Below are 54,835 nucleotides of genomic sequence, written 5' to 3'. Positions count from 1 at the left end.
CGAGTTTGCGCGGGCAAGGCTGAAGGCCGTGCCCCACAGTGGGTGGGTCGCTTCAGCGCCCACCGTGCGATAGAGTGAGCGGATCGGTTTGGCGAGAAGGGTTCTTTGGATCTGTGGGGAGCGTTTCCGAGTTTGCGCGGGCAAGGCTGAAGGCCGTGCCCCACAGTGGGTGGGTCGCTTCAGCGCCCACCGTGCGATGGAGTGAGCGGATCGGTTTGGCGAGCAGTGTTCTTTGGATCTATGGGAAGCGTTTTCGAGTTTGCGCGGGCAAGGCTGAAGGCCGTGCCCCACAGTGGGTGGGTCGCTTCAGCGCCCACCGTGCGATGGCGTGAACGGATCGGTTTGGCGAGAAGGGTTCTTGGGGGCTTCGGAAGCGTTTTCGAGGTTTTGCGGCAGCTTAAGCGGTCCTGGGTGGGGTCCTTTTCTGCCAGTGGTCTTTTTCACTGAGATCACCATCCGCACGTTCTGGGCTGAGCCATTCGTTGAAAACAGCGAGAGCCGGGGCGGCGGGGCCCCGGCTCTCGGAAAACTCAACCGATCGGTGTTCTCCAATCGGGTCGGTTCTTATCCTTCGAGGACCATTCTTATCCGGCGCGCTCGGCGGCGTCGGCTTCAATGGCTTCGCGGAGGGCTTTCAGGTCGGCCTCGAGGGATTCTTTTACCTTGGGTAGTTCTTCCTCGCTGGCGACTTCTTGGCGGCCGAAAACATAGAATTTAATCTTGGGCTCGGTTCCGCTGCCGCGCACGGCGTAGCTGTGGCCATTGGCCAGACTGACGAAATAGAAATCCTGGCTCGGAATCACGTCCCCATCGGCATCGTGGATGGTCTGAGTGCCGAAGTCGGTGAACTTCTCGACGGCCACGCCATTCATTTCCTTCGGGGGATTCTCGCGGTAGGATTTGAGAATGTTGGCAATCTTGGCAGCTCCACTCGCGCCTTCGTAGTAGACGTTGCCGAGGCGCTCGAGGTGGTAGCCGTGCTTGAGATAGATTTCGTCGAGGAACTCGAGGACGGTTTTGCCTTCTTCCTTCAGGGAGGCCATCAGCTCGCAGAACATGAGAACCGCCGCATTCGCATCCTTGTCGCGGATAAGGTCGTTGGCGAGATAGCCGTAGCTTTCTTCGCCGCCGAAGACGTAGAAGGTGCTGTGTTCGAGGAGGAGGCGCGCCCGTGTCTGGTAGTCGGTATCGTCGTAGGAAAGGACAATGCCCTGAGTCTCCCGGAGCTTCTGGTCGAGGGTTTCCTGATATTGGCGGAGCTTGGCCCCGATCCATTTGAATCCGGTCAAGGTGTTGATGACCTTGAGCCCATGCCCGTGGCCGATGCGTTCCTGCAGGGGAGTGGTGACGAACGTCTTGATCAACGTTGCGCTCTGGGTGCCTTCCTCGGGGAGGAGCCCGTTCTTCTTCATCTGGCGGATGCGGAACTCGGCGAGGATGGAGCCGATCATGTTGCCGGTCAGCAGAACCATTTCCCCATCCTCACGCCGGACGGCGACGGCCATGCGGTCCGCATCCGGATCGGTGGCGACGACGAGGTCAGAGCCTTCCTCTTTGGCTTGGGCGATTGCCATCGAAAGAGCTTCGGCATTTTCCGGGTTCGGAGACTTCACCGTCGGGAAGCGGGAATCAGCGATCGCCTGTTCCGGCACTTCCGAGACTTCGAGACCGAGGCGCTTGAGAAGGGGAATCGAGGAAACTCGGCCCGTGCCGTGAATCGCGGTGAAGACGACCTTCGGCTGGTTGCGGCTGAGAAGATCCCGGTCGAGAACGCTGCCTTCGAGGACGTCGAGGTAGGCGGAGTCGGCGGATTCACCGAGGGTGACGACCCGGGAGAGATCCTTTTCGAGGAACTCGGCGGTTTCATCGAGAGAGACCTTATCGACCTCTCCGACGATTCCCTCGGCGTGTGGGGAGACGGTTTGGGCGCCATCTTCAAAGTAAACTTTGTACCCGTTATCGTGCGAGGGATTGTGGCTCGCGGTAATGACGATGCCGGTGTGAGCCCCGAGAAAACGAACCGAAAAGCTCAACTGCGGAGTCGAGCGGGGACCGTCGAAAATGTAGGCTTGTCCCCCCATCTGATTCCAGACGGATGAGGCCAATTCGCAAAAGTGGCGGGAGAAGAATCGGACGTCGTGCGCGATGACCAGCTTCGGCACTTCGTAATCACGGCCATCCGCCGCAAGGAAGCCTTTCGTATAGCGGAAGAGGCCCATCGTTGCCCGGGTGACGTTGATGTCGTTGAGCACATTCGCGCCGATCGCGGCGTGATCGGGGTTGTCGGGCCCGCCGGCTCCGAGTTCCTGAGAGGTGGCGACGCTACCAATCGTGCGTCCCCGCATGCCCCCGGTCCCGAAAGCCATGTTTTGGAAGAAACGATCATTGAGCTCCTCCCACTGCTCCTGCTCCACGAGCTCGTTGAGCGAGTCGATCGCCCATTGGGGTAGACTCGGGCTCTGCAGCCAGGTGTTCAAATTTTCGGCGGACGCAGCGAGAAGTTTCCCGGCGTCGACGGCTTCCTTGATAGCAGTGTTGTTCGGCATGGTTTGCAGTCGTGAAGGTTCGAGTTCGGATTTCAAAGATTCCCGGGCTCGGGTGCAACGAGGGAATTACGGGAATCGAATCCCTTTTGAAACGTTTTTGTCGTCTTCGGCAGGGAAGGGAGGCTTTCACGGGCTGGTCTCCAGCAATGAATTTCTCGAAAAGGGCGTTGACAGAACCGGAATGTAGCCAAGGATACATTGAAGGGTGTAGCTATAGCTACATTCTGGATTTTAAAGCGAATGGACAACGACTGAGCAAACCCTCGAAGATTATGAAGAATTACTGGAAAAAAATCGCCGCGTCATTGGGTGGACTCTTGTTGGCGGGAAGTGCCTTGTTCGCAGCCCCCGACTCCTATCCCTACAAAGCGGTGACGACGGTGGGAATGATCACTGATGTGGTGAAGAACATCGCTGGAGATAAAGCGCAGGTCGAAGGAATCATCGGAGAAGGGATTGACCCTCACCTCTACAAACCGACGCGCAAAGACGTGGTTGCGATGAGTCGGGCGGACATCGTCTTCTACAGCGGTTTGATGCTGGAGGGGAAAATGGCGGACGTTTTGATCCGCGTCGCCCGCAAAGGGAAACCCGTTTATGCGGTAACGGAAGAAATCCTCGAGAGCGAAGACTATGTGATGACGGACGAGGCCGATCACTATGACCCCCATGTCTGGATGGATGTCGACGGATGGATCATGGCTACTCATGTGATCGCCGAATCTCTGGAGGAGTATGATCCAGAGAATGCGGATTTCTACGCCGCGAACGCGGAAGCCTACATTGAAAAACTGGAGGAGCTGGACGCCTACGCGACGGAAGTGATCGGCTCCATTCCGGAAAATCAACGATACTTGGTCACTGCCCACGATGCCTTCAATTACATGGGGCGTGCTTACGGGATTGAGGTGAAAGGTATTCAGGGGATTAGCACTGAATCCGAAGCGGGCGTTCGAGATATTGAGAATTTGGTCGATTTCCTGGTCGATAATCAAATTCCCGCTGTCTTTGTCGAAACTTCGGTTTCGGATAAGAATGTCCGGGCTCTGGTCGAGGGGGCAAAAGCGCGGGGGCACGATCTCCAAATCGGGGGTTCTTTGTTTTCCGACGCCATGGGGCCGGAAGGATCTTATGAAGGAACCTATATCGGAATGATCGATCACAATGCGACCACTATCAGCAGAGCTCTTGGAGGAGAGGCTCCTCAGGGAGGGATGAATGGTAAACTCTCAAACTCCCGTTGAGCCGAAACTCTGGCACTAGAAGTGCGGTTGTCTCTTTTTATCGCACTCTTCTATTTTGAGCGAAGCTGAAGCCGTTTTCCTCCAATTCAAATCTGTTCAGTAACCGAGTTTACGAATTTTCTCATGTCGAAATTTTTTCAAAAAATGGCTCCGCCGCAGGATTCCTATTCCCGCGGTGAAGATCATTCTCCGGAGGCGCCGCTTTCCATTCATGATTTGACGGTAGCCTATCACCGTAAGCCAGTTTTGTGGGACATTGATCTCGACATCCCAGAAGGAAAGTTGGTCGGAATCGTGGGGCCCAATGGCGCGGGGAAGAGCACGCTGATTAAGGCCTGTTTGGATTTGATTCCGGTGGCGTCGGGGGAGGTGAAGGTCTACGGGAAGCCTTATGGCAAGCAGCGGTCTCTTGTCGGCTATGTTCCGCAGCGTGAAAGCGTGGACTGGGATTTTCCGGTCAGTGCGGTCGATGTGGTGGCGATGGGACTCTATCGGCGGATCGGTTGGTTTCGGCCCGTCAGAAAGAAGCACAAAGACATCGCCCGTGAGGCGTTGGATCGAGTCGGGATCGGTCATTTGGCGGACCGTCAGATCAGTCAGTTGTCGGGTGGGCAGCAGCAGCGAGTCTTCCTCGCTCGGGCTTTGGCCCAGGACGCCACAGTTTATTTTATGGATGAGCCCTTTGCGGCAGTCGATGCGGCGACCGAACGAGCAATCGTTACGCTATTAAAAGATCTGAAGCATCGGGGGAAGACGACTCTGGTCGTCCATCACGATTTGGCGACCGTCGCGCAGTATTTTGACTGGGTGATTCTTCTGAATATGCGAGTCGTGGCGGCCGGTCCGACCGAAGAGGTGTTTACCCAGGAAAATCTGCGGAAGGCCTACGGTGGGAAGTTGAGTCTTCTGGCGGAAGCGGGACACGCACTCTCTCAGGCAGATCGGTCATGAAGTCGTCTCGGATGAAAGCGGGAATGGGCCGGGTCCTCGGTCTTCTTCTCGCGGTAGTGGTTCCGATGCAATCGGGGATGGCTCAATCCGGGCCGAGGAGCTTTTCGAGTTTGCAGGATCGAGGATTCGATTGGCCTTCTTTCGAATCGATTTGGGAGGTGGTGACTCTTCAGCAATACAATACGCGCCTCGTGGTCGCGAGCACCTTCATCCTCGGGCTGGCTTCGGGACTGGTGGGGTGCTTCCTACTTTTGCGGAAGCGCTCCTTGATGGGGGATGCCCTTTCGCACGCCTGTTTGCCTGGGATCGGAATCGCCTTTATTCTCGGGGTGACCCTGTTTGGAGAGGGGAAGAGTCTCGCTGTTTTGCTCGCGGGAGCTTCGGTGACTGGATTGCTGGGGGTTGGCCTCGTCTTGCTGATCCGCAAAACCTCGAGGATTAAGGATGACGCTGCGATGGGGATCGTCCTGAGTGTTTTCTTTGGGGCAGGAGTGGCGGTTCTCGGGATGGTCCAGAATATGCCCAGTGCGAGTGCGGCGGGTCTGGAATATTTCATTTACGGGAAGACGGCGTCGATGATCTTTCGGGATTTCCTGCTGCTTTCCGGAGTCGCAGTAGCCGCCTTGATCTGCTCGATTTTGTTGCTCAAAGAATTTACCCTCCTGTGTTTTGATGAAGGGTTTGCTCGGAGCCAAGGCTGGCCCGTGTCGTTGCTCGATGTCCTGATGTTGATTCTGGTGGCGGCGGTGACTGTTGTCGGGCTTCAGTCGGTCGGGTTGATTCTCATCATCGCTTTTCTGATTACTCCGGCTGCAGCCGCCAGATTTTGGACCAACGACTTGCGGACGATGCTGATCCTTTCGGGGGTGATCGGTGGTGTGAGCGGTTGGCTTGGGGCGGGGGTGAGCGCTTTGCTCCCACGCTTGCCAGCGGGAGCCGTGATTGTCCTCATGGCTGCAGCGATCTTCTTTTTTAGCATGATCTTCGGGGCCTCCCGGGGGATCTTGCGGCGCAGTATGTCGATGCGGCGATTGAAGAGAAAGGTCGGCCGTCAGCATCTGTTGCGCGCCGTCTTTGAGATCCAGGAGAAAACTTGGAAAGAGGAGTCACTTCGACCGGCGAATGTCGATATCTCTTATGATCAACTTCTTCATCATCGCACTTGGAGTCCACGGCAGTTGAAGAAATTGGTGAAACGAGCCCAAGGCGAGGACCACATTGAGTGGGTTGATTGGCGGACGCTTCGTTTGTCCGAATCAGGATTTGGGGAGGCCTACCGAACGACGCGGAATCACCGGCTTTGGGAGATCTTCCTCTTTACTCACGCGGATATCGCCGCGAGTCACGTCGACCGCGATGCGGATTCGGTCGAGCACCTTCTGAGCACCGAGATGGTCCGGGAGCTGGAGTCGAAATTGAAAATGGCCTCTATGCCGGAGAGCCCGCACGAGATCGGTATATCTCGAAAGGAGGCAGTATGATTTGGTATTCAATAGACACGTGGATTGTCATTATCGGTGCTCTGACAGCGATCGCCTGTGCTTTGCCGGGTTCGTTCTTGGTCCTGCGCCAGATGAGCATGATGGGGGATGCGATTAGCCACGCAGTGTTGCCGGGATTGGCGATCGCCTTTTTGGTTACAGGTGCCCGGGCCAGTCTTTCGATGTTTGTCGGGGCCGCGGTTGTCGGGGTCTTGACGGCGGTCTTTACCCAATGGATCAGTTCCTGGGGTAAGGTGGATCGGGGCGCTTCCATGGGGATTGTCTTTACGACTCTCTTTGCCATCGGCCTCCTCCTCATTGTCCAGGCGGCCGATCATGTGGATTTGGATCCTGGTTGTGTTCTCTACGGTTCGATCGAAGTCGCCGCCTGGGATACCGCATGGACGTTCTCGATCGGAGATCTGCTGGTCGAGGTGCCGCGTTCGGCGATCGTTCTCGGAATCGTCAGCCTCCTGAATCTCTTCATCGTGATCGCCTTTTTCAAGGAACTGCGAATCAGCTCCTTCGATCCGGATCTCGCCACCACTCAGGGGATCAACGCGCAATGGATGCACTACCTCTTGATGACCCAGGTGGCAGTGACCACGGTCGCAGCATTTGAAGCGGTGGGGAGCATCATCGTTATCGCCATGCTGGTCACTCCGGCGGCGACGGCCCATCTGCTGACGGATCGGCTGGGGTTGATGCTCATCCTAGCCAGCATTATCGGAGCGCTCAGCGCCTTAATCGGGCACCTTTTGGCCTTGGTGGTGCCTCCGCTCATCGGATTCGAGAGTACGACGACGACAGGAATGATGGCGGTGGCAACCGGGCTCTTCTTCCTCCTCGCCTGGCTCTTTGCCCCGCGTTACGGGTGGATCACTCGCGTCCTCTTCAAGCGCTCAGTGGTTTCGGCCGAAGCCGAAGGAAGCTGAGTTAGAATTTACATTTCCTGAGGATTAGGCTCTCGCCAGCAATGCGGGGAGGGTGGTCTCTAGGTGCGAATGGCAGGTATGATCCATTTGTGCGGAAAAACTTCCCACCCGCTGGCGCTGGTCTGCCCTCCTACTCGCACGTCCTTTCATCCATTTTTCGACTCCGAGGTTTGAGCATCAGGCCTTTCCATAGGAGCTCGGAATTCATTCCGCCCCGCATGCCTCTCGGTCTAGTGTATAAGGATACCGAGGGTAGTGATTCCTTCAGGTGTAACGACAAGTGCGGAAAGTTTTGGATCGAAGTGATTTCATTTTTCTCGGTCTTGAGGGGAGCGCGGTGCTTCAGCCCGCGTCTTCGGAATCTTCTTATGCTTAGACACGCGGGCTGAAGCACCGCGCACCACTTAACTTTTTCAGGGCTTTCTTACAAAATGGCAGCAATCGCCAGCCGAAGTCCCCGCACTTCTGGTTGCACGGAGGGGAGGGCGGGCCAGAGGAAAAGGCTGGCCTTCCTGGGAATTGATTTTCATCCTCCTCGTCATGCGTACGGAAAAAGACTCCATGGGTGAAATGCAGGTCCCCGACGAAGCTCTCTACGGAGCCTCGACACAGCGGGCTGTTTTGAATTTTCCAGTCAGTGGGTATCGGATGCCCGATGGTTTTATCAAAGGTCTGGGCCTTGTGAAGGCCGCCTGTGCTTCCGCAAATGAGGAACTCGGTCGCCTGAGTCAGGAAAAGGCGGAGTTGATCCGCAAGGCTGCCGATGAGGTCATGGACGGCGGTCATATGGAGCAATTTCCGGTCGATGTTTTCCAGACCGGGTCCGGCACTTCTTCGAACATGAACATCAACGAGGTGATCTCGAACCTGGCTTGCCAGTATGCGGGGAAGCCGATTGGTGCCAAGGAGCCAGTTCACCCGAATGACGATGTGAATATGGGGCAATCTTCGAACGATATTGTTCCGACGGTTCTTCACGTGAGCGTTGCTCTCGCCCTGCAGGAGACTCTGATCCCCTCGCTGGAGCATCTGGCCGAAGAACTTGAGAAGAAAAGCGAAGCTTTTAAGGAAGTCGTCAAGATTGGCCGCACCCACCTCATGGATGCGACTCCGTTGACTCTGGGGCAGGAGTTTTCCGGGTATGCTGCTCAAGCTCGCAAGGGCGTCGAGCGGGCGAAAAAAGCGGTTGGGATTCTCGGGGAACTCGCGATTGGCGGAACCGCGGTCGGAACCGGCATCAACTGTCATCCGGATTTCCCCGGTAAGGTCGCCCGAATTCTGTCCGAGAAAACCGGAATCACCTTCCGGGAAGCCGACAACCACTTTGAAGCCCAAGGGGGCCGGGATGACGCCGTCGAGGTTGCGGGCCTCCTGACGACCATCGCCGCGAGCTTGACCAAGATCGGGAACGATATCCGTCTCCTCGGATCGGGCCCTCGGTCGGGTCTCGGTGAGATCGCTCTTCCTGCCACTCAGCCCGGATCGTCGATCATGCCGGGCAAGGTCAATCCGGTGATGAGCGAGATGCTGGTCCAATCTTCCATGTACGCGATGGGCCTCGGTAACACGGTCGCCATGTGTGGTCGCGATGGTCATTTCGAGCTCAACGTCACCATCCCGCTCATTGCCTACAGTCTCCACGAGTCGATCAAGGTTCTGGGGAATGCGGCCAAGACTTTTGCCGATCGGTGTGTCGCTGACATTGAGGCCAACACCGAGACCTGTGACCAGCTCGTAAAACGTTCGCTGATGCTCGTCACCGCCCTGAATCCGCACATCGGTTACGACAAGGCCTCGAAGGTGGCCAAGAAAGCTTTTGCCGAAAATAAAACCCTGCGTGAAGTCGTTCTTGAAGAAGGACTTCTTGATGAACAAACTCTCGACGCCGCGCTCGACCCCATGAGCATGGTTCATCCGTCCGCTTAGGGCGATGGAGTCGAGGGTGACGAACGAGTGAGTTCCCAGCCGAAAAAACATTCCAAGTTCAAAAGCCGTCTCGACGCGCTGGAAGGGTTTCTGGTCGATGTGGTTTACGACCGCAGAACTGGCCGTTCGGCCACCGTGGTCGGTTCGATCCTGAACGGGTTTTCGTATCTCTTCGAGTCGATCGTCCGCTTCCGTTGGTATCTTTATAGCAATCGGATTTTCCGCAATCGTCCGCTCGGGTGTTTGGTGGTCGTAGTCGGGAATTTGACGGTCGGGGGAACCGGTAAAACACCGGTGGTGGAAAAGTTTGCCCGCAGTCTCCACGAGCAGGGGCGAAAGGTCGCCATCCTCAGCCGAGGATATAAGAGCAAGAAGGAGCCTTTTTATAAGAAGTGGTGGCGGGCGGTTACGCACGTCTCCGAGCCCCCTCCGCGGATCGTCAGCGACGGGGAAAAGGTATTGATGGGCCCCGAGGAAGCAGGGGATGAGCCCTACATGCTCGCTCGAAATCTTCCCGGCGTCCACGTGCTGGTCGATAAAAACCGGGTCAAAGCGGGCGCGTATGCCATTCGTCGTTTTGGGTGTGACACCTTGATCCTCGACGATGGTCTGCAGTATCTCCCTCTCAAGGGAAGTATGAATCTGGTCCTCGTCGATAAGACCAATCCTTTTGGTAACCGGCGGCTGCTGCCCCGAGGAATTCTCCGCGAGCCCGTGAGCCATTTAAAGCGGGCATCGTATGTATTTTTGACCAAGTCGGACGGTTCGCCCTCCGAGGAGCTCGAAGGGTTTATTCATAAACACCATCCTGAGGTGGAAATCATTGAGTGCTCGCACCGGCCCACCCACCTGCAGAGTCTCGATCTGAACGAAAAGTTCCCGGTCGAGAAGTTAAAGGGTGCACGGGTCGGAGCCTTCAGTGGGATCGCCGTGCCCGAGGGGTTTGAAGCTTTTCTCCGTGATAACGGGGCCACGATTCGCTACAACCGCCGCTTCCTCGATCATCATTGGTTTACGGATCGTGAGCTGCTGTCGATCGGAGAGCAGGCGAAGGAAATCGGAGTCGATTTTCTGGTGACTACCGAAAAGGACGCAGTGCGGATCGGCTCGCAGATCGATTTCGGCCTTCCGATCTATTTTCTTCGCCTCGAAATTGGCATCCTCCGCGGTGCCAATGACTTCGAAGAGGCCGTGGCGAGGGTCTGTTTCCCCGGTCGGCCTCTCTCCGAAAAGGCGCAAGTCAAAGCGCTGCGAGTCGCTTCGGCTTCGTAGGTGGGACTGGGTCCATCGAGCCTGTCGGAAATCGCAAATTCTGGATTCTCGATCTCCGGGAGATCAATTTACGGCGAACTACTCCCGCAAAACCGGCCGGGGGGCTATCGTTCGTTGAGGTGTTCCTTCATCGCGGAGAGTGTTTCCGGACTCAGGTGGTGCTCGATGCCTTCGGCATCGTTGGAAGCGGTATTTTTCGAGACCCCGAGGGAGACGAGAAACGATTCGACAAGCCGATGTCTCTCGTAGCACCAGGCGCCGAGCTCGCGACCCTTATCCGTAAGGGATATCCCGCTTTCACTGCGTTCGAGAAAGCCTTGTTCACTCAATTTTTCAAGAGCACGGATGACCGTGACGTGGGAGACGGCGAAAATCTTTTGCAGGTCGACGACGCGAACGGGTTCTTCATTGCGCTCCATTCGGTAGACCGATTCGACGTAGTCTTCCGTTCTCTCCTCGCGGTGCTGGCCGCGGATCGCCCGGTGGGTGCGGCGTAGCCGTTTCTTTGGGTCCGTTTCTGTTTTTTGAGTTCCGGCCATGACAGCCTCCACTATGAAGATGTTGGAAGCGGAGGAAAGTTGATTTTGTGAGTGAGTTTGCAGGGTCGGAAGAGTTGGTGCGAAGCATGGGTCAGGAAGGGGAGGAGTCATCCAGAATGGGTCTTCTTAGAATCCACGATTCGGGTTTTTGTCCTTTTGCTCCAATTGTGACGATTTGGAAAAGAAAATGATTTCGTTTTGACGCTGGCGCAAACCATGCTCTCTGTTCTCGTATGTCATTAACTCTTCCGCCAGGCCGCTTCGATGCCTACATCTTCGATTGTGATGGAACTCTCATCGATTCGATGCCTTTGCACCTCGAAGCCTGGAACTATGGATTGCGACAAGCTGGCGCGGATTGGGATATTCCGGAGGATTATTTTTATGATTCGGCAGGAAAATCACTCCTGCAGGTCGTCGAAGAGCTGAACGCTCGCTTTCCGGGAAAGCTGCTCGCCGAGAATGTAGGAGAGCACAAAGAAGAGTTCTACCACCGGAAAATTCATGACCTGAAAGCTTTTTCCGATGTGGTCGAGCACCTCAAGGAGGCTCGTGACCGTGGGATTCCGACAGCGGTCGCTTCGGGGAGTGCACGCTTTGCAGTCGAGAAATCCTTGGAAGTCACAGGGTTGATCTCGATGGTCGACGTGATCGTGGCCGCCGAAGATGTCACTCGAGGCAAGCCCGCTCCCGACTGTTTCCTCTTGGCTGCGGAGCAGCTCGGAGTCGATCCCTTGCGGTGCCTTGTCTTCGAGGATGGCAAAGCGGGTCTCAAGGCCGCGGGGATCTGCGGTATGGCCACCGTCGAGGTGGACGCGCGCCGTGGCGCTGCTCTGCACGTCTGATCCAGAGAGGACATCTCTCACTCCGTAGAGGTTTGATTGACCCGATCGGGGCAGCTTGATTGTCTGCGAGGCAAGATGAGTCGGTTCTTCGCAATTTCATTCTCCTTTCTGGCAACGGTCCTCATCGTATTGGCAGCCGGGCCGACCGAGAAAGACGTTCGGGAGTATTTGGATCAGTATTTGGGAGCTTGGAGAGGGGAAGTCTCAGTCGAGAACTCCAGTGGCGAAGTGATCCGGACCTTTCCGCTCGCGGCCGAGTATTGGAAGTCCGGAGATGTGTTGAAGGGGCTTACCGCTTTCGAAGTTGGGGGCGAAATGACCTTCATTGAGTCGGAAAACTACTTTCGCAACGGCCTCCTCTTTGCCGATGTCACTCAACAGGGGGAGACGGTGACCTACCGGGGATATCTTCGTGAGGAGTCGCTGGATTGGGTGCCCTACGACGTGGATTTGAATACTGAGCGGCTGATGAAGGAATGGTTTTCCGAAGAGAACGGAGAAACCATCCTTCGCGTGGTAGGGGAGGAGTTGCTCCATTCCGACAAAGGGACCGGCAAAGTGATCCTCAAGGCCAAGATGATTCGTCAGTAGATCCTATCGGGTAAAGTTTTGCCCGCTTTCGTTTGCCGTTCCGGCAAAATGCCAAAATTTCATTGCCAAACTTCAGACAGCTGTCGATTCTGGTCGGGATGAAAAAAATCGCCCTGTTGTTGTCTGCCTTCTGCTTAGTTGCCTTATCCGGATGCAATACCGGACCGACTACCGCTCAGCGTGAAAATATGCTCGAGCCGAACGATAATTATAACTTCTTCGGAATCGTAAAGTCGGAGCAAGGTACCTTTAAGCATCCTTCGCTCACCACCGCCGGAGTGTCCGTCGATGAAGTCACCACTCGCGATAACTACAGTGGTGACAGCGTGACCCTCCTCTGGGGCCTGATCACGCTGCGCGACTATTAATTTTTCTCAGCTTTCGCCCTCTTGGGCGAAAGCTGCTACCATTTGGTAAAACTTCTCGAAGTTCCCCGTCCCGTCATTCGGGCCGGGGCCTGCTTCGGGATGGTATTGGACGGAGAAGACCGGGCGATCCTTCAATCGGAGTCCGGCGACCGTCTTATCGTTGAGATTGATTTCACTCACGATGGCCCGATCTGCGATGGAATCGGGTTCGGAGGCAAATCCATGGTTCTGGGCCGTGATGACGACTTGGCCCGTCTCCAGATTTTTGACCGGCTGATTTCCGCCGCGGTGACCAAACTTCAGCTTAAAGGTTTTCCCTCCGATGGCATGGGTGATCACTTGGTGACCAAAGCAGATCCCGAAGACCGGATATTGATCAATGAGGCTCCGAACCGTTTCGTGGGCGTAGGTGACCGCTGCGGGGTCTCCGGGGCCGTTGGTTAGGAACACGCCATCGGGATTGAAGGCTTCGATCTCCTCGGCCGAGCAAGTTGCAGGGAAGACTGTGACGTCAAACCCATGGTCATAGAGATGCTTGAGCATCGAGTCTTTGGAGCCGTAGTCGATGGCGGCGATCCGGAAACGCTTCCGCGGTTCCCGAATCTTGCCGAGATGGGTGCCAATGACGGTAAACGGGGTGCAGCTTTCGGCGGTCCCCTCAAAAAGTGTTTCTTCTTTGCGAGTAACGTCCTTGACGAAGTCGACTCCTACGAGGCCAGCCCATTCGCGGGCGCGCTTTACGGCTTCTTCGCCGGAAATGCCTTCCGTTGAAAGGCAGCTTTTCATGGCGCCGGAAGTGCGCAGCTTCTTGGTGATGGCGCGGGTGTCGACCCCGCTGATCCCAGGGATGCCATTCTCGTTCAGGTAGTCGGGGAGGCTCTGGGTCGAGCGCCAGTTGCTGGCGACCGGGCTAATTTCGCGGACCACGAAACCGCTGGCTTGCGGGTGGGCTGACTCAATGTCGTCGATATTGACCCCGTAATTGCCAATTTGGGGAGCTGTCATCGTGACGATTTGGCTGAAGTAGGAGGGATCCGTGAGGATTTCCTGATAGCCCGTCATGCTCGTATTAAAGACGGCCTCACCGACCACTGTTTTCTTGGCGCCGAAAGCAACGCCGTAAAAACAGCTTCCGTCCTCGAGGGCAAAAACCGCTGGTTCGTATTCCATATTTGTCTTTGTGATCGGTTGAAGTGTCGGGCGCAAAGAAAAAACCTGCGGATTCTCGTGGGATTTGTGCTTCACAGAGATTTGTCTCCGAAATAGAGCAAAAGAGGGAAAACGTTCACCCCTTTGACTTTCAGGTGAACCCCCGTACTCTCTTTAGTTTCCCAACTGAAAGTTAGAAAGAATTTTTATGTATCCAGACGATCGCCGTGATAATTGGTACAAGGGCCAGGGCTACTGGTCCGACGTCCCAGAGGAAAAGTGGAAGAGTTGGCGCTGGCAGCTGCAGAACCGGATCACTTCGGTAGAGCAGCTCGAGAAGTATATCGACCTCACCCCCGAAGAGAAAGCGGGTACTCGGTTTGCCGAATTCAAGCTCTCTCTCGCCATCACCCCTTACTTTTTTAACTTAATCGATCCGAAAGATCCGAACTGCCCCGTTCGGCTCCAGATGATCCCGCGTGCCGGCGAAACGCGCACCGCACCCGAAGAGCTTCTCGATCCGGTCGGGGAGGAGTCCACTATGCCGGTCGAAGGTCTGGTCCACCGTTATCCGGATCGGGTTCTGTTTTTGGTGACGGATCGTTGCGCTTCGTATTGCCGCTACTGCACGCGGAGTCGCCTCGTCTCCAATGCCCAGGATTACAATTTTCACCCGAGCTTCGAAGCGGGGCTCGAGTATATTGAGAATCACCCGGAAGTACGGGACGTCTTGCTCAGTGGAGGAGACCCACTGCTTCTAAACGATACGAAGCTAGATTACCTTCTTGGTCGTTTGCGGGCGATTCCGCATGTGGAGTTCATCCGTATCGGCAGTCGTATCCCGGTTTTTCTTCCACAGCGGATCAATGACAAGTTCTGTGAGGTGCTCAAGAAGCATGGGCCGATCTGGATGAGTATCCACGTCAATCATCCGAAGGAATGTACGGAAGAGCTTTATCAAGCCTGCCAGCGCCTCTCCTTCTCCGGAACTCCGATCGGGAATCAATCGGTTCTGCTGAATGGAGTGAACGACAACCCCGAGATTTATCGCTCGCTGATCCACCGGTTGTTGATGATGCGCGTCAGACCGTACTACTTGTACCAGTGCGACCTCATCACGGGAAGCTCCCACTTCCGCACTTCGGTGGAGAAAGGGGTGGAGATCATTCGGGCCCTTCGTGGAAACACGACTGGCTATGCGATCCCTCAATTTGTCATCGACGCTCCCGGTGGTGGAGGGAAAATTCCGATCAATCCCGACTATGTCGAGAAGGTGACGGAGGATGAGATTGTTCTCCGGAATTACGAAGGGCGTCTCTTCCGCTATCCGCTGAATCCCACCGCAGACAAACCCATCGTTGAGGAACCCACTGGAGAGGTTCCACTTCTGGTTTAGGAGGTTCTACCGGATCGCATAGAGCTTGCGGGAGAGCTGCTCGGAGACGGTGAATCCCGCGTGAGGCGCGAGCTTCGGGACGAGAGGTTTTGCTCTCCGTTACCGAGTGACGCCCCAGAAGAGTGCATCAATTCCGACCCGGAGGCGGAACTCGGGTGCCCAATTGTTCTCGCGTTGCCAGAATAATTCGGGACTCACAAAGAAAAAGAGCCAATTTTTCCGAAGGGGGTGGCGATAGTTGGCGATGACGCGATGCTCATCAATCGTCTTATGTCCGCTGATGTGGCCGGAGATACGATAGATCAGGTCGATACCCTCATTGTAGGACCGGGCAGAGACGAGTGGGCGGCGATCTGTGGGTTCGATCAATCGCCAGACATGTGCCAAGGTGACGGAGGATGCCCATTCGATACCAGTCGTGGCTTCCGTAATACGAAATCCAGTGTCACTTTTGAGCATGATCGGGTCCCACCAGCGGCCGAGCAGAAAGTTGCCTCCAGTGCCAAATCCGTCCTCATCTGTCTGGTAAAAGACACTGTATTTGGGGATCATCTGCCAGTCTATCGGCTGGAAACCTTGGGACCAGGTGCCGATTACGTACCCGACAGGGGGCCAGCGGACCTTTCCCCCGACTTTGACTGACGTGCCTTTGAGGATCCTTTTCTGCAGGCCGATTTGCGGGTCGTTGTCCTCTTCGTTGGGCTGGGTATTGGGGAGAGGTGCGAGGTCACCGGTGTCGATGATCAGGCTCAATCGTTTCTCCAGGCGTCGCAGGCGAATGGAGGCGTAGTAATCCAGTTTGAATTGGTAGTCAGATGAGTCGCTCTCTTGGTAGACGAGGTAGGGCATCAGCCGGATTCGGTTGTGGAAGGTCTCGTCTTCAATGAGGGTTCCGTCCGACAGAAAACTGTCGAGGATCTGGAGGTTCTCGGCGAATGTCAGGTAGACGGAGTTTTTGGCATGGTCGAGATAGTCGTATTGGTCTCCCCGAAGGAGTCCATGATCCTCTTCTTCCGGGAGGTTCCCCTGATCGGGTGCATTGCTGGGAATGTGCTTCGGAGGGCGACTTGTGGAGTCGCTCTCAGGTGGGGTTACCGATGAACCCGCTGCGAGGATGGTGATGGAGAAAAAGGAGCTGAGGAGGAGAACCGACAGCCACTTCATGGGTCGAGAAATGAGAGGCAGGCGTCCGCTGCGAAGTTGCCACTTAAGAGGGCGAGGGGAATTCCTCCTCCGGGATGGGCAGATCCTCCCGCATAAAACAAACCCGGGCAACGGCGGTCACGATTCGGGGAGCGAAGGAAGGCTTGTCGCTGAGTATTGGAACTCATCCCGTAGAGAGATCCATTCCAGGCGCGGTAGGATTCCTGATAAAAGGTCGGGCCGTGGTAGTGCGACCATTCGATTTCCTCAGGGTCGATCGGATAGCGCTGGAGGAGCTGTTCGATGACTCGACTGGCGTAGGCGTCGTTTTCCCAATTTTGAAACTTCTGTAGGCTCGGGGCGTTGACGAGGACGAACCATCCCTCCTTGCCCTCCGGGGCGAGATGGGGCTCGGTGGCCGAGGGGCGCGAAAGGTAGAGAGTCGGATCGGGAAGAGGTCGGGGCTCGGTGAACAGGGCATGAAATTCCTCGCGGTAGTCTCCCGGGAAAAACACGTTGTGACAGGCTAGATCGGGGTGACGGTTTTGCAGGGCCATCAAGATGACAAATCCACTGCTGGAAGCCTCCTTGCGCGCGGTGCGCCGGGCCTGTTGGGAGTGGGCGGGGTGATCGGCCAAGAGGGGGCCTGTCCGGCTTTGGAGGGTGTCCTGATTGCAAATGACGGAGGGGGACTGGAGCATCTCTCCGTCGGACAGTGAGACTCCTGTTACCCGTCCTTGAGAATCGAAAGAAACTCGGTCGACCTCGGCGTTGGTTTCGATTCCCACTCCGAGTTCACCGGCGAGTTTTTCGAGCGCCTGGACCAAGGCGTACATGCCGCCGCGGCATCGCCAAGAGCCAAAGGCCAGCTCGGCGTAGGCAACCACATTGAAGATGGCCGGGGTTTGGTGTGGATCTGAGCCGTTGTAGGTGGCAAAGCGGGAAAACAATTGGATGAGGCGAGGATCTCGAAAATATTTCCGCAACCGGGGTTCCATTCGACCGGGAAGGAAATCGGGGAGGGCTCGGAGGGCTTTCGCCCAAGGGATCGAACGAAGAGCCGGGAGGCCCGGCGGGTTGAAAAGGAAAGCGGGTCCGCTGACTTCCCAAAGGCGCGTAATGTAGGCTCTGAATCGTCGAAATCCGTCGATCTCATCGGGAAAGCTCTCGGCAATCGCTGATTCAAAGTCGTCCATTGTCCCGGGGGCATCGAATCGGGATCCGTCGGAAAAGAAATAACTGCAGCCCGGTTCCACCGGTTCGATCTCTAGATAGTCCCGGCGGTCGCGACCGACAGATTGAAATAAATCATCGAGGACGAAGGGGAGGGTCAGGACCGAGGGACCCAGATCGAAACGAAACCCGTCCCGCTCAAAATAATCGCATTTCCCACCGAGGTGGGAATTTTTCTCGAGGAGGCGCACCGATTTCCCGGCTGCAGCGATGCGACAGGCGGCCGAGAGTCCTCCGAATCCCCCACCGATTACGAGGCTGTCATACTGAGAGGAGGACATGAGCGAGCAGAATGGAGGAGAGTGACTGTCAGGAGGTGATGTGGGGCCGTTTGGTCGTGAACCAGTGGCACATGGCGACCGCGGTCGCATCGGACTCGTCGAGGGAGATTTTCTCGGTCGCGCCAGCGACCATCTGCACAAGAGTGCTGCGCAATTGCTCCTTACTCGCTCGACCGTAGCCCACCACGGCTTGTTTGATGCGGAGCGGGGGATATTCGTTAATTTCAACCCCGCGAAGGACCATGGCAGCGATCGCCGATCCGCGGGCGGCTCCCAGAACCAGTGCGGTCCGATAATTCTGGACGTAGATGGCCTCTTCGACGGCAGCAACTTTGATGGGGAAATCCTGAAGAATCTTATCGAGGCGCCGGGATATCTCGCCAATGCATCCCTCCGTTTTGTAAGACGGCGGAAATCGAAAAACCTCGGAGTGAAGCAGGGTCGCCTGGCGTCCCTTGGTTTCGATCACAGCGATCCCCGTCCCGCGTAGACTGGGATCGACTCCGAGAATGATGCCGTCCATCGGACGTCGGTCGACCCGTTCCGGAGTGGAGGCCCGGTTTTTCGCCGTTCCTCCGCTGCGGACGAATTCCGCCCAAAGTTTTCCATTTGATTTTCTCGCCACGGAAAGAGAGCCAAACGGCATTCCACCTTCCCTGCAAATCCCAAGGCCAGGGATTTCCGCGAATGCGGTGAGTCGGTGGGTCGGTGAGTCGGTGGGTCGGTGAGTCGGTAGGCCGGTGGGAATTTGGGCCCTATCGTGGGAATCGCACGACTCAAGTAATACCGAATTTAGTAAGGTTTGACCGTTATGGTGCAGCGCAGAATCGAAGCAGCGCAAGGCGCAGGGATCTGATTAGTATCGAGATACGCTCCGATCCCTGCAACGCCGCGACCTTCGATTCTGGACGCATCCCCCTGGGACGGGCGGGAAATGAGCCCGAGCAGCGTTAGCCCAATTGGCACGGGTCGCAGACCCGCCTCCAATTGGGCCGCCTTGCTCAGACTCATTTCCCATCCCGCCATAACTATCAAAACTTCCTAAATTCGGTATAATGCGAGTTCGGGGAGAGCCCAGAGTAGCGAGAGCTTCCAGCTCTCGATTCGCGTGTGATCGGCTCGAAAGCCAAATCTTCACCTTTCAAACCTTCAATCCGGGCTCCTCGCTCATCCGGCCGAGCGAGTGGATTCGAACTCAGTCAGAATGAGGTTGTGATCGGAGAGCCGGCGCCCGTCGATGGCGGCGGGAATGACGTGGTATTCCTGGCAATGCAGTTCGGGGGTGTGGAAGCAGTAGTCGAGGCGTCCGCGGCCGAGGCGAAGAGGGCTCCAGCCGTGGAAGGTTTGGCTGCGGTCCGGTTTTCCTTCTTTACGGGAAGCGTCCTTGAAACCCGGGGGGCCGGAAAGGAGTTCCTGAAAAAGAGGGTTGCGCGGTCTCATGTTGAAATCGCCGCAAAGGAGAATGTGGTCGTCGGGATTGCGGTCGTAGGTCTCAAGCCGTTGTTCCAGCAGTTCGAGGCTGCGCGCCCGGGACTCCCGGCTCTTGTGGTCGAGATGAAGATTGATGAGCCAGACACGGGTCTCCGGATCTTGGTTCGGGTGGAGGCCGAGGACTCCGGCCAGCCGATGGCAGCGGGCCTTCCAGCCGATCGAGGGTTCATCCGGCGTGGGGGAGAGCCAGAACCGATCCGAGTGGAAAACGGAGAAGCAATCGCCGAGAAGCATAATGGGCACCCCTTCGCCGGTATGGGTGCCGTCTTCACGGGGATAGAAGACCGCGTCCTTCGGAGCGATTCGTTCGAGGAGGTAGGGGTAGGCTTCGGGGAGAACCTCTTGGAGGCAGACGGCGTCGGGCTTTTGCGCGAGGATGAGATCGGCGATCTCCGCCATGCGGCTGCGAAGGTGGGCGGTGCGTTCGGTCCGCCGATTTTGGACGTTGAAGCTGAGAAGGCGGAATTTCATAGGATCGGCACAAAGAGTCGGGAGATGCCTTGCTTTAATTTATCGGTGAGCGGTTGGTTGCGGAATTTTTCAAGTTCGATGCGTTCGGCCCGTTCGAAGAAGACTTCGTAATGTTTGTCGAGCTGGGCGACGGTATCCCTATCCTCAATCAGGAGGGTGGTCTCGAAGTTGATTCGGAGCGAACGAGCGTCGAGATTGGTCGAGCCGAGGACGAATAGATTGTCGTCGATGATGTAGACTTTGCCGTGGTGAACGGCTTCGTGGTATTCGTAGACCTCGACCCCGTCCTCCATGAGTTGTTCGTAGTGAGCCCGGCCAATATCGACCATGTATTGATGTTCGTTCGGGGTGGGGATGAGCATCCGGACGCGGACTCCGCGGCGTGCGGCCAGCTGCATGGCAAGGATGACGGATTCTTCCGGACCGAAGTAGGGGGTAAAGACATCGAGCCTCTCCTTGGCGTGATTGCAGGTGAAAATAAAGGTCTTGAGGAAAGAACGGTCTGGCTCGTCTGGGCCGCTGTTGACGACGGTGACCGGAATATTGGCGTCGTCGTTGGAGAATCCCGTGTAGTGGCGATCGGCCAGCCATTCCTCGGTAGCGAAGGACCAGTCGGTGGCGAAGACGGTTTGCAGGGCGTCGACGACGGGCCCCCGAACCGACATTTGCATATCGCGCCAAGGACCGACTTCAGAGTCCTTGCCTTCGTATTCGACCCCGAAGTTCATCCCTCCGACGTAGGCGATCTTGCCGTCGATAACCTGGATCTTCCGGTGATTGCGCAGATTCAGGAAATAGCGGTTTCGGAAGGGCTGCACGGTCATGCACCAGCTGAACTGGCCACCCGCCTGGATGAGGGGTTTGAAATAGCGGGTTCGGGTCGAAGCGGAACCGATTTCATCGACCAGAAGGCGAACCTCGACCCCGCGTTTTGCGGCGCGGCAGAGGGCTTCGAGGAGGCGGTCGCCCGCGGAGTCCATCCGAAATACGTAGGTCTGGATGTGAACGAACTTCTCGGCCTTATCGATGGATTCCAGAAGATGGGGGTAGTAGGTCGTGGTATCGGGAAGAAGTTTGAGACCGCTGGCACGAGTCAGGGTGTTTCCCGATAGGTGGGAGACGTTCTGCAGGAGCGGAGCGATCTCGGGAGAGCCTAATGGCGCATTGGGGTCTTCCAGGTGCTCTCCCGGGGGATGGGAAGGGATCGAACGGCGGCGAATTCGGTCTGAGCCGATGGTCAGGTAGAGTGGAATCCCCAAGGCTGGAAAGATCAGGAGCCACAAGGCCCAGAGAACCAGGGAGGTCGTGCGTTTGCGCGAAAGGAGTAGATGGATAAGGGCGCCAAAACCAGCGAGTTGAGAGAGAAACCAGAGAAAGAAGATGATCGTCCACATAGTGAGTTGCCCTCCGGCATCGAAGGGCGAGTAGAGAGAGGAGTTTCCGCTGGAAAAGTCATTCTGTCAAAGCGACTGTGCTCCCTCAAAGGTCGGATGATTTCCCAGAAAAATCGAAAAAGAACGAAAAAAACCACTGGTAAGGTATGGGGAATTCACATTGGATACCGACCCCTCGCAAAATCTCTGAATTATGAAGGCAATTGGAATTGATATCGGTGGTTCTCGCATCAAAGCAGCAGTGGTCGATACGGATGATGGAAGCTTAATCACCAAGCGCCAAAGAATCGATACCCCTCGTCCGGCGACGCCGAGTGCGATCATCGATGCCTGCGGAGAGGTTTTGGAAACCTTTGGCGATATCTCGCCGGTGGGGGTAGGGTTCCCCGGGGTCGTCCGTGATGGAAAGGTTTTGACCGCGCAGAATCTTCACCAGGATTGGATTGGGTTCTCATTGGAGGAGGCCCTTTCCGAACGTCTTCAGCGTCCGGTTCGGGGTCTGAACGATGCCGATTCCGCTGGAGTGGCTGAGGTGCGTTTCGGGGCCGGCCAGGGAGTCGACGGATCGGTGATCTTGCTGACGATTGGAACCGGCCTGGGGTCGGCTCTCTTTACGGACGGAAAGCTGGTTCAAAACACGGAGATGGGTCGTATGTTTTTCGGTCGGAAGCGGGAGGCGGAAGATTACGTTTCCGGAACCGCGAAGGAGCGCGACGGCCTGAGTAATGAAGAGTGGGCCAAGCGGTTCGAAGAATATCTGAAGCACTTGGAGGATCTTTACTGGCCTCGGATGATTATCGTCGGAGGTGGGGGCGCAAAGAAATTTCCGGAAGTGAAAGACTTGATCAAGACCCGCTGCGAACTCCGCCACGCCACGGCCAAGAACAAGGCCGGTATCATCGGTGCGGCCGTTTGGGCCGCGGACCAGAGCTGAGCGAATAGGCCTGGGCGAGGGCCGCGGTCTGCTGGCTCTTATTCGAGCAAATCCGCCGCCGCAGCGTTCTTCCGGGTCTGGTCGGCGTCTTTACAACCCGGGATGACCGAGGTGACGGCTGGATTCTTCAGGCACCAAGCCAGGGCCCATTGGGCCATATCCGTGCCCTCCGGAACTTCCTCGCGTTGGATCTTTTCGACCTCCCTCAATCGCGAGTCCCGAAAATTGTCAGTGTGCCAGGCATTGCGCACGTCGTTGGAGGGAAACTGAGCGCCGGGCTTATATTTGCCACTGAGATAACCGCTGGCGAGCGGCACCCGGGCCAGCACACCGAGATTCTCTTCCTGACAGGTTGGGAGAACTTCCGATTCGGGGGCGCGATCGAGCCGATTGTAAACGACCTGAATCACCTCCGACCCGACATCGGGAGAGGCCTTCACCTGGTGGGAGTTCGTGTTGCTGCCGATCGAGGTGCCGAGGTGGCGGATTTTGCCCTTCTCCTTTTCCTTGGCCAACGCTTCCCAGAGGCCTTCGGTGGCGAAGGCTTGGTCATCCAAAGAGTGGAATTGATAGAGGTCGACATAGTCGGTGCGGAGGGCGCGGAGGGAGTCCTCTAGCTGTTTGACCACGGATTCGGGGTCGATGACTTGGTTGCGGTCGAAGTTTTTCTTAAAATGATGACCGAACTTGGTGGCGATGATCCAATCTTCGCGATTCTCAGCGACCGAGGCTCCGATCAGTGACTCGGAGAGGTGATCGCCGTAGCACTCGGCCGTGTCGATGAGATTGATCCCACTGTCCCGGGCGGCGGCGAAAATCTTGCTTGCGTCGCTCTCCGAGTAGGTGCGGCCCCATTCTCCTCCGAATTGCCAAGTGCCTACGCCGATGACTGAAACTTCTAAACCGGTGGATCCGAGGGTGCGGTATTTCATGGCGACAGGATGCGTTCTCGGGCGAGAGCTGTCAAACAGGCTGGAGGAAGTCCATTCCTTTCAAAAAGGGGGGGTGTTAAAAACGTTTGCCGCCGCGGGTTCCAGGGACAATTCTAACCACTTTATGACTACCCAAAAGCAACGCAAAGGCATCATTCTCGCTGGGGGATCGGGCACTCGTCTCTTTCCGCTAACCCGTGCGGTCAGCAAGCAGCTCATGCCTGTCTACGACAAGCCGATGGTCTATTACCCTCTGTCGGCTTTGATGCTCGCCGGGATTCGGGAGGTGTTGATCATCTCCACTCCGGAAGATCTTCCGCTCTTTCGTAAACTCCTCGGCGACGGTTCGGGTCTCGGGATGAGTTTTTCCTACGAAGAGCAACCTCGGCCGGAGGGGCTCGCTCAAGCCTTTTTGATCGGGGAGAAGTTTCTCGACGGTGCCCCGGCGGCGCTCGTTCTCGGTGACAACCTTTTCTACGGAGGCAATTTCACTTCCGCGATTCGCAACGCAGCCGATTCCGACGAGTCGGTCATTTTCGCATACGAGGTTTCCAACCCCAAGGCCTACGGGGTCGTCGAGTTCGACGATTCGGGCCGAGTGGTCAGCCTCGAAGAGAAACCGGAGAAACCGAAGTCCCGTTTTGCCGTCCCGGGAATTTATTTTTACGAAGGGGATGTCTGCAAGATGGCTCGTTCGCTCAAGCCGAGCGCGCGTGGCGAGCTGGAGATTACGGACCTCAACCGACTCTATCTGGAAGAAGAGCGTTTGCGCGTCGAAGTGATGGGCCGTGGCACCGCTTGGCTCGACACCGGAACTCATGACAGTCTGCATGCGGCGGCTTCCTTCGTGCAGGTGATTGAGCAACGGCAGGGCCTGAAGATCGCCTGCATTGAGGAAATTGCTTTCCGCAATGGATGGATCAATGAGCCTCAGCTGGAAGAGCTTGCCACTGCTTTGGGGAAGACCAGTTATGCGGATTACCTCCGAGCCCTGATTCAGGATTGATCCGGTCGGGGAGGGGATTGCCGAGGGCGAGGGGCGCGTGAATAGTCGGGCAGAGGCTCCAGCGGTTTCGATTATCACCGCACTCTACAATCGGCTCGACCTGACGCGCACGTTTCTCGACGAGCTGGCGCAAACCCTGAGGGAAATTCCTTACGAGGTCATCCTAGTGGATGACGGCAGCACCGATGGCACCCGGGAGTTCCTGCGCGAACTGGACCGTCCTGAGGTAAGGGTCTTGCTGAATGAGGAAAACCTCGGCTTCGCTGGATCAAACAATCGGGGAGCGGCAGAGGCCAAGGCCCCAATTCTGGCCTTTCTCAACAACGATCTGGTCCTGCGACCGGGATGGATCGAGCCCATGATCGATTGCTTGGACGATCGATCCGGGATGGTCGGAAATGTGCAATTAAATGCTCATACCGGCAGGATCGATCATGCGGGCATTGTCTTTGCGCCGTGGGGAATCCCCGAACATTGGGGTCAGAACTATCGTTCGATCCCGAAGACCGGAATGCGTTCGTTTCGGGCGGTCACCGCGGCCTGTTGCCTCATTCGCAAAGAGTTATTCGAATCCATGGGAGGTTTCGATGCCGATTACCGTAATGGGTTTGAGGATATCGATCTCTGCTTGCGGCTCGATGAGGCTCAGCACGAAAATCGCGTCGCTTTTGGCAGTCGGATTGGGCACTGGGTCAGTGCGAGCCCCGGGAGAAAGGATCGGGATGACGGGAACATTCGTCGTTTTTTGGCCCGGTGGGGAGACCAGACCGAGAAGTGGGGACTGCAGGATTGGCCCAAGCATTACCTAAAGCGACATGAGACCTGTCCTTGGAAGCTCAATGGTCGCAAAACCTGGGATGCTTTGACCTTCCTCCTGCGGTTGCGTTCAAAGCCCTCCGCATGGATGCGGGCCCGGGCCGATTCCCTGCGCAAACACGGGAGGCCGAATGGATAAGATCTACATCGACGCTACCGCAACGGCTAACACGCTGCATCACACCGGAATCCAGCGGGTTGTGCGAAGCCTTATCCTCTATGGGGCGGTGCGGATGGAAGAGTGGATCCCCGTGATCTGGAGTGGAGAGGGCTTTCGGGCTCCCACCCGCGGAGAGCGCCGCCGGCTGATTGATGTCTTTTCCCGCGGGCTTCACCGGAAAAGGGGCATCTCCCGATTTCTCGACCGCTGGGAGAAGAAATGGGAAATCGATTTTTTACACGAACCCGAAGGAACCCTCCTGTTGATTCCGGAGATACCGAGTGGCGATCGATTGCGATTTTTGGATGACCTGGCCGCTACCGGTGCCCGCCAGATGGAGATGGCGGCGGTCTGTCATGACTTGTTGAGCTGGAGTAGCCCGCAATGGACTCCCGATTCCCGACGGGAGGGATTCACGGATTACCTTCGCTTTCTCGGTTTGGTGGAGCGGGTGATTTGCCCTTCCCAGGCCACGGCTTCGGAGTGGCAGCGTTTTCAGCGGGAAGAAGGAGTCGCGGGAGCGGAGCCGGAAGTGCTTCCATGGCCTCCGGGAGGAGGGCGGAGTCATCCGGCAAGGCAGGAGCGGCCGCTGGAGATCCTTTGTGTGGGGACCCTCGAGGCGCGGAAGAATCATGCTGCGCTTTTGGAGGCCGCCGAGTTGCTCTGGACGGAGGGAGTGGAGTTTTCGCTCACTCTAGTAGGCCGCCGGCGGGCGAAGAATGAAAATGAGATTCCCGACCGGATCGCGGAATTGCGCTCAAAGGGTCGCTCGGTCGACTGGCTCGGACAAGTTTCCGATGCGGAGTTGGAAGAACTTTACGCGAAGGCGGCCTTCACGGTTTTTCCCTCGCTGGCGGAAGGTTATGGCCTCCCCGTGGCGGAGTCACTCGTGCGGGGGCGGCCCTGTGTCTGTTCCGGCGAAGGGGCCGTGGGGGAAATCGCGGCTGGGGGAGGATGCCGGACGGTGCGCGTTGAAGATCCTGGCCAACTTTCGGCCGGCATCCGCGATCTGTTGACGGAACCGGAGTTGCGCGAACGACTCGCTCGTGAGGGGCTGGCTCGTTCCTGGCCTACTTGGGATGAATGGATGAGCCAATTGGCGGCCGAAGAGCCGGACGCCTCGGAGGGGACGGCTTAAGATACTCTTGGACTTGCGTTTCCCCGTTTTGCGGACAAAGCATGATGGGTTTATGAGCAAGCAAGCGATTCTCGTCACCGGTGGATGCGGTTTCATCGGGTCCAATTTTGTCCGTTATCTCCTCTCGGACGGCCGTTTCGATGGCACCGTCGTCAATCTTGATGCCCTGACCTATGCGGGCAATCCGGCGAATCTGGCCGATTTGGAGGAAGATTCGCGTTACGTCTTGGTGGAAGGTAGTATCGGTGATGAAGCAGGCGTTTCTCGATTGCTGAAAGGGTATGACGTCACGGCCGTTGTGAACTTTGCGGCTGAGTCTCACGTCGACCGCTCAATCGATTCCCCCGAACCGTTTTTCGAGACCAACGTGAATGGAACTCTGCGAATGCTGCAGGCGGTTCGGAAGTTCTGGAAGGAGCTTCCTGAGGACAAGGCGAAGGCTTTTCGCTTTCTCCATGTTTCGACCGATGAGGTCTACGGATCTCTGCTTCCGGAGGATCCTGCTTTCACCGAGAAGAATTCCCATTGCCCGAACAGCCCATACTCCGCCTCCAAGGCTGCGAGTGACCACATCGTGCGGGCTTACCACCACACCTACGGACTTCCCGTGGTTACGACTAACTGTTCGAACAATTATGGTCCGTTTCAGTTTCCCGAGAAATTGATCCCCCTGATGATTCTCAACGCTCTCGAGGGGAAGGATCTGCCGATCTACGGAGACGGGATGAACATTCGCGACTGGCTCTACGTGGAAGACCATTGTTCCGCCATTTTTGAAGTTCTGAAGAAAGGGCGAGTGGGGGAGACCTATAATATCGGAGGGAAATGCGAGCGGCCGAATATTGAGATTGTCGACCAGATCTGTCAGATCCTCGACGAGGTGAGCCCCCGCGAGGCAGGAGGTTCTTATCAGGACCAGAAGATTTTTGTGACCGACCGTCCCGGCCATGACCGCCGCTACGCGGTTGATGCGACCAAGATTGAGACAGAACTCGGGTGGACTCCTGCAGAGACTTTTGAGACTGGCATTCGCAAGACGATCCTCTGGTATCTCGAGAACCGCGAATGGTGCGAAGAGATTAACCGGAGAAAATACAAACGCGAGCGAATGGGGACTAATGTATAATGGCAGGTCGCCGAATATTTGACGGTGCCGCAGTTTATTTTAGTTGAAGCCCTCCGCTCCTCCCTCTTTCTTCACCTCCTATGACGGTTTCCAAACTCCTCCCGAGGGTTCTCCCCTTTGTTTTACTCGCCCTGCCCGTCGGGTTCATTTCCGCCCAAGAAGAGGGCGGCGCGGTTGCAGAGGGCTCTACTCTGCGGATGACCGATTTGCCTTTACCCGAGGATTACTATCCGGGGCTCCGACAGATCCTTGAAAAAGCAGGGCGCCAAGCTCCGGAATTGGTTCGGGTCGGGATTGACCGTGAGGTCGCGCAAGAGCGTCTTCGCATCGCCCGCTCGCGCTATTACCCGAGTTTGGGAATCGGAGGTAACCTCGGTTATCGTTACGTTCAACGGAGTGGGGAAGAAAGTGACGGCAGTGCTTCCGGTTCGGTTTCGGTCGGTTTGAATCGTCCTCTCTTTTTCTGGGGTGCCGTCGAAGCTGGAGTCGAGCAGGGAGAGATTGATTTTGAGAACAGCCTTTTGGAGACCAAGGAGAAGTTTCAGACCACGGTGCAACGCCTGCGGGACCAATACCTTGAGTTGATCCTGAATGAAATGCAGCTGCGCAATCTCCGCCTGCGCCGAGCCAATTTGGAAACCAGCTTGGCCCGTCGCGAATCGGATTACCGTGCAGGGCGCCTTTCTGAGGAAGAATACCTTTCTTATCTCATTGAGTTGGACAACTCCCTCATCGAAATCGAAGAGCTCGAAGACGAGCGCAATGAGACCCTCTCTTCATTCAAGCGAATCAGTGGTGTGCAAGAAGATCCGCAAATCCCTTCTGGAGTTTCTCCCATTAACCTTGATGCGTTGGAGGCGGAGATCCGTGGAGATGAATTGGATCCGACTTGGGTCGAAGAAACTTTCAACATTCAGCTGAACCGGAATACGATGGAGAAAATCGATCTGGATTCGACTATCATCAAGTCTCGTCAGCGACCGAACGTCAGCTTCAGTGCCAGCGTCAGCCAAGCTCCGGTGAACACCGCGACCGCCAATGATGTGGACACAATTCGTTGGTTTGCCGGTCTCTCTGTGAGTTGGAACGTATTTGACGGTTTCGCGACTCAGGCCAGCCGTCGTATCAATCTCTTGCAGAAGCGTCGCCTTGAAAGCCAGATTCGTACCAACATCGACCTTCTTGAGGAAGAGCGCTATAAGATGACCAATGACCTGATGGCCATGATCCGCAAGCAACGGCTTGTCGAACGGCGGTTCGACCTGGACTCGAAGATCTATTCACGGGTGAAGACCCAGTATGGCCAAGGTCGGGTTTCGATGAATGAATTCCGGAGCAGTCAGGCGGAATTTTATGCTGACGAGTACAATCTGCACGTTGCTCGCGCGGCCCTTCTCCAAGCCATTGCCGACTACCTCGTGGTCATTAATGCAGACCGGGCCGTCGACTATCTCCAGTTCAGCGAGACTGACGTTTAAGCGCGGTCTTTTTGTGAAACTTTGAACGGAACCGCGGTTTCGTTCGTCTCCTGCTATTCAACCAAGACAAAGAATTGGCTAAGAAATCAAACTCCTTCCTTTCCCTATTATTAAAGATCATCATCCCTCTCGCCCTGATCGCGGGAGTCGTATGGTTCTTTTTGACGGGGCTACAACCGAAAGCAACCGTGGCTCCCGTTACCCGCGGTGTCGCTCTGGATGCGGTCCCAGGGAGTCTCACGGTTAATCCCGCTTACAGCCTGACTCTTACCACCGAGGTGAGTGGTCGGATCCTGAGCAGTTCTCTGGAGCTCGGTCGCCGGGTCGAAGAGGGGGAGCTCTTGGTTGAGATCGATCCGACCGATTTGCGTTTGCAGTACGAATCGTTCAAGGCGAATTACGAAGCCTTCAAGCAACGTATTGTCCTTCGCCAGGATGACGAAATCAAGCGGAAGCAAGCGGAGCAGGATCTGAAAAATTCGGAACGCCTCTACCGTGGAGGGAACCTTTCGGATTTGGATATCGAGCGGGCGCGGGAAAGTTATCAGCTCCTCCTTGAGAGTCAGAAAGAGCAGCAGATTTCGGATGACAACCAACTGGCTCAAATGGAGATTCAGTTGAAGGAATGGCAGCGTACACTCGAGAAAACGACAGTGTATGCTCCTGTTTCTGGGATCATTACCCGTATCTTTGCTTGGCCGGGTGAGCTTGTGGGAGTTCGCACTTCCCTCGCGACCCTTTACAGTGATGAGCTTCTCGTTGAGGCGAAGGTGAATGAAGAGAATTTTGCCGGCATCCAAATCGGGCATCCGGCTCGGATCCGTTTCCTCGCTTTTGGCGATCGGATCTTCCAAGCCCACGTTGAGAAGGTTCTTCCCAATGCGGACCCCGAGACTCAGCAGTATACGGTTTATCTGGAACTGGAGGAGGGCCAAGAGTATCTCCGCTCAGGTCTTACCGGTGAGGTCAGCATCATTAAGAACCGTCGGGAAGACACCCTTCTGGTTCCGCGTCGCGCCCTTTTTGGAAACTTCATTTACGTCGTCAACGACGGGAAGGTGGAGATGCGTCAGGTGCGTAGTGGATTCCTTGGTCTGAATCAGGCTGAAATCATTGAAGGCGTGAAAGAGGGGGATATGGTCATTTCCGACGAAATTGATCGATTCCGGGATGGCGACAACGTCTCCATCGCAAACCCATCTGAAAACTAGTCTCTCGGGGACCGTTCATGTTCCGAGGTTCAACCAATTTTCTGATCGCCGTTCGCTTTCTCCTATCGAGGAAGCGGTCGATGTTCATGAGCTTGATCGGGATTGTTTTCGGGGTCGCGTTCTTCATCGTGACCCAGGCGCAGACTTCCGGATTTGAGCAATTCTTCATCCGCACCATGCTGGGGGTGAACGGCGCTCTCCGGGTCGAAGACCGCATCCAGCAAACGATGCGCTCGATGGAAGTCGAAGGCGGAACGGGGTTCCAGATTTCGATGGAAGACGGAGTGGACTACGTCGAAGGGGTCGAGCATCCGGATGAGGTCATGGACGCGGTCCAGAGATTTCGCGAAGTCGTTTCCGTGGCCGAAGTCTTACGGGGTTCGGCGCAGATCAAGGGCAACTTTCGCGAGATGTATTGCAAACCCTACGGGATCGTCCTCGAGCGTTTCGTGAACGTCTCCGATCTCGCTACACAGATTGTCTACGGGAATCTGGACGATTTCCGCGACAACCCTTATGGGGTCTTGGTTGGGACAAAACTGGCCCAACGGATGATGCTCGATGTTGGCGATCCAGTCCTATTGGACGCCAGTGGAGAAAACATGCGCTTTCGGGTTTCGGGCATCTATGAAACCGGGATTGAGCAGGTCGACAAAGAGCGCGTCTTTGTTCACCTGCCGGCGGCAAGGACTTTGCTCAAGAAGCCGTTTGGGGTCTCCTATATTCAGGCGACGCTGCTGGACCATGAGCGTGCCCCGGAAGTCGCTGATCGAATTGAGCGTGTCGTCTGGCACGGTTCGATGAGCTGGCAGGAACGGGAAAAAACTTGGCTGCAGGTCTTCCGTGCCCTTCGGGTTTCCTCAGGGATCACGGTTTCGAGTATTATTTTGATCTCCGGTCTCGGCATGTTCAACACGTTGGTCATGATCGTGATGGAGAAAACCAAGGAGATCGCGATCCTCCGCTCCATGGGCTATCGGCGAAAAGACGTCGGCCGAATCTTTCTTTGGCAGGGATTCACCGTGTTGGTCATGGGACTTGCGCTCGGCTGCTCTTTGGCAGCGTTGTGCACGTATGGGATCTCGCGTCTGCCGATTCGAATCCGCGGGATTTTTGCCACGGACAGTTTTGTCGTTCATTGGGATTGGACCCACTATGCGACCGCATCGGTGATTGCCGCCGTGATCGTGATGGTCGCTTCCTACATCCCGGCGCGTCGCGCCTCACGACTTGAACCGGGTGATATTATTCGCGGAACCAGTGGCTAAGGGGATGGAGATGGAAGAGAAGAATCAAAATTCACAAGCCCCTGTCCTCCGATGCTCGAACATTCACAAGTATCTGGGGAAGGGTGAATCCGAGGTTCACGTCCTGCGGGGAGTTGGTTTGGAGTTACAGCCCGGGTTGATGTACTCGATCGTTGGACCCTCCGGTTGCGGCAAGAGTACGCTCATGTATCTCCTCGGTCTTCTCGACCGTCAGGATGACGGCGACATCTGGATTGCGGGCCAGGATATGGCCAAGGCTTCCGATGAAGTGCGCACTGACGTGAGAAATTCTTCCATCGGGTTTGTTTTCCAGTTCCACTTCCTGCTCGCCGAATTCACCGCTTTAGAAAATCTGATGCTCCCGATGAGGAAGTTGCAGAAGCTCTCCGACGAGCAAATGCGGGATCGCGCGCAGAGCCTTCTCGATGAAGTGGGCCTCGGTAACAAAGCGCACCGGTTGGCCAATCAGCTTTCGGGAGGGGAGCAGCAACGCGTCGCCGTGGCCCGCGCCCTCGCGAACGAGCCTGCGGTGATTTTCGCCGACGAACCAACCGGAAATCTCGACGTAAAGAATTCCACGATGGTTTTCGATCTCTTGAGGAAGCTATGCCACGAACATGGTCAGGCTGTGCTCATGGTAACGCACAATCAAAACCTGGCCAAACTCTGCGATGTCGTCCTCTCCATGCAGGACGGAGAATTCGTCGAGAACTCCAGAGAAAGCATCTGACGCCCCAAAGTAGCGAGAGCTTCTATGCTCTCGATTGGCGTCACAGGCTGGCAGCCTGTGGTACAGGAGTAGGGCAGTAGCTTTAGCTGCGCCTCTTGCGCCCGTTACAGCGAGTCAAAGGCCTGCTGCATCCGCTTGAGTCCCTCTTCCAGGGTTGCGGAGGGGCAACCGAAATTCAGTCGAAGCCACCCCGGGGCGCCGAAGGGGGCACCGTCGGAAAGACCCACTCCAAATTCTTCAAAGAATTGAGCGGGATCCTTCACCGGAAGTTGGCCGCAATCGAACCACGCGAGGTAGGTAGCTTCCATGGGGAAAATCTTCACGCGGTCGCTCTTGTCGGCGAAAAACTGGTAGACTCGGTCGCGATTCGTGCGAAGAACGGAGAGTAACTCCTGACGCCATGGCTCGCCGTGGTTGTAGGCGGCCGCGCACCCGGCGTAGCCGAAGCAGTTGATTTCGGTGATGATCCCCATGATCTGGCGCTTAAACTGAGCGCGGAGGCGGGTGCCGGGGATGACGGCGAAGGCGGTGGCGAGCCCAGGAAGATTGTAGGTTTTGCTCGGGGCGTAGAGGGAGACCACCTGATCCTTCTCGTTGTCGGAGAGGGTCAGGGTCGGAATGTGTTTTGCACTTTCGTCGAGGACGAGGTCACAGTGAATCTCGTCGGAGCAAAGGATCCAATTTTTCTCCCGGCAGAGTTCGAGGAGACGGCGGATGTCTTTTTCTGGAAAGCAGGTTCCCACAGGATTGTGGGGATTACAGAGGAAAAACGTGCCGCCAGCCGGTTGTTTCTCCAACTGGTCAAAGTCCATCGCCCAGCGGTCTCCTTCGCGTAGGAGCGGGACCGCGTTCAGAGGAACGTCAGCGTTCTTCGGAGCGCTGAGGAAAGGCGGGTAGACCGGAGTCGAGGTGATGACGGAGCCGCCGTCGTTGCAAAATGCTCGGGCAGCGAGATTCAGGGCCGGAACGAGGCCGGGGAGCCAGACTAGCGATTCGGCTGAAACTTCGAGGTTATGGCGGGTTTTCAGATAGGAGAGAACGGCGTCGATGGGCTCCTGGTGGGGGATGGTGTAGCCGAAGATCTCGTGATCCACTCTCTCGTGGAGGGCTGTGAGGATCTCGGGTGCCGATCGGAAATCCATATCCGCTACCCAGAGAGGCAGCACTTCTTTGCCCGCGTAACGGTCCCATTTAAGGCTTCCGGTTTTGGCTCGATCAGGAAATGTCGTGAAATCGTAAGTCATGGCGCAAACCATCATGAATGGAGAAAAGCTCTGGAGAGGTCGACGATTTCCTCTGGGAATTTGCCGAAGTTCGAAAGATGTGAAAAGGATGGGTCCTCTTCATGGCAGACGGGGATGGTCTTTGCCTCCCTGTTTTGATCCGTTTTTAGACCGACTTTGCTTGGATCTGCACTGATTTTGAAGGTTTCGCTCCGGATTTGGGGTTTGTCGGATTCTCCGCGCGGATTCAGTTGCTCTATTGAAGAGAATGTCCTTCCCCCTCTTGTTAAATTGAAGTAAACCATTGTTAAATTGGCGTTAAATTTGCTCATTAAAACTGTGGACACCCCTCTAGACATCCTTTGGGTTTTGCTGAGCGGAGCTCTCGTCATGTTGATGCAACTAGGTTTTTGCATGCTGGAGAGTGGTCTCGTGCGGACGAAGAACACGATCAACGTCGCGGCGAAAAATCTCGTGGATTTTTGTGTCGCGGTAATTGCTTATTGGGCAATTGGTTACGGATTAATGTTCGGGGCTGGAAGCACCGGCTGGTTCGGTGAGAATGAGTTCTTCTTTGAGGTGTCGACGGGATTCTCCGAAGGAGTCTTCTTTTTCTTCCAGCTGGTTTTCTGTGCCACTGCCGCCACGATTATCGCCGGTGCGGTTGCCGAGCGCATGAGGTTCTCGGGGTACCTGATCATCTCAATTTTGGTCACGGCCGTGATTTACCCGATTTCGGGACATTGGATTTGGGGTGGTGATGGATGGCTCGCCAATTTGGGGTTCATAGATTTCGCCGGATCTACCGTGGTCCACTCCGTTGGGGGCTGGTTGGCGTTGGCCAGCGTTATTGTCATCGGGCCTCGCATCGGTCGGTTCTCTACGGAGCGATCTCTCGCGAGTGGGCACAGCCTCGTGCAGGCCACTTTCGGGGTACTCATTCTTTGGTTTGGTTGGATAGGTTTCAATGGCGGGAGCACTTTGGCCTTTGATGCCTCGGTTCCAGGGATTATTTTCAATACTTTTCTCGCTGCTTCGGCCGGGGGCCTCATGATCTTGAGTCTCTCGCGGGCTCGGACCCGGATCTTCGATTTAAAGGAAATGCTGAACGGGGTCGTTGCCGGTCTTGTGGCGATTACGGCCTGTGCTCCCTACGTATCGGAGATCGAATCGATCATCATCGGTGTCGTGGGGGGAGTCCTCAGCTACTACGGATCTGTCTTGCTCGGAAAACTGCGGGTGGACGACGTCGTCGGGGCTTCCTGCGCCCACGGCTTCCCTGGGGTCTGGGGGACCCTGGCGGTTGCGATCTTTGGAGACCTCTCAATCCTCGGAACCGGCCTCACTCGGAGCGAGCAGTTTGGGGTGCAGGCTCTGGGGGTAGGGGCGGTCTTCGTCTGGACCTTCGTACTTGGGGGCCTCCTCATTTACGGGATCAACCGGGTCTTTCCTTTGCGGATTGGCGAGCGGGAAGAGCGGGAAGGTCTCAACGTCTGCGAGCACGGTGCCAGCACCGAGATTCTCGATTTGCTGGGGGATATGAGACGGCAGCGTGAGCGGGGAGATTTCTCCTCCCAGGTCCCGTTTGATCCCTATACGGAGGTGGGCCAGATCGCCCACGAGTACAACGGAGTCCTCGTGCGAGTGGCCGAGGAGATGACTCGACGGGAAGAGATGGCAGACAAACTGGCCGTGGAGAAAGAAGCGAGTGAGAAGGTGACTCGTGATCTGATGAGCAGCATTTCCTATGCAAAGAGAATCCAATCTGCAGTCTTTCCGGATCTCTCCTCTTTGGATTTGGACATCGCCGGTCATTTCCTGATTTTTGAACCGCGCGAAGCGGTTTCGGGTGATTTTATCTGGATTCACCGTAATTCGACTCGCCTGACTGCAGCGGTCGTCGATTGCACCGGGCACGGAGTCCCGGGTGCCTTCATGTCCTTGATCGGTCATACCTTTCTGAACGAGATCATCCTCGGGCAGAAAAGGGAGATGCCCGATGAAATTCTTGAGGAGTTGCACCGAAAGGTGAGATCGACGCTGAAGCAGGATCAACCGGGAGCGGATGCTCAGGATGGTATGGATGTTTGCATCGTTCGAATTGACTCGAGTTCTGTCGCCTTTGCGGGAGCCAAGCGTCCGTTGATGTGGATCCCGGCCACTGGTCCGAAAGCGGGCAAATGTCAGGTTTTGCGGGGAGATCGGAAATCGATTGGTGGCCGACAGAGAGAGGAGCAGCGCACCTTTAGCTGTGAGGTCATCAAGCGGGAAAAGGGGATGAAGCTTTACCTGTCCTCGGATGGCTTGGTCGAGCAGACGAATGAAAACCGCGAACCCTACGACACGTCTCGTTTCCGTCGTTTGCTTGAGAAGATTCACCGGGAGGATCCGGAGAAACAGCGGGAGGCGATTCTGAAGTCTCTCCGTGATTTCCAAGGGTCCGTTCGGAGAAAAGATGATGTCGCGGTCCTCGGGCTATTTCTTTAGAAGTCGGTCGCGCTTTCTGAGTTTTAAATTTATAAACACTACCACCTCATGTATCAGAAACTATTCGACTATTACCAGAATTTGAATCGAGAGCGGTTGATGCTTTCGGTGACTGGTCCGATTTCCCAGGAGATTGTAAAGCAATACGGAGCGTTGCTGAAGAGTATGGAGTCGATTTCGGAGAATCGGCGTCTGGTGGTGCTCGGAGTTTTTGTCGAGATGGCTCAGAATGTTCTCCGTTATTCGGCTGAGCAGGTGGGGGGCGTGGGCCTCGGGGTCGTGGTTATCTGTGAGGAAGACCATTGCTTTCAGGTTTCCTCGGGTAATCTCATTCCCATTGCGATACGGGAGCAGTTGGAGTTGAGCTTCTCCGCTCTATCGAAACTGGACCAAGAGGAATTGCGGACTTTCTATCGGGAGAAACGGCGGGAAGCGCGCAAGGGCACGGGCGATGGGGCCGGTCTCGGTCTCATTGAGCTGTTTAGAAGATGCGAGAAGGTGGAGTGTGGGTTTGAGCCGGTCGATGAGGATCAGCTCTTTTTCACCGTCACCGCAGGAGTCGCGAAGGATTAATCATGGAAGAATCGTTTATCATTCAGCCCACGGATTGTACCCCAAAGATCTCTTTGGATGCGCAGTTGGGGCAGTTAGTCATTGAGGGAGAATCCTTTCCGGAGAATGTCCGTGAGTTTTACGAGCCGATCGTGGAGAGGGTGGAGACCTATTTGAAGGCTTCTGATGGCTTGGAGGTTCGTTTCGATCTTCGTTATTTCAATACCAGTAGTTCAAAGACGATCTTGGATTTGCTGGAAATGCTCGAAGGCTTTTTCGACGAAGGGAAAAAGGTCCAAGTCGTTTGGCTCTACAAAGAGGGCATTGAGGTAATGCAGGAAAACGGTGAAGATTTCGCTTACGACCTGCGGATTCCCTTCGAACTCAAATCCTATTGACGGGTGAGCAAGAAAGAACAGCGCGAGCGTAATTATCGAGATATCTTCCGCAGGGAGCATGAGATTCTGTCGAAGGCAGAGAAGCTCAGTTCTCAGGAGAGTCCTGAGCCGTCCGAGCTCCGGGAAGGCTTTGCCGCGCTGACCCGGGGATTTCAACGTCTGCTGGACACCGCTTCAAAAATGACGCGAATTGGCGATTCGGTTCAACGTCAGCTCGTCGATACGCAGCGGGAGTTGCGCAAGGCACTGCGGGAAAAGGAGGAACTGAATAAGCACCTGACCGAACTTGCCGCGGAAAAAGACGAGTATCTGGGCTTTGCTGCCCATGATCTGAGGAACCCTCTCTCCAATGTCATCATGGGATTGGAGATGATGCAGGACCACGTCGAGATGAGCCGCGAGGAATGGCAGGGCATTGTCAGTGATTCTACAGACGAATGCCGGAGGATGTTGGAGCTTCTGAGTAATTTGCTTGATGTGAATCGGATCGAAACCGGGTCTATGGTTTGGGAAATCCGAGAATTCTGTCCGAGAGAGGCGGCTTCTCTTGTCGTTGAGAATTTTCGAAAGCGGGCCGAGAAAAAGGAGCAGACCATCGAATTTGATGAGCCCGAGGAACCGATCAGTGCAATGGGCGATCCGCAGGCGTATCTTCAGATCCTTGAAAATCTAATTTCGAATGCCCTGAAATATTCTCCGGTCGGATCGGTGACGCGGGTGAGTTTTCATCGATCGGTAGGCTTTCTTCGGACGGAGGTCCGTGACGAAGGACCCGGGCTCACCTCGGAAGATCACAAGAATTTGTTTGGCAAATTTGCCCGTCTCTCGGCACGACCCACGGGAGGAGAAAACTCGGTGGGGCTGGGGCTGGCGATTGTGAAGAGTCTCGCCGAGGCCATGCACGGACGAGTGGGCTGCTGGTCCAAGTTGGGAGAGGGGTCGGTTTTCTACTTCGAGATCCCGGTCCACGAGCAGTAATCCACCGGTCCGGGGTGCTGCCAGAGCTCCCGGTTTTCCCGGTCGCCAATGAGGAGTGTCTGGTGCTCGGACCACAAGGGCTGATCGGGTCGGACGGTCTCTGAATGATAGGGAGAGCGTCGGGTAATCGGGAGGGCAAAGTAGCGACCGTCGGGGCTGATTTCGACGGAGCGTGCCTTCTTGAGTTCCGGATGTCGGTTTGCCGGGATGGAGACGATTTCTTCCTGGGCACCCGTTTCCAGATGGTAGAGCCGGAGGTCGCTGCTCGAAGTGGCATAAAAGAGACTTTGGCCCTCCGGAGTCCACGCGGGAAACGCCCCGCCGGAACAAAGTTCCTGTCGCTGCCGTTGGTTCGGATCGTAGAGGGCGAGGTGAGGCCCGCCGATGGCAAAGGTTTGACGGGAGGGGTGAAAGGCGGCTCCCCCTCGGCCGTTTCCCCAGACAGAGTCCGAGAGCAGAAGCTGGCGGTGACCTTTGAGGTTGAGCAATTGGTATCCGTCCGGCCCATGAAAGAGGAGTCGGTCACTGGCGGGCGAGGCGGCGACGGGGTGTTGGCAGCCGGCCGGAAGATTGCGGAAGAGCGACTTTTTCTCGGAAAGATGAAAGAGCCCGAGCTGATGCTGCAACACGATTCCCGGACGTTCGGGACGGCTTGTATCGGTCACTACCAAGCTCATCAGGAGAGGGCGCCCGGGCACTTTTTGCAGCATCCACGGCATCATCCGAAGCGGATGCAGGGGGAAGGTCATTTCTCGTGCGCCGGTATCCGGATTGATGGACAGGAGTCCATTCTCACGCTCGCGCGGCGCCAGAGAGGGACAGTAGTAGCGGAAAACGCGGTGGCTGTCGGGATCGTAGGCGAGGGGGGCCTCTACCGATCCGGAGGGCCCGCCGGAGATGATTTTGCGAAATGTGGTGTCGGAGAAATGAAGAGAGCCCCCGCCTTCCCAGGCAATTTTCCAAGGGGTTTCCCGGGGCGGAACCTCTTTCCAGCCGGAGCCCGTGCGAAGCGGTAGTTTACGCAATGGTGAACTCATCGATCAGTCTTTTCGGGGATTCGTAGAAACGGTTGCCCTTGATCCTCGTTGGGAGGGAGAAAAGCTGGAGCGGAAGGGCGAGAGCCATTTCGACGGTTGTAGGGGAGGGGTTCAGATTCGCCGACCTTCTCCGGCTTCCCGGTAGAGTTGGCGGAGAATCGCGCGCACATTCCCATGATTCTTGCGCCCGATCTGGAGAATGCGCTCAGTTTCGTTTGGGGAAAGGTTTGCATGGGTCAGGGAACGAACCAAGTCGAGAACCGCACCGGGGTCAAAGCGGGTTTCGAAAAGAATGTCCAGAGAGGGTCGGGGACGGTGGAGGGTGGCCACTATTTTGGGGCGAAGGAGAGGCCTCGTCGCGAGAAAAATCCGAGGCAACACTTCCGCTCCGTCGAGAAAGAGAGGGATGCGACTTCGGCGGAAGAGCTTCATGCCGGCCCGCGCGCGCTGGAGCAGGGAATCCTCCCCGTGGATTTTTAGCCATTCGACCGATTCCACCCCCTCCGCAAGGTCTTCCAGGAGGACGGTCTTTCCGGTTCCCTCGGGGCCGACGATCGACCAGCGCGCGACCGGATGTCTCGCGAGATCCCGTTGCCAGCGACGAATCCTCTCAGCGTCGATTTGGTAGCGAAAGGTTGCGACCTTTTCGGATCGAAACGGATTTTCCCTTGCTTTGATAGGTCTCACTACTGATGTCGATCTCCTCGCGAGTGGGGGAGATGATGAGGGGTTCGAGGACGTCTTCCACGCGTATTCCGGCTACCGAGAGCTGTAGCCCCCATTCGACGGAAATCAGACGTCCGGAGAAAGAGGGAACGACGGTATCCGGAACCGTGAAGGAGAAGGATTCTTTGCCGATCGGTCCCGGATGGGTCCACTCCCGGTCGGCGACGATGAACTCGTCCCGGTCGCCACGGCCCGAGGTCCACCAGCCGAGGCTCAGGTAGAGAGAACGTGGTCCCGATTCCAAGTCCCAGAGGATTTCTCCCTGAACGGGGCCTCCCGGGCGGATGGTTTTGTCGGCGACTTCGAGGATGAGATGATTCGGCATGGCGCAAAAAGGAAGGTTATCGTCGAACGGGAGCGATGGGGAGGCGATAGGTTTCGCTGAGGTCTGGCCAACGCGGGACATCCCCGATGAAGACGAGCTGCCAGAGAATCTCGTTGTGATCACTCTTCATGGAGGGAACGGTGTTTCCCGGAAACGGGAACTCCGAGGAGCCCGTTTGGAACGAACCTTTTTCCGTCGAGGTGAAGAGGCACTCCTGAAAGAACACGTTGCGGTCGGTGACGGTATTGGTCCCCCGCTGATACTGGGCAATTTCGATTCCTTCCAGATAAACTTCGAGGTTGTTCAGCCGACTGATGGATCCCTCCAGTTTCCAGGAGAGTATCATGCGGGTGCCCGGTTGAATCCGGCCGGGGGCAACCATGACGATGGGCAGGGGATTCCGGAGGGCGAGGAGAGCCCGGATGGCTGTGAAGATGAGGAATATTCCAACCGCCGCGAAGATGAGGCCAATGATCAGGAGCATCGTCTCTCCGTTGCCTTGGCTGAAGTAGATCGCGAGGGGGATGGAGGAGATTCCGTTCCAAATCACAGCGACGATCACCGCGCCGGCGGCACGGGCGATCCGGCCAGTGACGGGCTTGAGCTCCCGGACCTCGTTGGGACCGCCGAATGAATCCTCCTCGGGAAGAACGGCATTCGGTCCCGGATCCTTCTTCCGGCGGAATCCGAAAACGATGAGTCCTCCGCCCACCAGGATGAAGATGGAGCTAAACCCGATGAGTCCGATCGGCAGCCAACCCACATCGGTTGTGATCACGGCCTCGTAGGGGTCGTCTGGATTCACGAAACAGGTGGATTGCGACCCCTCCGGATACCGACGGACGACTGCCTTCTTGGAGGGTCGGCCCGAGGATGAAGTGTTTCCAAAGGTATAATTTTCCCCGTAGTAGTCCTTTCCCTTCCATTCGTAGTTGAACCGGATCTCGATGCTGTAGGTGGTTCCATCGGAGCTGCTGTGTGACTCGACGTAGCTTTCAGTGATGGTACAGGGGACCTCGGGCCAGTCCTGGGCCTCTTGACTCTTGAGGAGGGGCGAGATTCCGCCGAACCAGCAGAAACCGGCTCCGGCCGCGAAGAAAGGGATTCCGAACAGAGAGAGGACCAGATTGCGTTTGCCGAGTGGACCTCGGCTCGGCCGCTTCGAAAATCCTTGGCTCTTGGCTTTTTTGCTTTTTCCGAAAAGGGAGAACCCCGCGACTCCCAGCCCAATAAGGATGAAAGGTAGCGAAAACAATCCGATGAAGACCGAGTTCTCTGCATTGAGAAAGAGCACTGCCTCCTGCGGGTTTTTGGGGTTCACATAGGCGGCCGTAGTCTCACCGACGCTCAACTCGTCTCGCAATCGCTGGACCTCGGAGATGGAGAGCTTGGGGGGATTCAAGTGCGCGCGATCCGACTCGTTGGCATAGTCCTTATATTGGTATTCAAATCGAATGACGTTCTTCAGTGAGTCTCCCGAGCCAGTCACGGTTGACTCGGTAATCGTCGCTGGCACTTCAACCCAATTCTTAGTCTCCGATTTTTCCAGGAGGGGTTGGATCGTTCCTCCCCAGAGAAAGAAGAATCCGAAGGAGGCAAAGACCAGACCGAAAAGGGAGCCGAAGATTCGTCCGGCAATTCCTACCGAACCGTTTCGGGAAGAGGAGAGCGAAATACGCATGGGTGACTGAGCGAAGGGGGGAGAAATTTTTATCAAAGCAGACATTTCCCCGAGGTCCATCCCGGAATTCGAGTGGGGCCTCGGTCGGGTTGTGGAGTACCTAAATTCATAGCTTCCCCGTTCTGAGGATTCCCTCCTCGTTGAGGCAAGAGCGCTCTCTAGGAGCGCGGAATTTATTCCGCCCCGATGGATCGGTTTCAGAGGGGAGGACTCTTCTCCGAGCAAACGGGTGCCGCTGAGGGGGCGTGCGAGGAGCATAATCTCTCCTGCAGACATCATGGTAAAACGGATCGAATCCGTGACATCCCTGTCTCCGCCTCGTTCCGGTTTCGGCTTGTCCGAAAGCGTTTGATCGGGAATCCTGTGAAAGATGTCTCGTTGGATTGGCTTTCTTCTTCCCCTTTTGAGTTTCTTGAGTCCGTTTATCGCCCGAGCGGAAATTGATCCGGCCTCGGTGGTGATCGTCGCCAATTCGTCCGATCCGAAGTCGGTCGATTTGGCGAAATACTATGCGGAGAAGCGGGAGGTGCCTGCTGAAAATATTATCGCTCTCCCCATGCCGGCCGCGGAGACGCTCTCCGGGATGGATTTTGTTGAAAAGATCTGGGATCCGTTGACCGAAACTCTGATCGAGGAAGGCTGGATCAGCGGGTCTGTCCGCAACGGGCGGGACGATTACACGCGCCAGAATGTCATGGTTTTCGGTCACAAGATCGGGGCCATGGTGGTTTGCAAAGGAGTTCCTCTGCGGGTGAATCATGAGAAGCTCTTTTACTCGGAGGCGGATGCCAAGCGGCTGCCCAAGCCTTTCCAGACGACGCGCTCTTCCGTCGATTCAGAGCTCGCGCTTCTTGCGGCCGGTCCTTACCGGCTGGCGGGCCCGATGCGAAATCCGGTTTACAACGAGGAAGATCCCTCCTCGTTTGCGTTGGAAAAGGTGGTCCGGGTTTCCCGGTTGGATGGACCCTCTTACGCGGCGGCCCAGCGAATGATCGATTCGGCGATTCAGGCTGAAAAGGAAGGTTTAAAGGGGCGGGCTTATGTCGATATCGGCGGTCCGCACAAAAACGGAGACAAGTGGCTGGGAGAGGTCGCGGAGCTCTTGGGCGGGACGGATTACGATCTCGATGTCGACCGTGGTCGTCCAATCATGAAGGCTTCGGCCCGGTTTGATGCTCCCGCTCTCTACTTCGGGTGGTACACCCGGTCGGTGGCAGGGGTTTGGAAGGATCTCGACGTAGCCGTGCCTCCCGGAGCGATCGCCTTCCACATTCACAGCTTTTCCGCGACTACGGTCCGCAAGCGCAACGTCGGATGGTCCGGTCCCCTTATTGATCGCGGAGTGGCCGCCACCGTCGGCAATGTTTTCGAGCCCTACCTGGAGGGGACTCACAACCCGGTGCTTTTTCTCGATAGCCTGCTCAAAGGCAAGAGCCTCGCCGAAGCGGCCGTTCGCAGCAATCGCTTCTTCAGCTGGCAGACCGTCCTTTTCGGGGATCCCCTCTATCGACCGTTTGCCCTGCCCTTGGAAGAGCAGCTGAAGGATATCGATCCCATGAACTCTTTCGACCAGTATGTGATCACTCGGGAAATGAACCGTTTGATCCGAGAAGAGGGGGAAGAGGCTGCGGCGGATTATGGGAAACGGAAGTTTATGCAGTGTCCGGGATTCGCTCTCGCGCTGAAGACGGCGACGCTGTTGCGCACGAATGGTCGTTCTGTCGAGGCGCTCGATCTCCTCAGCCCCTTCCGCTACTCCGTGAATGCCGCCCCCGACGAGATTGCAGTGGTGGTCGGAATTGCCGAAGAGTTCAATTACCTCGGCGATACCGCGACGGCGCTGCGATTGCTCGAAGCCATGACAAACGCTCCGGGAGCGCCATTGGATCTCCAGCTCTCGGTCCTGCAAAAAGCCGCAGAGGTCGCCAAAGATGCAGGCGAGTACGTCAAAGCTGAGCAATTCCGGCAAATCTACGAGCAGCGCAAGCCCCCTCCACCGGAGCCGAAAAAGAAGTCCTAAAAGTAGATCCTCGCGCTCAAAGCCAGGCAGGAGGTTCTACCCAAAGTAGCGAGAGCTTCCAGCTCTCGAGCCTAGGATCAAAGTAGGGCCGCAGCTTCAGCTGCGCCCATAGCGTTTGCCCCACCGCCTTGGGATTCTCCGTGGAAAAGTCCGATATCAAAAGAGTTTTGCGGTTTGGTCGGGATCTTTGGAAGGCTCTCAGCGTTTGCGACACAGGCTGGCAGCCTGTGGTACGGGAAGTAGGGCCGCAGCTTCAGCTGCGCCCATAGCGTTTGCCCCTCCGCTTTGGGACTCTCCATGGAAAAGCCCGATATCAAAAGAGTTTAGCTTGTTGGGTCGGGATCTCTGGAAGGTTCTCCGCGTTTGCGACACAGGCTGGCAGCCTGTGGTACGGGAAGTAGGGCCGCAGCTTCAGCTGCGCCCATAGCGTTAGCCCCTCAGTCGCAATCCAAAGGAGTTTCTGGCTTTATGTTTGAGCGCTCTGTAACGCGGTTGCGTTTGCGAAAGCTCCCCTTTCCGGAAATGCGCCTCTTCGAATTGAGAAGAGCCGCCTCTCTTCATTCGGGAACCATGACTTCGTCATCCCCGGGCCCGAAAAGCCCTCTCAAAAGGCTCCCGGCTCGATCTTCCCCACGCGAACCTCCCGGCAGACACGAAACGCTGCCCTCCCGCGCGACTTACCAATTTCCGATGTCGTCGGAAGTGCCGTTGGTCGCGTCGGGTCCGAAGGACCAGATATCGTAACCCTTGTTACTACGGGTTCCGGGAAATTGGTATTGGTAGGGGTTCCCCCATGGATCCTCGGGGATGTCATCGAGGTAGGGACCGCGCCAGTCGTCTTCGCCAGATGGCTTCTGGACGAGGGCCTCCAGGCCTTGGCTCGCATTGGGATAGTTTCCCGTATCGAGGCGGTAGGCTGCCAGACCCGTCCGGGCCGTTTCCTTGACGAAAATCGAGGCGACCTTCTCTTGTCCGCCTCCGAAGAGCCCTTCGACATTGGTCAAAACCACCCCGACGAGCAGAGCCAGTAGGGCAATGGCCATGAGCACTTCGAGGAGAGTAAAACCTCCTGAGCGACGACGGGCATCGCGGCGATGGAAATTACGGGGTGAGGCAGACGGAACAATGGTCATTGCCCCACCATCTAGGGGAGAAACCCCAACTTCGGCAAGCCTCCTCTCGTTTTCCGGGGAGGCTTGAGATGCAGAGCACTTCGTGGTAGGGTTTTCGCATGTCTTCTCCCGAACAATCCGGTCCTTCTACAAAACAGTGGCTCGAAGCTCTTTCTCTCGCCGACAACGGCGATTGGACGGAGGCGCATGAACTGGTGCAGGCGGGCAATGATCCGGCGGCATTTTGGATTCACGCCAATCTGCACCGCGAGGAGGGCGACCATGGGAATGCCGGGTATTGGTATCAGCGGGCTGGGCAAGATCCCCGTGAGGGAGATCTTCGCGAAGAGCGGGACGAGATCCGCAAGAGCCTGCAAGACTGATCATCGGTTAGGAATTTCTTATGAGCGATTCGGCTTCATGGGTTCCCGAGAGTTTTCTCTTTGAGGAGTCGGAGGGCATCCCAAATCATCCTGAATATCCCGTCCTGTTATACCGGAATACTGGGATTGAGAATGCCGATGAGTGGGAAAAGCGATTCGGCTCGAATGGCTGGGGCGGCTGCTGGCGGTGGGGTGTATTTGACTATCATCATTTCCACAGTAATGCCCATGAGGCATTGGGAGTCATTTCCGGTCAGGCTAAGCTCGCCTTGGGCGGGCCGGGAGGAAAAGTGGTCGAGGTGAAAGCGGGAGACTTGGTCATCCTGCCCGCGGGCACCGGGCACAAGAACTTGGATTCATCGACGGATTTCTTCGTCGTGGGCGCTTATCCTTCGGGCCAGGAGGATTACGATCTCCATCGGGGTGATTCCGAAGATCTGGAACGCATGCGCGAAGCGATCCGAGAGACACCGAAACCGGAAGAGGACCCATTGTTGGGCGGCGAGGGACCGCTCTTGGAACTCTGGCCCTGAGGGACGTTTTTTGCGTGTGGCGGAGGGCCTTCGAGGTGCTCGGCGGTCGACCGCTATTCTTTTCCGCCGGTCTCGCTGTGAGGGCGAACTTCTTCCCGAAAATCGATGTTCCGGAGTTTCGGGTGTAGCTCGGTGAAGTCGTCGACCGGATGGTAGCCTACGAGTTCCCGGGCAGAGCTCGTGTCCATCCGATTGAAAAGGTTATTGGAGAGGCCGTGAAGAATGGCGAAGCCTAGGCGTTCGTCATCAATGCAGCAGCGGAACAATTCACTGATGTCGCGGCGGGAGACGAACGAATTGATCCATTTGACCGATTTTTCTTCAGTCATTTTCTCCTTGGGTAGACAAGCCCCGATGCGAACGACGATGGAGGACAGCTTGTGCTGTTCGGCTGCATAGCGAGCGAGGGCCTCTCCAAAGCATTTGCTGACCCCGTAGAGGTCGCCGGGATTGACGGAGTCATCCGTGTGGACTTGACGGTCGACGGGGAAACCACTGATGGCATGAATGGATGATGCGTAGACAAGACGGCGGCATTTGCAGTCGATCGCCGCTTGAATCAGGTTGTAGGTTCCGTTGATGTTATTGGAGAGCAGACTGCCCCATTCCGCTTTGGGACTGGGATCTCCCGCCAAGTGAAGAACAGAGTCGACCCCCTCAATAGCATCTTTCAGCTGATCGAGATCTTCCAGATTGGCTTCGACGATCTTTCCGCATCCTTCGATGGAGGAGGTGTCTGAGCCGGGAAGAACCATCAAGGTAAGATCGTAGTGATCTTTCCAAGTTTGAGCAAAATACGATCCGATACGCCCAGAGGCTCCAGTGACGAGAACAGAACGGGGCTCAGACCCGTCGTGGCGAGGGAGATCATCACGGAAATAAAATGAATCGCTCATGAGAGGGTATTCTAGCGGATTTTCGGAGTTTTGACCAGTTCCCACCCAAAGTAGTGAGAGCTTCCGTGCTTCGCAGCACAATTCCAGCTCTCGAACATAGGATCGGAGTAGGGCCGCAGCTTCAGCTGCGCCCATGGCGGAGAAAACGTCTTCGCCTTTCCATAAGGACCTCGGGCGTCGCCGAATCCAACGCGTCAAAGGTGCACCCACCCGAGAGCCCAGGGCATCGCCCTGGGCTCTCGGGATCTCCCCCCAATGGATAGCCCTGAAAGGGCGTTACCCTGCCGCGGCAGGTATGAAGCTCGGGAAGGCTCTGGGAGTTGCGCCCTTTCAGGGCTCGGGATTGCGGTGATGGTTGAGGTTTCCCGGGGCGCTGCCCCGGGCTCACGGGTTTTGCACCGTTGGTGCAGGAGATTGCGGTTCTCGTGAGAGAGCGAGTGTTACCAGGTTTCGCCTTTTGGCTCTGCAGGAATATATCTACCTCTCGTTGGAGTAGGGCCGCAGCTTCAGCTGCGCCCATGGCGGTGAAAACGTCCTGGCCTTTCCATAAGGACCTCGAGCTTCGCGGAGTCCAATGCGCCAAAGGCGCATCCACCCGAGAGCCCAGGGCAGCGCCCTGGGTTTCAGGATTTCCCCCAATGGATAGCCCTGAAAGGGCGTTACCCTGCTGCGGCAGGGATGACACTCGGGAAGGCTCTGGGAGTTGCGCCCTTTCAGGGCTCGGGATTGCGGTGATGGTTGAGGTTTCCCGGGGCGCTGCCCCGGGCTCAAGGGTTTTGCACCGTTGGTGCAGGAGATTGCGGTTCTCGTGAGGGAAGCGAGGATTCCTAGGTTTCGCCTTTTGGCTTTGCAGGAATATAATCTACCTCTCGTTGGAGTAGGGCCGCAGCTTCAGCTGCGCCTGCGTGGCCGCGGGACCGGAATTCCATGGCCTCGTGGTTTTCGTTTTCTGTGGGCCCGCTACACTAGGCCGCGCAGCTGAAGCTGAGCGGCTGCGAAAATGCGTTTTCCGTGCGTTGGGGTCGCTTTATTCGTTGCGCGTGCTCTGGTGCGTCCCCCCTGAACCGACCCGATGGGGAGCGGGACGCGAATCCCATAAATTCGTTCCGATACCATTTCAGATTTGAGATTTTCCACAGCGGGTTTGAGAGTAGGGGCTCATGCAGTCTCCCGAATTCAGTGAAGTCGTCGATCGGATCTGTGCGGAAAATGGGCGGTTTCATCCGAACGCCTATCTTTTCGTTCGGCAAGGTCTGGACTTTACCCTCTCCCAATTGAAAGAGCGGGGTGAGATCCAATCCCGCCAGCACATATCTGGTGAGAAGCTGCTGGACGGCATTCGAGCCTACGCATTGGAGCAGTTTGGTCCGATGGCCAAAGCGGTCCTCGATCACTGGAATATCGAGAGCTGTCGGGATTTTGGGGTCATCGTTTTCGAGCTCGTCGACTATGGGGTCCTTGGGAAAACCGATGAAGACAACATTCGGGATTTCGAGAATGGCTATGATTTTTCCGACGCTTTCGAAAAACCGTTTCTTCCTCGTTCCGAGTAGGCCGTGAGCGGCGGTAGTGTGCAGTCAAACCCGGCGCGGGAATGGGTGGAGGCCAAGCCTCTGCCGGGCGGCGTTCCCTCTCTCTCCATGCATCGCCCGGGGTGCGGGGTGGTTTCCCTGCAGATCTGGATTGGCGCCGGAAGCCGTATGGAAGACCGTTGGCCGGGAGCCGGTATCGCCCATTTTCTGGAGCATATGGTGTTCAAGGGTACCGCCCTCAGGACCGCTCTCGAGATCAATCGCGAAGCGGAACGGCTGGGCGGTTTCTTGAATGCCTACACGTCCTACGACCGGACGGTGTATCATATTGACTTGCCGGCAGCCCACGCTGCGGAAGGAGTCGACCTTCTCGCTGATTTCGTCTGGAGTCCGACTCTGGCTGAGGAGGGTTTTGCTCCGGAGAGGGATGTGATTTTGAGGGAGATCTCCATGTATCGGGACGATCCCGACAGCTATCTTTTCGACGCCGTCATGGAGGCCGCCTACCGGCGTGATCTCCTTCAGTATCCGGTTATCGGATTGGAAGAGCGTTTTCGGAAGCTGACGATTGAGGACCTGCGCCGCTTTCATGCGCAGAATTACCGTTCGGCCAAGTCCTTCCTTTTGATGGCGGGTGATTTAACCCCGGAACTCATGCGCCGGGCCGGTGCGATCGTTCCAGTGCTGGAGAATGAGGAAAACCTGTCTGGAGACGGTCGCGACGAAAGCGGGGGCTCCGAGGAGGTCCCGGCTCCGGTTCGCCTTCACCTCCGCGGGGATTGGGAAGGCGGCCGTGGGATGGCTCTTTTTCAAGTCCCCACCCGAACCGTTCGTGAGGTCTTATTGGCAGAATGGGTGGTCGAAGTCCTGACTGGAGGAGAAAGCAGTCATCTCAATCGGGTCATCCGGGTGGAGAAAGGCTTGGCCCATTTTCTCGATGGATACGTGTACTCGCTCGGTTCGACATCCTTGCTGGGTTTTTCTTGGTTGGCGGAAGATGAGCATCTGGATGAGGTCGAGACTCTTTTGCTCGGAGAATTAGAGCGCTTGGCCGAGGCTCCATGGGCCGAGGAAGACCTCGCTCGCGGCAAAGCGCGACTTCGGTTTGGAGGACTTCGGCAGCAGGAAACAGTAGAAGGCTGGGCCTCGCGTGGAGGCGAGTGGTTTGCGAATCTGGGAATGGTTCCTTCCTGGGCCGAGGAGCATGCGGTCTTGCAAGACCTGGATGCCGAAGCCCTTCGACAGTTTTTGAAAAGCTACATGCGGCCGGATCAGGCTTTTGCAGGGCAACTGCACCCGGAGGGCAACGCATGAGCCTCGGGAACTTCGAACCTCTCCAGCTCGATCCGCTTCCGGGATCAGGGATGGTCAGTGTGGCTTTGGCCTTTCCCGGACCGGAGGTGCACGAGGCCGCAGGAAACTTCGGCTTTACCGCTCTTTTTCTGGAAATATTGCGGTCGGGGGCGGGAATCCTCCCGGAAGAAGAAATCGCCCGCAAGTTCGACGAGTGGGGGAGTGGATTGCACGCGTTTTGTGGAGATGGGGCCTGTGGCCTCAGGTATTCCTGCCTCCCGGAAGTTCTCGGAGAGTCCCTGCGGACCCTTAGGCTTCTGATGGAAGGTCGCTTTCAGCTTGAAAAGTCCCTGTGCGCACGGGAATCGGCTGCGCGTGTGGCTCTAATCCAAGAAGAGCGGGATGATCCTTCCTCCGAAGGACTGCGTCAGATGCGGAGGAAATTGTTGGGCTCCGAGGCTCTGGGGCTCTCTCCCCTCGGTTCGGAGACAGATCTCAGGAGCGCAACGGAGGAGAGTTTGATGCATTTCGGAGAGCAGTTTCGAGAGCGCTCGCCGAGGTCACTGGGAATCAGTGGAGAATTCGATCCTGATTCGGTGCGGGCCTTGGCGGAGTCTTTGCTCGACGGGCAGGATCCCGGAGGTCGGGAGCCTTTGCGGCAGGTCGATGAAGAGCCTCTACAAACGTTCCGGGAAATCGTGCGCCATCCCCGCGAGCAGAGCGTCGTCGTTCACGCCTTGCGCAGCGGCGGATATGGGGATTCCTCGGCTCATGAGAGACAGCTAGCCCTGAGCTGCCTAAACGGCCTCTCAGGACCCCTTTTTGAGGAAATACGGGAGCGTCATGGACTCGCTTACTATTCGACCGCCCGGTTGGTCGCCGGACGGGACCGGGGATTGATTGCCTTTGTCTCGGGTTGTGAAGAGAGCCAGACCAATTTCCTCCTCGAGCGTTTGCAGGAGATTCTCCAGCGGATCGCCGTCCGCGGATTTTCAGAGGATGAGTTTTCTGCGGGTATCGCGCAATGCCGATCCGGCTTATTGCTCAGTCGACAGCGCTCAAGTTGGCGTGCTCAACGATTGGCCGTGCGGAGTGTTCAAGGTCTGAATACGGACCTAGGCGAATCCTCCGAGGCATTTTATGACGCCGTCACCCCCGGAGAAATCAAGGATTGGTGGTCGGAAAAGTTCTCGGTCGATCCCGGATCGACTCTCTTCCTCCTCCCGCAGGGGCAGGACTAGTCGGAGTCGCGATCACCATCTCGAGCTTACGGAGAGGAATGGCCAGAGCCATTTCTACGAAGGGTCGGGCAAAGCACCGGCTTCACGGGCCGCATCGAAATCGCTGTCGCGCTTCCGCTCCAAAGTTCCCGTTAGCCAGTCTCTTCGGTGGAGAGGAATGGCGAGAGCCATTTCTACGAAGGGTCGGGCAAAGCACCGGCTTCACGGGTCGCATCGAAATCGCTGTCGCGCTTCCGCTCCAAAGTTCCCGTTAGCCGGTCTCTTCGGTGGAGAGGAATGGCGAGAGCCATTTCTACGAAGGGTCGGGCAAAGCACCGGCTTCACGGGTCGCATCGAAATCGCTGTCGCGCTTCCGCTACGAAGTTCCCGTTAGCCAGTCTCTTCGGTGGAGAGGAATGGCGAGAGCCATTTCTACGAAGGGTCGGGCAAAGCACCGACTTCACGGGCCGCATCGAAATCGCTGTCGCGCTTCCGCTCCAAAGTTCCCGTTAGCCAGTCTATTCGGTGGAGAGGAATGGCGATAGCCATTTCTACGAACGTTTTCTGGACCCTCTTTTGATGGATGGGGTTCGCACTGCGGCGATTGCGACAATCGCCCTCCTGGGGAAAGGTTCTCGGAATTTCGCAGAGAGGAATCGCCAGGTTTTGGGGGGATCCATGCGTCGAATGAGAGCCCAAAAATCCGATCACAAAAAAAGCCAGCTCCCTTTCGGTGCTGACTTTCTTCGTCTTTTTTAAAATGGCGTCCCGTAGGGGATTCGAACCCCTGTTGCTGGGATGAAAACCCAGTGTCCTAGGCCTGGCTAGACGAACGGGACGCGGTAAAAAGATGGGAATACAAGAGGGTTTTGGAACTAGATCAAGCCCGAAATCGAAGAAAATTTAAGAAATTATCATTTTTCTGAAGACCCCCTAGATTTTAGTGGGGATGAGAGGGAATGTGAATGGTCAGCCAAATACGATTTTTGGAAAACGGATGGACTATGACCGTTCCAAAATCTTCCGGAGAGGAATGGCGATAGCCATTTCTACGAATAGTCGGACAGGGTTCTGGCTTCTCCGGGGCGCATCGAAATCGCTCTCGCGCTTCCGCTCCAAATCTCTTGTTGTCCGGTCTCTACAGTGGAGAGGAATGGCGATAGCCATTTCTACGAATAGTCGGGCAGGGTTCTGGCTTCTCCGGACACATCGAAATCGTTCTCGCGCTTCCGCTCCAAATTTCCTGTTGGCCGGTCTCTACAGTGGAGAGGAATGGCGATAGCCATTTCTACGAATGTTCGGGCAGAGTTCTGGCTTTTCCGGGCGCATCGAAATCGCTATCGCGCTTCCGCTCCTGTTTTTCCGCATTTCGATAATCGTCGAGAAAAAGAGACTTCTCGGGGCTGCTTCTTGACGGGAGAGATTCGATAGGCTAATGAACCCCTTGGTGGGCTTTCAAAACATGGGAAATCAAGAACCGAAATATAAACGCGTCGTAATCAAACTGAGCGGAGAAGCTCTCTTGAATCGGGAGACGGGCGAACCGTTTGATCCTCCGGTTCTGGAGTCAATCGCTCGGCAGCTCAAAGAGGTGCACGAACTGGGCGTGGAGATTGCGATCGTCGTCGGCGGGGGAAACATCTTCCGAGGACTGAAAGGGGAAAAGCGCGGTGTGGATCGCACCACCGGGGACTACATGGGAATGTTGTCTACGGTGATCAACGGCTTGGCTTTTATGGATGTCATCGAGAAGATGGGGATTCCCGTTCGGGTTCAGAGTGCGATTCCCGTAGAGAAGATTGCCGAACCTTTCATCCTCCGCCGGGCGAAGCGACACTTGGAAAAAGGGCGCATCGTCATTTTTGTTGCCGGGACCGGTAACCCGTATTTCTCGACGGATACAACCGCGGCCCTGCGTGCCAGTGAAATGGGAGCGGATGTGATTTTGAAGGCCACGAATGTGGATGGGGTCTACGATAAGGATCCGAAAAAGTATCCGGATGCGAAGAAGTATGAGAAACTCGATTTCCTCGAGGCCCTCCGGAAGCGCCTCAAAGTGATGGATTCTACAGCCTTCTCCCTCTGTCTCGACAACAAGATGCCCATCCTCGTCTTCTCCATGCAGGAAGAGGGTAGCATTCGCCGGGCGGTCTGTGGTGAGGCGATTGGCACAGTCGTCACAGCCGAAGACTGATCGATTTTCCGGCTGGGATTGAGCCAGTTTTCGCGAGCAGAGCCCCAAAAAAGAGGGGGTAAAGGCGACAAAAGTCGTCCGAGCCAAAGTAGCGAGAGCTTCCAGCTCTCGATTTGCGTAGGAGTAGGGCCGCAGCTTCAGCTGCGCCCATAGCGTTTGCCTCTCCGCCGAAATCCGGAGGATTTTCTCGCTCTTGCCGCTCTATTACGAGGTCCGTTTGCTAAAGCTGCACGGTACGGAAATGCGCCTTTCCTTGTTTTGAGAAAAGCCGTCTCTCTTCATTCGGGCCCTATGGCCTCGTCATTACTGTTCGTCAAAGCTACTCTTTTACAGTAGAATCAGCATGACTGAAAGTCATGCGAGAACAGGGCTAGCCAAAGTAGCGAGAGCTTCCAGCTCTCGATTTGCGTAGGAGTAGGGCCGCAGCTTCAGCTGCGCCCATAGCGTTGCCTCACCGCCGAAATCCGGAGGATTTTCTCGCTCTTGCCGCTCTATTACGAGGTCCGTTTGCTAAAGCTGCACGGTATGGAAATGCGCCTTTCCTTGTTTGGAGAGAAGCCGTCTCTCTTCATTCGGGCCCTATGGCCTCGTCATTCCTGTTCGTCAAAGGCACTCTTTTACAGGAGAATCAGGATGGCTGAAAGTCATGCGAGAACGGGGTTCTAGCCAAAGTAGCGAGAGCTTCCAGCTCTCGATTTGCAGCTTCGCAGGACAAGTCCAGCTCTCGATTTGCGCTGGATCGACCATCAGTCCGCAATTTCTTCTATCCCCGCTAGCTCGCCAAAGAGGCCATTTCACTCCGATTCCCCAGTCTTCACCCCAGCAATCCGATTGCGAGGGCGAGTATCGAGAAGATGATTCCGTAAAGAAGGATTCCGCCCAATAGGTGTACTCGCCAATTCCTTGATTGAGCGGGAGGGCGACACCAGAAGGCAAAGAGCTGACTAATCCGGGGCATGAGCACCCAGGTGAGTGCCGCAACTCCGATGAAATTGCCGAAGAGAACTTTAGCGGGCCAAGGGAGCTCTGCCGGAAGAGGACGAAGAATGAGATGAACGATGAGAGCCACGGGGAAGAGAGCGAGGAGAACGAGAGATGCCTGTTTCCAAGAAGGGATCGAGGGAGTGGACTGGCCTTCGTCTTCTTGAAGGTGAAACCAGTTTTCCAGCCCCGTGGCGACGGAATGGGCGGAGGAATCGATCGAGAGTTCTTTTGCTTCCTCGAGAAACTGCTTTCGCTCCGCGGAATTGAACCAAGCATTGAGGTTTTCAGAACTGTCGAACCGGACGATGTCGATCCAATCCTCTTGGATCCCGGGGACCGGCTCGTACATTTCGGAATCCAGTAAGCCCGGGAAATGGCTGCGGGCTTCGATGAGCCGGCGTTTCCAGTCGTGAAATTGCTCCTCCTTCTCCGGTTGGACCCGATGAGAGAAAACCGCGGAGGCGGGTTGGGGGCTCTTGGGATCGGATGCCACCACTTGAAAACTCATCGGTTTTTCCAGGCTTGCGCCGATTTCCTCCAAGAGGCGAAGCCTTTCGGGGTGGTGGAGCCAGCTTTGTAAGTTCTCGTTGTTGTCGAACCGGAAGAGGATCACCCAGGCTTCTTGATAGGGCGCTACAGGGCAAATGACCTCTCGCCCCGAGAACCCAGGCTGTTCCCGAACCAAGAGACTGATCTTTACTTGGAAATCGTGGAATTGCGTTTGGCAATCTTCCCGTACGTGCATCGATGTGATTACCGTCGGCATAATTTCTCGAAAATATCCGAGAATGACGCCTTGACGCCAGCGGGAAAGACTACTTTGTTTATCCCTTTGGAGGCCCGTGGTGTAATGGTAGCACAGCAGTTTTTGGTACTGCTTGTCGGGGTTCGAATCCCTGCGGGCCTGCCAAAATTTGAAAGGTTTTCCAGCCCTCCCGCGGTCTTACAGGCCCAAAGTAGCGAGAGCTTCCAGCTCTCGTGCGTAGGTTCAGAGTAGGGACGGAGCTTTAGCTACGCCCATCGCGCTGCCTCTCCGCCGGAGCGTCTTGAGAGCCGTTTCGCAATCGGAAGAGTGTAGCGTCCTTCGCGGAAAATGATCGGTGGGGCTCGGCGTTTGCGACACAGGCTGGCAGCCTGTGGTACTTCTGTAGGACCGGAGCTTTAGCTACGCCCATCGCGGTGCCCCTCCGCCGGAGCGTCTTGAGA

General features: G+C 56.3%; 49 protein-coding genes and 2 tRNA genes. 31 read left to right on the top strand and 20 right to left on the bottom strand.

Translation table 11 applies throughout. The features are described 5' to 3' along the window. Window positions 1-584: 584 nt before the first annotated feature. Window positions 585-2,546, bottom strand: coding sequence for a phospho-sugar mutase (locus tag H5P30_RS01620; RefSeq protein ID WP_185691217.1), 1,962 nt, complete (start codon window positions 2,544-2,546; stop codon window positions 585-587). A 272-nt stretch (window positions 2,547-2,818) separates the two neighbouring features. Between H5P30_RS01620 and H5P30_RS01615 the strand changes: the two genes are divergently transcribed. The 6 genes from H5P30_RS01615 (at window position 2,819) to lpxK (ending at window position 10,355) form a co-directional block, all read left to right on the top strand. Continuing rightward, window positions 2,819-3,790 carry a metal ABC transporter solute-binding protein, Zn/Mn family gene (locus tag H5P30_RS01615; protein WP_185691222.1) on the top strand — a complete coding sequence of 324 codons (972 nt, stop codon included), beginning with the start codon at window positions 2,819-2,821 and terminating at the stop codon, window positions 3,788-3,790. A gap of 144 nt (window positions 3,791-3,934) precedes the next feature. Then, window positions 3,935-4,741, top strand: coding sequence for a metal ABC transporter ATP-binding protein (locus H5P30_RS01610; RefSeq protein ID WP_185691221.1), 807 nt, complete (start codon window positions 3,935-3,937; stop codon window positions 4,739-4,741). Beyond that, complete coding sequence (locus H5P30_RS01605; protein WP_246459159.1) at window positions 4,738-6,222, top strand: metal ABC transporter permease; 1,485 nt, start codon at window positions 4,738-4,740, stop codon at window positions 6,220-6,222. Before H5P30_RS01610 ends, H5P30_RS01605 begins: the two co-directional genes overlap by 4 nt. Beyond that, window positions 6,219-7,157 carry a metal ABC transporter permease gene (locus H5P30_RS01600; protein WP_185691216.1) on the top strand — a complete coding sequence of 313 codons (939 nt, stop codon included), beginning with the start codon at window positions 6,219-6,221 and terminating at the stop codon, window positions 7,155-7,157. The genes H5P30_RS01605 and H5P30_RS01600 overlap by 4 nt, the downstream gene beginning before the upstream one ends. Before the next feature lie 540 nt (window positions 7,158-7,697). Next, entirely contained in the window at window positions 7,698-9,083 is a 1,386-nt protein-coding gene (locus H5P30_RS01595) for a class II fumarate hydratase (protein ID WP_185691215.1), read from the top strand. Window positions 9,084-9,110: 27 nt separating this feature from the next. Beyond that, a complete protein-coding gene (gene lpxK, locus H5P30_RS01590) occupies window positions 9,111-10,355 on the top strand; it encodes a tetraacyldisaccharide 4'-kinase (RefSeq protein ID WP_185691214.1) in 1,245 nt (414 codons plus the stop codon). Between the two features lie 104 nt (window positions 10,356-10,459). Here lpxK and H5P30_RS01585 read toward each other — a convergent pair whose 3' ends face one another. Continuing rightward, window positions 10,460-10,894, bottom strand: a complete 435-nt coding sequence (locus tag H5P30_RS01585) for a metal-dependent transcriptional regulator (protein WP_185691213.1) — start codon at window positions 10,892-10,894, stop codon at window positions 10,460-10,462. A gap of 233 nt (window positions 10,895-11,127) precedes the next feature. Here H5P30_RS01585 and H5P30_RS01580 point away from each other — a divergent pair, with 233 nt between their 5' ends. The 3 genes from H5P30_RS01580 (at window position 11,128) to H5P30_RS01570 (ending at window position 12,698) form a co-directional block, all read left to right on the top strand. Further along, window positions 11,128-11,739 carry an HAD family hydrolase gene (locus H5P30_RS01580; protein ID WP_185691212.1) on the top strand — a complete coding sequence of 204 codons (612 nt, stop codon included), beginning with the start codon at window positions 11,128-11,130 and terminating at the stop codon, window positions 11,737-11,739. Between the two features lie 75 nt (window positions 11,740-11,814). Further along, window positions 11,815-12,330 carry a hypothetical protein gene (locus H5P30_RS01575; protein ID WP_185691211.1) on the top strand — a complete coding sequence of 172 codons (516 nt, stop codon included), beginning with the start codon at window positions 11,815-11,817 and terminating at the stop codon, window positions 12,328-12,330. A gap of 62 nt (window positions 12,331-12,392) precedes the next feature. Next, window positions 12,393-12,698: a hypothetical protein gene (locus tag H5P30_RS01570; protein WP_185691210.1), complete on the top strand. Its 306-nt coding sequence runs from the start codon at window positions 12,393-12,395 to the stop codon at window positions 12,696-12,698. 6 nt (window positions 12,699-12,704) lie between these two features. Here H5P30_RS01570 and carA read toward each other — a convergent pair whose 3' ends face one another. Then, a complete protein-coding gene (gene carA / locus H5P30_RS01565) occupies window positions 12,705-13,868 on the bottom strand; it encodes a glutamine-hydrolyzing carbamoyl-phosphate synthase small subunit (protein WP_185691209.1) in 1,164 nt (387 codons plus the stop codon). A 187-nt stretch (window positions 13,869-14,055) separates the two neighbouring features. Between carA and H5P30_RS01560 the strand changes: the two genes are divergently transcribed. After that, window positions 14,056-15,243 (top strand): KamA family radical SAM protein, encoded by a 1,188-nt coding sequence (locus tag H5P30_RS01560; protein WP_185691208.1) that lies wholly within the window; start codon window positions 14,056-14,058, stop codon window positions 15,241-15,243. Between the two features lie 99 nt (window positions 15,244-15,342). On the opposite strand, the gene H5P30_RS01555 is transcribed toward H5P30_RS01560, so the two are convergent. The 6 genes from H5P30_RS01555 to cls all read right to left on the bottom strand — a co-directional run bounded on the left by H5P30_RS01555 (window position 15,343) and on the right by cls (window position 21,256). Further along, window positions 15,343-16,407, bottom strand: a complete 1,065-nt coding sequence (locus tag H5P30_RS01555; RefSeq protein ID WP_185691207.1) for a hypothetical protein — start codon at window positions 16,405-16,407, stop codon at window positions 15,343-15,345. Further along, on the bottom strand, window positions 16,404-17,900 hold the full coding sequence (locus H5P30_RS01550) for a phytoene desaturase family protein (protein WP_185691206.1): 1,497 nt from the start codon (window positions 17,898-17,900) through the stop codon (window positions 16,404-16,406). Before H5P30_RS01550 ends, H5P30_RS01555 begins: the two co-directional genes overlap by 4 nt. A gap of 28 nt (window positions 17,901-17,928) precedes the next feature. Beyond that, entirely contained in the window at window positions 17,929-18,525 is a 597-nt protein-coding gene (locus H5P30_RS01545; protein WP_185691205.1) for a crossover junction endodeoxyribonuclease RuvC, read from the bottom strand. A 167-nt stretch (window positions 18,526-18,692) separates the two neighbouring features. Then, window positions 18,693-18,926 carry a hypothetical protein gene (locus tag H5P30_RS01540; RefSeq protein ID WP_185691204.1) on the bottom strand — a complete coding sequence of 78 codons (234 nt, stop codon included), beginning with the start codon at window positions 18,924-18,926 and terminating at the stop codon, window positions 18,693-18,695. 141 nt (window positions 18,927-19,067) lie between these two features. Continuing rightward, entirely contained in the window at window positions 19,068-19,862 is a 795-nt protein-coding gene (locus tag H5P30_RS01535; RefSeq protein ID WP_185691203.1) for an endonuclease/exonuclease/phosphatase family protein, read from the bottom strand. Then, window positions 19,859-21,256 carry a cardiolipin synthase gene (gene cls / locus H5P30_RS01530; RefSeq protein WP_185691202.1) on the bottom strand — a complete coding sequence of 466 codons (1,398 nt, stop codon included), beginning with the start codon at window positions 21,254-21,256 and terminating at the stop codon, window positions 19,859-19,861. Before cls ends, H5P30_RS01535 begins: the two co-directional genes overlap by 4 nt. Window positions 21,257-21,449: 193 nt before the next feature. Between cls and ppgK the strand changes: the two genes are divergently transcribed. Continuing rightward, on the top strand, window positions 21,450-22,190 hold the full coding sequence (gene ppgK, locus H5P30_RS01525; RefSeq protein ID WP_185691201.1) for a polyphosphate--glucose phosphotransferase: 741 nt from the start codon (window positions 21,450-21,452) through the stop codon (window positions 22,188-22,190). 38 nt (window positions 22,191-22,228) lie between these two features. Here ppgK and H5P30_RS01520 read toward each other — a convergent pair whose 3' ends face one another. Next, window positions 22,229-23,122 carry an aldo/keto reductase gene (locus tag H5P30_RS01520; protein WP_185691200.1) on the bottom strand — a complete coding sequence of 298 codons (894 nt, stop codon included), beginning with the start codon at window positions 23,120-23,122 and terminating at the stop codon, window positions 22,229-22,231. Window positions 23,123-23,246: 124 nt separating this feature from the next. Here H5P30_RS01520 and rfbA point away from each other — a divergent pair, with 124 nt between their 5' ends. The 8 genes from rfbA (at window position 23,247) to H5P30_RS01480 (ending at window position 32,055) form a co-directional block, all read left to right on the top strand. Further along, window positions 23,247-24,128 carry a glucose-1-phosphate thymidylyltransferase RfbA gene (gene rfbA, locus H5P30_RS01515; RefSeq protein ID WP_185691199.1) on the top strand — a complete coding sequence of 294 codons (882 nt, stop codon included), beginning with the start codon at window positions 23,247-23,249 and terminating at the stop codon, window positions 24,126-24,128. Window positions 24,129-24,165: 37 nt separating this feature from the next. Continuing rightward, window positions 24,166-25,083, top strand: coding sequence for a glycosyltransferase (locus H5P30_RS01510; RefSeq protein ID WP_185691198.1), 918 nt, complete (start codon window positions 24,166-24,168; stop codon window positions 25,081-25,083). Then, the gene (locus H5P30_RS01505) at window positions 25,076-26,242 is read left to right on the top strand and encodes a glycosyltransferase family 4 protein (protein ID WP_185691197.1); all 1,167 of its coding nucleotides are present in this window, start codon (window positions 25,076-25,078) and stop codon (window positions 26,240-26,242) included. Before H5P30_RS01510 ends, H5P30_RS01505 begins: the two co-directional genes overlap by 8 nt. A gap of 52 nt (window positions 26,243-26,294) precedes the next feature. Continuing rightward, complete coding sequence (gene rfbB / locus H5P30_RS01500; protein ID WP_185691196.1) at window positions 26,295-27,368, top strand: dTDP-glucose 4,6-dehydratase; 1,074 nt, start codon at window positions 26,295-26,297, stop codon at window positions 27,366-27,368. 80 nt (window positions 27,369-27,448) lie between these two features. Next, window positions 27,449-28,846 carry a TolC family protein gene (locus H5P30_RS01495; RefSeq protein WP_185691195.1) on the top strand — a complete coding sequence of 466 codons (1,398 nt, stop codon included), beginning with the start codon at window positions 27,449-27,451 and terminating at the stop codon, window positions 28,844-28,846. A gap of 74 nt (window positions 28,847-28,920) precedes the next feature. After that, window positions 28,921-30,057, top strand: coding sequence for an efflux RND transporter periplasmic adaptor subunit (locus tag H5P30_RS01490; RefSeq protein ID WP_185691194.1), 1,137 nt, complete (start codon window positions 28,921-28,923; stop codon window positions 30,055-30,057). Between the two features lie 80 nt (window positions 30,058-30,137). Continuing rightward, window positions 30,138-31,325 (top strand): ABC transporter permease, encoded by a 1,188-nt coding sequence (locus H5P30_RS01485; RefSeq protein ID WP_185691193.1) that lies wholly within the window; start codon window positions 30,138-30,140, stop codon window positions 31,323-31,325. Then, a complete protein-coding gene (locus tag H5P30_RS01480; RefSeq protein ID WP_221774251.1) occupies window positions 31,297-32,055 on the top strand; it encodes an ABC transporter ATP-binding protein in 759 nt (252 codons plus the stop codon). The genes H5P30_RS01485 and H5P30_RS01480 overlap by 29 nt, the downstream gene beginning before the upstream one ends. A 104-nt stretch (window positions 32,056-32,159) precedes the next feature. Here H5P30_RS01480 and H5P30_RS01475 read toward each other — a convergent pair whose 3' ends face one another. Together H5P30_RS01475 and H5P30_RS01470 are read right to left on the bottom strand one after the other, a co-directional pair. Next, a complete protein-coding gene (locus H5P30_RS01475; RefSeq protein WP_185691192.1) occupies window positions 32,160-33,299 on the bottom strand; it encodes a MalY/PatB family protein in 1,140 nt (379 codons plus the stop codon). An 11-nt stretch (window positions 33,300-33,310) separates the two neighbouring features. Beyond that, window positions 33,311-33,625: a hypothetical protein gene (locus H5P30_RS01470; protein WP_185691191.1), complete on the bottom strand. Its 315-nt coding sequence runs from the start codon at window positions 33,623-33,625 to the stop codon at window positions 33,311-33,313. Between H5P30_RS01470 and amt the strand changes: the two genes are divergently transcribed. From amt to H5P30_RS21945, 4 genes are read left to right on the top strand one after another with little or no spacing between them, the layout of a single operon-like run. Continuing rightward, the gene (amt, locus tag H5P30_RS01465) at window positions 33,618-35,765 is read left to right on the top strand and encodes an ammonium transporter (protein WP_185691190.1); all 2,148 of its coding nucleotides are present in this window, start codon (window positions 33,618-33,620) and stop codon (window positions 35,763-35,765) included. The two genes, H5P30_RS01470 and amt, sit on opposite strands and share 8 nt — an antisense overlap. A gap of 48 nt (window positions 35,766-35,813) precedes the next feature. Then, complete coding sequence (locus H5P30_RS01460; RefSeq protein WP_185691189.1) at window positions 35,814-36,338, top strand: SiaB family protein kinase; 525 nt, start codon at window positions 35,814-35,816, stop codon at window positions 36,336-36,338. Between the two features lie 2 nt (window positions 36,339-36,340). Further along, window positions 36,341-36,715 carry a DUF1987 domain-containing protein gene (locus H5P30_RS01455; protein WP_185691188.1) on the top strand — a complete coding sequence of 125 codons (375 nt, stop codon included), beginning with the start codon at window positions 36,341-36,343 and terminating at the stop codon, window positions 36,713-36,715. Between the two features lie 3 nt (window positions 36,716-36,718). Then, window positions 36,719-37,693: an ATP-binding protein gene (locus H5P30_RS21945; RefSeq protein ID WP_185691187.1), complete on the top strand. Its 975-nt coding sequence runs from the start codon at window positions 36,719-36,721 to the stop codon at window positions 37,691-37,693. Here H5P30_RS21945 and H5P30_RS01445 read toward each other — a convergent pair. From H5P30_RS01445 to H5P30_RS01430, 4 genes are all read right to left on the bottom strand, one after another. Further along, window positions 37,663-38,730, bottom strand: coding sequence for a WD40 repeat domain-containing protein (locus H5P30_RS01445; RefSeq protein ID WP_185691186.1), 1,068 nt, complete (start codon window positions 38,728-38,730; stop codon window positions 37,663-37,665). The two genes, H5P30_RS21945 and H5P30_RS01445, sit on opposite strands and share 31 nt — an antisense overlap. Window positions 38,731-38,841: 111 nt before the next feature. Further along, complete coding sequence (locus tag H5P30_RS01440) at window positions 38,842-39,417, bottom strand: hypothetical protein (protein ID WP_185691185.1); 576 nt, start codon at window positions 39,415-39,417, stop codon at window positions 38,842-38,844. Continuing rightward, entirely contained in the window at window positions 39,341-39,781 is a 441-nt protein-coding gene (locus H5P30_RS01435; protein ID WP_185691184.1) for a hypothetical protein, read from the bottom strand. The genes H5P30_RS01440 and H5P30_RS01435 overlap by 77 nt, the downstream gene beginning before the upstream one ends. A gap of 16 nt (window positions 39,782-39,797) precedes the next feature. Further along, a complete protein-coding gene (locus H5P30_RS01430; RefSeq protein ID WP_185691183.1) occupies window positions 39,798-41,507 on the bottom strand; it encodes a DUF3592 domain-containing protein in 1,710 nt (569 codons plus the stop codon). A gap of 325 nt (window positions 41,508-41,832) precedes the next feature. Here H5P30_RS01430 and H5P30_RS01425 point away from each other — a divergent pair, with 325 nt between their 5' ends. Continuing rightward, complete coding sequence (locus tag H5P30_RS01425; protein WP_185691182.1) at window positions 41,833-43,482, top strand: TIGR03790 family protein; 1,650 nt, start codon at window positions 41,833-41,835, stop codon at window positions 43,480-43,482. Window positions 43,483-44,159: 677 nt separating this feature from the next. Here the strand turns inward: H5P30_RS01425 and gspG are convergent. Then, a complete protein-coding gene (gene gspG / locus H5P30_RS01420) occupies window positions 44,160-44,615 on the bottom strand; it encodes a type II secretion system major pseudopilin GspG (protein ID WP_185691181.1) in 456 nt (151 codons plus the stop codon). A gap of 98 nt (window positions 44,616-44,713) precedes the next feature. Between gspG and H5P30_RS01415 the strand changes: the two genes are divergently transcribed. Beyond that, entirely contained in the window at window positions 44,714-44,977 is a 264-nt protein-coding gene (locus H5P30_RS01415) for a hypothetical protein (RefSeq protein WP_185691180.1), read from the top strand. A 20-nt stretch (window positions 44,978-44,997) separates the two neighbouring features. Further along, window positions 44,998-45,510: a cupin domain-containing protein gene (locus H5P30_RS01410; protein WP_185691179.1), complete on the top strand. Its 513-nt coding sequence runs from the start codon at window positions 44,998-45,000 to the stop codon at window positions 45,508-45,510. Between the two features lie 53 nt (window positions 45,511-45,563). On the opposite strand, the gene H5P30_RS01405 is transcribed toward H5P30_RS01410, so the two are convergent. Beyond that, window positions 45,564-46,406, bottom strand: a complete 843-nt coding sequence (locus tag H5P30_RS01405; protein WP_185691178.1) for an NAD-dependent epimerase/dehydratase family protein — start codon at window positions 46,404-46,406, stop codon at window positions 45,564-45,566. A gap of 1,160 nt (window positions 46,407-47,566) precedes the next feature. Here H5P30_RS01405 and H5P30_RS01400 point away from each other — a divergent pair. Genes H5P30_RS01400 through H5P30_RS01390 form a run of 3 tightly spaced genes read left to right on the top strand, consistent with a single transcriptional unit; the run spans window position 47,567 to window position 50,472 of the window. Next, a complete protein-coding gene (locus H5P30_RS01400) occupies window positions 47,567-47,959 on the top strand; it encodes a Minf_1886 family protein (RefSeq protein WP_185691177.1) in 393 nt (130 codons plus the stop codon). 3 nt (window positions 47,960-47,962) lie between these two features. Continuing rightward, the gene (locus H5P30_RS01395) at window positions 47,963-49,252 is read left to right on the top strand and encodes an insulinase family protein (protein WP_185691176.1); all 1,290 of its coding nucleotides are present in this window, start codon (window positions 47,963-47,965) and stop codon (window positions 49,250-49,252) included. Continuing rightward, a complete protein-coding gene (locus H5P30_RS01390; RefSeq protein ID WP_185691175.1) occupies window positions 49,249-50,472 on the top strand; it encodes a M16 family metallopeptidase in 1,224 nt (407 codons plus the stop codon). Before H5P30_RS01395 ends, H5P30_RS01390 begins: the two co-directional genes overlap by 4 nt. Before the next feature lie 740 nt (window positions 50,473-51,212). Here H5P30_RS01390 and H5P30_RS01385 read toward each other — a convergent pair. Then, window positions 51,213-51,290, bottom strand: a tRNA-Glu gene (locus tag H5P30_RS01385). A 623-nt stretch (window positions 51,291-51,913) separates the two neighbouring features. Between H5P30_RS01385 and pyrH the strand changes: the two genes are divergently transcribed. Continuing rightward, window positions 51,914-52,645: a UMP kinase gene (gene pyrH / locus H5P30_RS01380; protein WP_185691174.1), complete on the top strand. Its 732-nt coding sequence runs from the start codon at window positions 51,914-51,916 to the stop codon at window positions 52,643-52,645. An 814-nt stretch (window positions 52,646-53,459) separates the two neighbouring features. On the opposite strand, the gene H5P30_RS01375 is transcribed toward pyrH, so the two are convergent. Beyond that, the gene (locus tag H5P30_RS01375; RefSeq protein ID WP_185691173.1) at window positions 53,460-54,395 is read right to left on the bottom strand and encodes an antibiotic biosynthesis monooxygenase; all 936 of its coding nucleotides are present in this window, start codon (window positions 54,393-54,395) and stop codon (window positions 53,460-53,462) included. A gap of 70 nt (window positions 54,396-54,465) precedes the next feature. Here H5P30_RS01375 and H5P30_RS01370 point away from each other — a divergent pair. After that, window positions 54,466-54,539: transfer RNA gene (locus H5P30_RS01370), tRNA-Gln, on the top strand. Window positions 54,540-54,835: the final 296 nt, after the last annotated feature.

The organism is Puniceicoccus vermicola (assembly GCF_014230055.1).
Taxonomy (GTDB): Bacteria; Verrucomicrobiota; Verrucomicrobiia; order Opitutales; family Puniceicoccaceae; genus Puniceicoccus; species Puniceicoccus vermicola.
Note: the sequence above shows the minus strand (reverse complement) of the source record. Positions and strands in the feature narration are given on the sequence as shown.

Bases quoted from the DNA above. Each gene is read 5' to 3' on its own strand.
- H5P30_RS01620 (WP_185691217.1), bottom strand. From the start codon at position 2,546: ATGCCGAACAACACTGCTATCAAGGAAGCCGTCGACGCCGGGAAACTT.
- H5P30_RS01615 (WP_185691222.1), top strand. From the start codon at position 2,819: ATGAAGAATTACTGGAAAAAAATCGCCGCGTCATTGGGTGGACTCTTG.
- H5P30_RS01610 (WP_185691221.1), top strand. From the start codon at position 3,935: ATGGCTCCGCCGCAGGATTCCTATTCCCGCGGTGAAGATCATTCTCCG.
- H5P30_RS01605 (WP_246459159.1), top strand. From the start codon at position 4,738: ATGAAGTCGTCTCGGATGAAAGCGGGAATGGGCCGGGTCCTCGGTCTT.
- H5P30_RS01600 (WP_185691216.1), top strand. From the start codon at position 6,219: ATGATTTGGTATTCAATAGACACGTGGATTGTCATTATCGGTGCTCTG.
- H5P30_RS01595 (WP_185691215.1), top strand. From the start codon at position 7,698: ATGCGTACGGAAAAAGACTCCATGGGTGAAATGCAGGTCCCCGACGAA.
- H5P30_RS01585 (WP_185691213.1), bottom strand. From the start codon at position 10,894: ATGGCCGGAACTCAAAAAACAGAAACGGACCCAAAGAAACGGCTACGC.
- H5P30_RS01580 (WP_185691212.1), top strand. From the start codon at position 11,128: ATGTCATTAACTCTTCCGCCAGGCCGCTTCGATGCCTACATCTTCGAT.
- H5P30_RS01575 (WP_185691211.1), top strand. From the start codon at position 11,815: ATGAGTCGGTTCTTCGCAATTTCATTCTCCTTTCTGGCAACGGTCCTC.
- carA (WP_185691209.1), bottom strand. From the start codon at position 13,868: ATGGAATACGAACCAGCGGTTTTTGCCCTCGAGGACGGAAGCTGTTTT.
- H5P30_RS01560 (WP_185691208.1), top strand. From the start codon at position 14,056: ATGTATCCAGACGATCGCCGTGATAATTGGTACAAGGGCCAGGGCTAC.
- H5P30_RS01555 (WP_185691207.1), bottom strand. From the start codon at position 16,407: ATGAAGTGGCTGTCGGTTCTCCTCCTCAGCTCCTTTTTCTCCATCACC.
- H5P30_RS01550 (WP_185691206.1), bottom strand. From the start codon at position 17,900: ATGTCCTCCTCTCAGTATGACAGCCTCGTAATCGGTGGGGGATTCGGA.
- H5P30_RS01540 (WP_185691204.1), bottom strand. From the start codon at position 18,926: ATGGCGGGATGGGAAATGAGTCTGAGCAAGGCGGCCCAATTGGAGGCG.
- H5P30_RS01535 (WP_185691203.1), bottom strand. From the start codon at position 19,862: ATGAAATTCCGCCTTCTCAGCTTCAACGTCCAAAATCGGCGGACCGAA.
- cls (WP_185691202.1), bottom strand. From the start codon at position 21,256: ATGTGGACGATCATCTTCTTTCTCTGGTTTCTCTCTCAACTCGCTGGT.
- ppgK (WP_185691201.1), top strand. From the start codon at position 21,450: ATGAAGGCAATTGGAATTGATATCGGTGGTTCTCGCATCAAAGCAGCA.
- H5P30_RS01520 (WP_185691200.1), bottom strand. From the start codon at position 23,122: ATGAAATACCGCACCCTCGGATCCACCGGTTTAGAAGTTTCAGTCATC.
- rfbA (WP_185691199.1), top strand. From the start codon at position 23,247: ATGACTACCCAAAAGCAACGCAAAGGCATCATTCTCGCTGGGGGATCG.
- H5P30_RS01505 (WP_185691197.1), top strand. From the start codon at position 25,076: ATGGATAAGATCTACATCGACGCTACCGCAACGGCTAACACGCTGCAT.
- rfbB (WP_185691196.1), top strand. From the start codon at position 26,295: ATGAGCAAGCAAGCGATTCTCGTCACCGGTGGATGCGGTTTCATCGGG.
- H5P30_RS01495 (WP_185691195.1), top strand. From the start codon at position 27,449: ATGACGGTTTCCAAACTCCTCCCGAGGGTTCTCCCCTTTGTTTTACTC.
- H5P30_RS01485 (WP_185691193.1), top strand. From the start codon at position 30,138: ATGTTCATGAGCTTGATCGGGATTGTTTTCGGGGTCGCGTTCTTCATC.
- H5P30_RS01475 (WP_185691192.1), bottom strand. From the start codon at position 33,299: ATGACTTACGATTTCACGACATTTCCTGATCGAGCCAAAACCGGAAGC.
- H5P30_RS01460 (WP_185691189.1), top strand. From the start codon at position 35,814: ATGTATCAGAAACTATTCGACTATTACCAGAATTTGAATCGAGAGCGG.
- H5P30_RS01455 (WP_185691188.1), top strand. From the start codon at position 36,341: ATGGAAGAATCGTTTATCATTCAGCCCACGGATTGTACCCCAAAGATC.
- H5P30_RS01445 (WP_185691186.1), bottom strand. From the start codon at position 38,730: ATGAGTTCACCATTGCGTAAACTACCGCTTCGCACGGGCTCCGGCTGG.
- H5P30_RS01435 (WP_185691184.1), bottom strand. From the start codon at position 39,781: ATGCCGAATCATCTCATCCTCGAAGTCGCCGACAAAACCATCCGCCCG.
- H5P30_RS01430 (WP_185691183.1), bottom strand. From the start codon at position 41,507: ATGTCTGCTTTGATAAAAATTTCTCCCCCCTTCGCTCAGTCACCCATG.
- H5P30_RS01425 (WP_185691182.1), top strand. From the start codon at position 41,833: ATGTCTCGTTGGATTGGCTTTCTTCTTCCCCTTTTGAGTTTCTTGAGT.
- gspG (WP_185691181.1), bottom strand. From the start codon at position 44,615: ATGACCATTGTTCCGTCTGCCTCACCCCGTAATTTCCATCGCCGCGAT.
- H5P30_RS01415 (WP_185691180.1), top strand. From the start codon at position 44,714: ATGTCTTCTCCCGAACAATCCGGTCCTTCTACAAAACAGTGGCTCGAA.
- H5P30_RS01410 (WP_185691179.1), top strand. From the start codon at position 44,998: ATGAGCGATTCGGCTTCATGGGTTCCCGAGAGTTTTCTCTTTGAGGAG.
- H5P30_RS01405 (WP_185691178.1), bottom strand. From the start codon at position 46,406: ATGAGCGATTCATTTTATTTCCGTGATGATCTCCCTCGCCACGACGGG.
- H5P30_RS01400 (WP_185691177.1), top strand. From the start codon at position 47,567: ATGCAGTCTCCCGAATTCAGTGAAGTCGTCGATCGGATCTGTGCGGAA.
- H5P30_RS01390 (WP_185691175.1), top strand. From the start codon at position 49,249: ATGAGCCTCGGGAACTTCGAACCTCTCCAGCTCGATCCGCTTCCGGGA.
- pyrH (WP_185691174.1), top strand. From the start codon at position 51,914: ATGGGAAATCAAGAACCGAAATATAAACGCGTCGTAATCAAACTGAGC.
- H5P30_RS01375 (WP_185691173.1), bottom strand. From the start codon at position 54,395: ATGCCGACGGTAATCACATCGATGCACGTACGGGAAGATTGCCAAACG.